Genomic DNA, 57,366 nt, shown 5'->3' on the forward strand with positions numbered 1-57,366 from the left:
AGTAATTTGTTGCCACTCTGGCTTGATGATCGCAGCGCTGTTTAAGACGGCGCTGCGTTTCGGTGTTTTACAGGTGTCTGAAGGAGAATTCTGATGGCTATTATCGAAGTGTATAGCAAAGATTACTGCCCATACTGCAAAGCGGCCAAGAGTCTGCTGGAGCAGTTAGGCTGGCGTTACAAAGAATATGAAGTGACCCAGAACTGGAAAAAGCATCAGGAAATGATTCGCCGTTCCGGTCGGAAAACAGTGCCGCAGGTGTTTATCGATGACCGGCATATTGGCGGTTACGATGATTTCTCAGCCTATGTGCGCCGTCTGGCCAAGGCTGGCTGATTAAGAGTTCAGCTGATTAAAAGTCCAGCTGATTTTTAAGCCGGTGTATGCCGGCTAAGCTTTTGTGGATTAAGTGTCTTCCTGAGTAAAAGCAGTTACTGGCTGAAGCCGTAAGTTCCCCCTCGCTTCAGTCCGGTATTTTTCAGATGCCGCAGTTTACCTGCGGCATTTTTTTATCTGCAGAATATCGTTCGCTGATGAGCGATCCGTTTAGATGAGCTGTCCGTTTAATGGCCAGATCTGGTAGTGATCTGCAAAGAAATAGGCCGTTATCGACAGGCTGGTGATAATGATTAGCTGCCGGATACGTTGCTGAGGAATCCGTCGGGATACTTTTGCCGCAAAGTAACCGCCCAGCAGAGAGCCGGTTAGCAGAACTCCGCCTTCATACCAGGCAATGGCACCATCAGCGATGAAGATCGCAATAGCGATCAGGGATACACAGGACGATACCAGCAATTTAATGCCGTTCATGGCGTTTATATCAGTATGGCCGGTCAGTACCAGATAACTCAGGGCGATGATGCCCAGCCCCGCATTGAAAAAACCACCGTAAATACACACGGCCAGCAGCACAACCCCGGAACTGACCGTCGCAAGCCAGTGGCGGGTATTGTCGGCGGAGGAATAGCGTCTGATCAGTTGGTTTAGCCGGTTACCACATATAAACAGGGTGCTGGCGAACAATAACAGCCAGGGAATGGCGGCTGAGAAGCTTTCCTGAGGTGTTTGCAGCAGCAGCCAGGCGCCGGTTATACCGCCAGCCAGGCTGATGGCAACATACAGCGGTAACTGTTTTTTGTGGGCTTTTAAGTCATGCCGGAACGCCCAGGTGCCACTCAGGTAGCCTGAACAGGCGGCAAAAGTGTTGGTGGCGTTGGCACTGATTGGCGGAACGCCGGCAAACAGCAGGGCCGGAAAGGAAATAAAACTGCCACCTCCGGCAACCGCATTGAGCATGCCGCTGATGATGCCGGCAGCGAACAATAGCAGCAGTTCAGCCTCAGTCATTGATCAGAAAGGCAGCTTTTTCAGCAGGTGCTGGGCCTGCTTATCCAGCAGCTTCTGATAGCTTTCATTGACTGCTTTGAGCAATACCTTGTCTTCCTCGGAACGTTCAATATCGGCACCTGCAAGCAGGCTGATCTTCAGATCCGGCGCTTCACTCAGGGCGGTATGGCTGATCAGTTCATTGCTGTCAGTTGAGCGGGTCAGGTAGCGAGCTTCTTCCTGCAGGCGGGGCAGCTTTTTATAGTGTCCGCGGACGATTGCCATGTGCAGGTTCAAAATAGGTTGCATCCGGCGAATCCGCTGCTGATTAAAGGCTTTGTACAGGCGGTTAAACAGCTGGCTGGCACAGATTGCATTGATGCCGTGAGCGTCTTCCGGATTCGGGCGCAGGAAGACCAACTGCAGATCGCCGTTACTCAGGCGGGTAATTTCGCCCTGATAAATAGCGATGACCATTTCAAGCATCCGGGTGTAGTAGTCCTGAGTCTGCTCCAGTTCGGCCGCTGAGAGGTTTTCCGCATGGCCGGATGTCAGATCCAGATACAGCAGGTAGCCGGCTTCCTCGGCGTTGACGATCATTTCCAGTTCCTGCTCGAAAGCATACAGATCAAGCTGAACTTCGCCGGTTTCCTGATCGAACAGCGGGTTTTTAAGAGTACTTGGCCGGCTGTTTTCGGCATTTTCCTGTTGCGATGGATGCACGGTGGGTATGTTCGCTTCCTGAGGAATTTCCAGTTCTTCAATAATCGGGGCCGGCGGATTGTTGGCCGGTTGTGCTTCAGGCAGTGGCTCTGAAGGGGCAAAGCTCGGAATGTTTGGAGTGTCAGTATCCGGTTTCAGTAAATCTACCAGAGCATCCTGAGTGGCCGGAGATGCCTGCTGCTCCGGTTCGCTGCGGGGCTGTTCAAACAGGTCGGCAACAGCCGGAGCACCGGTTGCCGGCGGCGCAGTGTTTTGTCTGGCTGAATGACTGGCCAGCTGAGCCTGGAAGGCTTCCTGCTGATCATCATCTTCTTCTGCTGTAAGTGGCCGACTACCCGAGCCTGCCGGCAGTCTGGCCGCCAGTTGCCAGGTCAGTAATATACAGATGATTGCAATGATCAGCGCAAGGATCAGGGCCTGTAACAGCAGGCCTCTGAACTGCAGGTATTGTTCAGTGGGGTTCAGTACCAGTGTCAGGTTAGCCAGGCTTTCACCCTGCTGGGTAATGGTGATGTTCCGTGTCAGGGTTCCGAGCCTGTGGGCGTTACCGGCCCGGGCCAGCAGTTTGTCTGCCGGGGTGCTGACACTGATGGCATCAATATAATCCTGCCGTACCAGTTGGTTGAGCTGGTAATTAAGGCTTACCGGGTCGTTGGCGAGGATGGCGGGCTTGATCAGTGCGCCGGTCTGTTCTGCCAGCAACTGGCCGCGCTGGTGGGTTTGCTGTTCGGCAACCCTTTCAGCGACCAGGTTTAAATAGAAGCCTGCCAGCAGAATGCCCAGAAACAGGCAGGCCGCAACAATGATCGTTAATTGCAGTTGCGGGCGTTGCCGGGACGTTTTCAGCATAAGTTGTGTGGCTTTGTTTGATAGAGGCTTCATATGTATCTGTTTAATTAACACTTACGCAATCATTCTGCTCCGGTTTTGGCAGTAATCAGGCTGCCATTATCCAGCCGGGAGATAATAGCAGTTCGCCGGGGCGGATGTCTGTCCCTGTGGCCGCTTTTATTGCCGGATTGTGATTCCTGATTTGTCGGACGGATCAGGCCTTTTTCCTGCCAGAGCGCCGGGGTATAATGCCCCATCTCCAAGGGGTACACCATGAATGTAACTGAATATATGGCCCAGCTGGGTCAGCAGGCGCGGGTTGCTTCCCGTGCAATTGCAAAAGCCGATACCGGCCTTAAAAACCGTGCTTTACTGGCAATGGCTGAAGCCATTGATTCGTCCCGTGATGCGCTGGTTGAGGCCAATGCCAAAGATCTGGCACAGGGCGAGGCCAATGGCTTGGACGCCGCAATGCTGGATCGTCTGCAGCTTAAGTCCAGTCAGATCGACACCATGATCGAAGGTTTACGGCAGGTTGCTGCTTTACCCGATCCCACCGGTGCGATTACTGATATGAACTATCTGCCCAGCGGTATTCAGGTGGGTAAAATGCGGGTACCGCTTGGTGTCATCGGTATTATTTATGAATCACGTCCGAACGTGACCGTTGAGGCTGCCAGCCTGTGTCTGAAATCCGGTAATGCCACAATCCTGCGGGGTGGTTCAGAAGCGATCCACAGTAATGCTGCGGTTGCCGAATGCATTAAAGCGGGCCTGAAAGAAGTTGGCCTGCCTGAGCATGCGGTACAGGTGGTGGAAACTACTGACCGTGCTGCGGTTGGTGAGCTGATTACCATGCCTGAATACGTGGATGTTATTGTACCGCGGGGCGGCAAGGGCCTGATCGAACGGGTTAGCCGTGATGCCAAGGTAACTGTGATTAAGCATCTGGATGGTATTTGCCATGTGTATATCGATGACGAAGCGGATCACGCCAAGGCAGTAAACGTCGCGCTGAATGCGAAAACCCACCGTTACGGTACCTGCAACACGATGGAGACCTTGCTGGTGCATGAGTCCCGTACGGAAGTTTTGCAGGAACTGGCAGAGCGTTACCGCGCTGCAGGCGTTGAGTTACGTGGCTGTGAACGGACACTTGAAGTGCTGCCGTTTGCTACCGCTGCGACGGAAGAAGACTGGGCAACGGAGTATCTGGCGCCGGTACTGGCAATCAAGCTGGTTGCGGATATGGATGAGGCAATTACCCATATCAACCGTTACGGTTCGCATCATACGGATGCCATCATTACTGAGAACTACACCAAGTCCCGCAGCTTCCTGCGTGAGGTGGATTCAAGCTCGGTGATGGTCAATGCTTCCACCCGTTTTGCTGACGGTTTTGAATATGGCCTGGGGGCTGAGATTGGTATTTCTACCGATAAAATCCATGCCCGTGGTCCGGTCGGGCTGGATGGCCTGACGTCTCAGAAGTATGTCGTGCTGGGCGACGGCCACATCCGTCAGTGAGCAACACTGTTAAGCCTTCTGTCTGTGTGTTTATGGGTGGGACTTTTGATCCCATCCATAATGGTCACCTGCGTACGGCACTGGAAATTCGCGACTGGCTGAATGCAGAACAGGTCGCTCTGATGCCGTCGAAGGTGCCGGTGCACCGTCAGCAGCCAGGGGCTGAATCTGAACAGCGGCTGGCGATGGTTGAGCAGGCCGTAGCCGCGGAGCCTGGCTTATATGCCGATGCCCGGGAAGTATTATCAGAAAAACCTTCATACACTGTACTGACTCTTGAATCTCTGCGCGCAGAGCTGGGGACTGATGTACCTGTATGTATGATACTGGGAATGGATGCTTATCTGTCGCTGCCGGGCTGGGATCGCTGGCAGGAACTGATCCGCCTGGCCCATATTGTAGTGGTAAAGCGGCCGGGCTGGGTGTATCAGCCGGGCGAGCAGATGCAGGCGTTTACCCGGGCCCATGAAGTGACCGATAAACAGCGCATATTAACGGCACCGGCGGGGCATGTGATTTTTCATGAGCTGACGCCGCTGGCCATTTCTGCCACACAGATACGCACACTGGTGAGCCAGGGGCATTCTCCCCGTTATCTGCTCCCGGACAGCGTTTGGCAGTATATCCAACAACAGCAGCTGTATGGCTGTAAATCAAAGTAAGGTAAAGATTAACCAATGGAATTAGATCAGATGATCAATGTTATACATGATGCCCTTGAAGATATGAAAGCCAAGGACATCGTTGAGCTGGACGTCAGTGAGAAGTCGACGGTAACCGACCGTATGATCATCGCCAGCGGTACCTCTAAGCGCCACGTACAGTCAATCGGCCAGCATGTTCTGGAACAGGTAAAAGCCAGTGGCATTCTGCCTATGGGTATTGAAGGACAGGATACCGGTGAGTGGGTGCTGGTGGATCTGGGTGATGCGATTGTGCACGTGATGATGCCGGATGCGAGAAGTTTTTACGATCTTGAGAAACTCTGGGGCTTCGACGAAGTCGATACTAAGAACTGATTTGTTTTCAGTGACCTTAACCCGCACGGAGTACAGACCGCTGATATGAAAATTCGCCTGATTGCGGTTGGCACCAAGATGCCGAAATGGGTGACCGAAGGTTGCCAGGAATATCTGAAACGTTTGCCGGCTGAGTTTTCGATGGAGATCATTGAAATTCAGTCAGGCCACCGGGGTAAGGGGGCAGATATTGCCCGTGCCAAGCGCCAGGAAGGTGAAGCCATGCTGGCGGCAATCGGCAAAGGTGACCGGGTGGTTGCCCTTGAAGTTGGTGGCAAAAACTGGAGCACAGAACAGCTGGCTGAACAGGCTGAAAACTGGCAGATGTCAGGCCAGAACGTTAGCCTGCTGGTGGGCGGCCCGGACGGGCTGGCACCGGAATGTCTGGCACAGGCTGATCAGAAGTGGTCATTGTCAGGGCTGACATTACCGCACCCGCTGGTGCGTATTTTGCTGGCGGAACAGATTTACCGGGCCTGGAGCATTATCCAGGGGCATCCATATCACAAATAGTGACTGAACCGCCGGCCACCGGATGGCCGGGCGTTTTAACGCTAACGACATTACTGTATACACATGGCCGTACTTGAAAGCCTGAAGGATCACACAAAAGAAGGAAATACGTTCCTGTCCCGGGCGCTGGTCGCCTTTGTGATCGTCTGCATCCTGCTTGGTGTGCTGATCGGCCGACTCTATTATCTGCAGGTGGTTGAATATGACCATCAGGCAGCCCTTTCTGATGATAACCGTATCCAGCTGCAGCCGGTGGCACCTACCCGCGGACTGATCTATGACCGTAACGGGATTTTGCTGGCGGATAACCGCCCCAGTTATAGCGTTACCATCATGAAAGAAGAAGTCGAGGATCTGGAAGAGGTCCTGACTGAGTTACAAAAGTTGATACCCGTTACGGAACGGCAGCTGAAAACCTTCCGTAAGCGCCTTAAACAGCGCCGCCGTCCTTATGAGACTGTGCCGTTACGCTTCCGTCTGACCCCTGAAGAAATCGCTAAAATCGGTGTGAACTATTACCGCTTGCCCGGTGTACAGGTGGAGGCGGACCTGATCCGTTATTACCCGTACGGAGCCAGTCTGGTTCACGCGCTGGGCTATGTGGGGCGGATCAACGAGAAAGAACTTAAGCGGGTTGACCCGACCAATTACAGTGCGACTCACTATATCGGTAAGCTGGGCATTGAGAAGTTCTACGAGCCATTGCTGCACGGTACCGTCGGTCATCATAAGGTGGAAACCAACGCCCGGGGCCGGGTAATGCGGGTGCTGGAACGCACCGATCCGATACCGGGCAAAGACATTGTTCTTAATCTGGATATCCGTTTACAGCAGGCAACCGAAAAGCTGCTGGGTGAACGCCGTGCTTCTGTGGTGGCGATTGACCCGAAAACCGGCGGTATTCTGGCACTGGTAAGCACACCGGGTTATGACCCGAATATGTTTGTTACCGGTATCAGCCAGAAGAATTATACGGCGTTGCGTGAATCCGATGATCTGCCACTGTTTAACCGAGCACTGCGCGGGCAGTATCCACCGGGTTCTACCATTAAACCGGTGGTGGCGATGAGTGTGATTGACAGCGGTATTGTCAGCCCTTCCCATACAGTATGGGACCCGGGTTTCATGACCCTGAGTAAAGGCGGACGGCGTTACCGGGACTGGAAACGGGGCGGTCATGGCCGGGTAGGCCTGAGTATGGCGCTGTATCAGTCCTGTGATGTCTGGTTCTACGATGTGGCTAACCGGGCCGGAGTGGACGTGATGTCCAGTTACCTGGATAAGTTTGGCTTCGGTCAGGTCACCAGTCTGGATTTACCGGAAGCGCTGCCGGGGATCTTGCCGTCCCGGGAATGGAAAAAACGCACCGGCCGGGGTTCATGGTTTCCGGGGGACTCACTTAACCTGAGTATCGGTCAGGGCTGGATGCTGGCCACACCGCTGCAGCTGGCGGCCTCTGCTATGGTGCTGGCTAACCGGGGTGAATGGAAGCAGCCGGCCATGTTGAAGAGTATTATTACCAAAGATAAAGGCATGCAGATCAAGCAGGATGCGGATGGCCGTCTGGTGACTGTCAGCAGTCAGTCGGTGCAGCCGGGACAGCCACTGGAAGAAAACATTATCAGTATCCCGAGCCGCGGCAAGAAAATGCCTGATGTGAAGCTTAATACGCCGGCTTACTGGGATGACATCATTGATGGCATGATTGCCGTAGTGCACGGAGAGCGCGGTACAGCCCGCCGTATCGGTAACGGCATTGATTTCCAGATCGCCGGTAAAACCGGTACCGCACAGGTTGTAGGGATTAAGCAGGATGAAACCTATGATGCAGAAAAGTTGGCGGAACGGCACCGTGACCATGCGTTGTTTGTTGCCTTTGCTCCGGTAGACGATCCGAAAATTGCCGTGGCGGTGATTGTTGAAAATGGTGGGGGTGGTTCCACTACCGCTGCGCCGGTTGCCCGGGAAGTCATGGACGCTTTTTTTGAATTTGAACAGAATGATCTGATTGCCGCGCAGATGGCTGCTGCAGCAAAAACGGTTTCACCGGTTGCTCCGTCGATTGACGGCATCACCACAGCGGAGGCCCTGTAATGCGTGATTTTGAACGCACGATGCCAGAAGCGCAGCCGCATCTGGCCCGTCGCCGGGGGCTCTGGTCCTACACTCATCTGGATGCCTGGCTGTTAGTCCTGCTGCTAATGCTGTGCAGTTACGGATTACTGATCCTCTACAGTGCATCCGGCGGGGATATGGATTATGTGACCCGGCAGGGTATCCGTCTTGGCGCCGGTTTTGCGGTGATGGTGGTGCTGGCACAGTTCAGGCCTCGCTTCTTCGCTCACTGGGCCCCCGTACTTTATGTGCTTGGCGTTGCCCTGCTGGTGGGGGTGTTGCTGTTCGGGGTCGGGGCAAAGGGTGCCCAGCGCTGGATTGCTTTGCCGGGCTTTCGTTTTCAGCCCTCCGAAATTATGAAACTGGTTCTGCCTCTGATGGTGGCGGGCTACCTTGCCAAGCGGGCCTTACCGCCAAGCTTTAAGCACATATTCATCTCGCTGGGCCTAGTGTTTGTGCCGGTGGTGATGATCATGAAACAGCCTGATCTGGGGACCTCATTACTGATTGCTGCATCCGGTATTTTTGTACTCTTACTGTCTGGCATTTACTGGCGCTACATCTTCGGTGCGCTGGCTGTTGCGGCAGCAGGTCTGCCCGGTTTGTGGATGGTGATGAAGGACTATCAGAAACAGCGGGTGCTGACGTTCCTTGATCCGGAAAGTGATCCGCTGGGGGCCGGCTGGAACATTATTCAGTCCAAGGCTGCTATCGGTTCCGGGGGGATATCCGGTAAAGGATGGTTTCAGGGAACTCAGTCACAGTTAGACTTCCTGCCAGAGAGTCATACCGACTTTATTATCGCGGTTCTTGCTGAAGAGCAGGGTATGGTGGGTGTGCTGTTACTCTTATCGCTGTATTTAATGATCATTGCCCGGGGGCTGATAATTGCCGTGCAGGCACAGGACAGCTTTGGCCGTCTGGTTGCCGGCAGTATCACCCTGACATTTTTTGTATACGTGTTTGTGAATATAGGCATGGTGAGCGGTTTGCTGCCTGTTGTGGGGGTACCGTTACCGCTGGTGAGTTATGGCGGAACATCCATCGTAACGCTCATGGCGGGTTTTGGCTTGCTGATGTCTGTCCATACGCACCGGCAAATGATCAAACGCTAATAATTATATAGCCGGGCAGTGTCATCATCCCGGCAGGCTGACAGTTAAAAGGGTATTAGGGTGAAACGGAATATATTACGCGCCTGTTTAGGCTTAGGGTTTAGCTGCTTATTGGCAGTGCCGGGTATTGCAGCAGCTAAAACTGCGGACAGTTATACACAGCGGCCGGAAGCTCAGGCGCTGATCAGTGAACTGGTTGCTCAGGGATTTTCCAAAGCTGAGCTGGAACAGGTGCTGGATCAGGCCAAGCAGCAGAAAAGCATTCTTAAAGCGATGTCCCGTCCGGCTGAAAAGCGCCTGACCTGGGGTGAATACCGCAAACTCTTTCTGACCAAAAAACGTATCAGCCAGGGCCTTAAATTCTGGAAAGAAAACCGTCAGACGCTGATTCGGGCAGAACAGGAATTTGGTGTGCCGGCGGAAATCATTGTTGCGATTATCGGCATTGAAACCAGTTACGGCCGGATTACCGGTAATTACCGTGTCGTTGACGCACTGGCGACTCTGGGTTTTGATTATCCCCGTCGGGCGGCTTTTTTCCGGGAACAGCTTAAAGAGTATTTCCTGCTGACCCGTGCAGAAGGTGTTGATCCCTTATCCCTGAAAGGCTCTTACGCCGGTGCCATGGGGCTGGGGCAGTTTATTCCCAGCAGCTTTAACAGCTATGCTATCGATTTTGATGGCGACAACAAAAAGGACATCTGGAATAATCCCACAGATGCAATCGGCAGTGTGGCCAATTATTTTGCAGAGCACGGCTGGAAAAACGGCGGTACTGTTCGGATTGAAGCCATTGCCCCGGCGACAGCCGACCAGGAATGGTTTAACGACGGTTTAAAGCCAAAGCTGAATATGGGACAGTGGCGTGCCAGAGATTTCAGCAGTGCAGTGGAACTTGATGATGCTGAAATGGTCAGTCTAATGCGGCTTGAAAAGGACGGTAAGTTTCAGGACTGGTTCGGCCTGCACAATTTTTATGTAATAACCCGGTACAACCACAGCCGTCTGTATGCGTCGGCGGTGTATGAGTTAAGTGCTGCGCTGAAGGCTAAGCAATAAGTTTAATTGCAACGGAAGAAGGCAAATACATGTTCAGAGCATTATTTGGTGGCGTTTTGCTGGTGCTGCTTGCAGGCTGTTCTTTCCTGCCTGGCGGCGGTGGCAGCGGAAGTGATGGCGGTGGCCGTTACTCGATCAAACATGACCGTCCACCGGATGAAACTGACATCGATGTGTCGAAAATTCCGAATGCTGTTCCCCGGGTAGAACCGAAAAGCCGTGGCGGCAATAAGAGCCGCTATGAAGTGTTTGGTAAAACCTATTATGTGCTGCCTTCTTCGGCAGGATATAAAGAGCGGGGCATTGCCTCCTGGTACGGTAAAAAATTCCATGGTCATAAAACCTCAAATGGTGAGGTGTATGACATGTTTGCCATGACGGCTGCACATAAATCGTTACCGCTGCCAACCTACGTTCAGGTCACGAATCTGAAAAATAACCGTAAGATTATTGTACGGGTGAATGACCGGGGGCCATTCCACGAAGGCCGGATCATTGATCTTTCCTTTGTGGCAGCGAAAAAACTCGATATGCTGGGTGGCGGTGTTACCCGGGTTGAGGTAGAAGCCATTGATCCGCGTACCTGGCAGAGCTCCCGCGCAGTTGTGGCGGCAGGTCAGCAGGCACAATCCCAGCAGTTAGGTAAAAAACGCTATCTGCAGGTTGGGGCTTTCAGTCTGCTGAGCAGTGCTGAGCAGGCCACCCGGGAACTGAACGGGTTATTTGGGAATATGCCGGTACGTATTGTGCCGCTGGCCAAAGGTGATCTGACCCTGTACCGGGTTCAGCTGGGGCCGGTGGATTCCGGTGCGAATCTGGCTGAAATTGTTTCCAAGGTAGAAGCTGCCGGTTATGCCCAGCCGCATCTGGTGGATTGAGTAGCAACATATGCTGCATGATATGCAGTAATTAAAAGACAACGACAAAGATAATGATGATTTCCAGACTGTTTAAACCGTTTCTATTGCTGTTTATCGCCATTGTGGCTGCTCCGTTGCAGGCCGCAACACTGGTGCCGGCACCTCCGCAGATTGCCGCCCGGGCGTATATTGTTATGGATGCTGATACCGGGAAGGTGATACTGGCGTCCCGTGAAGATGAGCGCTTCCCGCCTGCCAGCCTGACTAAGATGATGACCAGCTACATCGTCGAAGACGAGCTGACCAAGGGCAATATCGGCAAAGCCGATCTGGTACCTGTTTCCGTAAAAGCTTGGCGTTCGCAGGGCTCTCGGATGTTTATCCAGGAAGGTACTCAGGTGCTGCTCAGTGACCTGCTTAAAGGCATTATCATTCAGTCCGGTAACGATGCCAGTGTCGCGGTCGCTGAATACATTGCCGGCAGTGAAGCAGCGTTTGCTGATCTGATGAATCAGCATGCTGACTTACTGGGAATGAGTAACAGTCAGTTTATGAACGCCACAGGCCTGCCGGCAGACGATCATTATTCCTCTGCCCGTGATATGGCCATTCTGGCCCGTGCGATCATTAAAGATTTCCCTGAGCATTACGGTATCTACTCCGAAAAGTATTTTACCTACAACAAAATCCGTCAGCCGAACCGTAATAAACTGCTGTGGCGGGATAACAGTGTTGACGGTTTAAAGACCGGTCACACAGAAGCGGCAGGTTACTGTCTGGTGGCGTCTGCCAAGCGTGACGGTATGCGTCTGATATCCGTAGTGATGGGCACCACCAGTGAAGAAGCCCGGGCACAGGAAAGCCAGAAGTTGCTGGCTTATGCATTCCGTTATTTCCGTACCCATCAGCTGTACAAAGAAGGTGAGCGGTTACAAACCACACAGGTATGGGGCGGAAAGGTTGATCAGGTAGATTTAGGTCCGGCGGCTGATCTTGCTGTGACAGTTGCCCGTGGTAAGAGTGATCAGCTTCAGGCGACTCTGGATCTGGACAATGTCATTGAAGCGCCACTGAGTAAAGGTGATGTATTCGGTAAGGTTCAGGTGAAACTGGGCGATGAGCTGGTCGCAGAAGTACCGGTTGTCGCGCTGCAGGACGTTGAAGAAGCCGGTTTACTGAAACGTATCTGGGATAAGATTGCGCTGTTCTTCTACAGCCTGATCAATTAATCCCTGACAAATATCAGTCAGATGTAAAACGCCCGTGCTGATTTCAGCACGGGCGTTTATGTTTGTGGCGAAGGGCATTAAAATAGCCGCCATGGATATAGTGCATCTGAACGGGCAGTTACTGCCTGCGGACCAGGCCCACATCTCGGTGTTCGACCGCGGATTTCTGTTTGGCGACAGTATTTATGAGGTCATCCCTTTCTATCAGAGTAAGGGCTTCCGGCTGGAAGAACATATACAGCGGCTGGAACACAGCCTGCGGGCCATTCAGATCCATACCGACGTAGACTGGAACAGATTGTTAGATGAGCTGGTTGCTGCCAACGGCGGCGGTAACCTGTCAGTGTATCTGCAGGTTAGCCGTGGCGCTTCGGAAGGGCGCAGTCATCAGTATGACGGGGACCTGACACCGACAATATTTGCCTGCTGTAAACCCATTAAAGATATATACGCCGACGGGCCTGATTCTGTGCAGGGTATCGCTGCCATTGTTACCGCAGACCTGCGCTGGCACCGCTGTGATATCAAGGCAACCGGTCTGCTGCCAAATATACTGGTATTGCAACAGGCCCGGCAGGCAGGTGCAGCAGAAGCTATTCTGATACGGGATGGTGTGCTGACGGAAGGTGCCTCCAGTAATCTTTTTATGGTGGAAAACGGTGTGCTTTATACACCGAAATCCAGTTCAGAGATTCTTGGCGGAGTAACCCGCGAACTGATTCTTCAGCTTGCCGATGAACAGGGTATTCCCTGTCAGCAGGTTGATATTGAATATTCCCGCCTGCTGGCCGCCGATGAGGTATGGATCAGCAGTTCAACCCGGGCCATCGTGCCGGTTCTGAGTGTGGATGGCCACACCATTGGCGATGGCAGTAAGGGGCGCATCTGGCAACAGATGTTTGAGCGTTTTATTCAGCTACAGCATCAGATGATGCACGGCTGAAAGTAACAGATTTATAACGAGAGACCTGACAATGAGTGAACAAGAAGCTCCCAAGATAGAATTTCCCTGTGCCGATTACCCAGTGAAGGTGCTGGGCCGCAGTGCGCCGGATTATAAAGAATTTGTACTGGATGTGGTGCGTAAATACGATCCGGCACTGGACGTTTCTAAGGTGGTTGAGCAGCCAAGCAAAAACGGCAAGTTTACTGCTATCCGCATTAAGATGACGGCTGCCAGCGCTGAATCTCTGGCAGAGATGCACAAAGAATTTATGGCCAGTGGCCGTGTTCAGATGGTGATGTAAGGCATGGCTGAAACAACTGTTGCAGAGGCTGAGCAGCAGGAAGCTTCGCCACAGGCACTGGTCATTCGGGAGCTTGGTCAGCAGGAATATATGACCACCTGGCAAGCCATGCAGGACTTTACCGCTGGCAGAACAGCAGCAACGGTAGATGAAATCTGGTTGCTGGAACATAGCCCTGTGTATACCCAGGGGCATGCGGGTAAAGCAGAGCACGTGCTGAACCCGGGGGATATCCCGGTGATTCCGGTTGACCGGGGTGGCCAGGTAACCTACCACGGTCCGGGGCAGCTGGTGGTTTACATGCTGCTGAATATTCGCCGTAAAAAATTCGGTGTCCGTGAACTGGTAGCCCGAATGGAAGAGAGTGTAATTGAGCTCCTGGCACAACGGGGTATTGAAGCTTATGCCCGTAAAGATGCCCCCGGTGTGTATGTGGGGGATGCCAAAATCGCCGCACTGGGGTTAAGAGTGCGCCGGGGCTGCTCGTTTCACGGGCTGGCATTCAATATTGATATGGACCTTGCCCCCTTTGACCGGATTAACCCCTGTGGCTATGCCGGCATGGCGGTAACCAGTCTGGCCCGCTTGCAGCCGGTTGAAGATCCGGCCAGCGTACACCGGGAATTTCTTGATATTTTACTGGCCAAGCTGGACTACCAGCAGCTTAGCCATGCAACAACGATAAACTGAAGTGGATAATTTAGCATGACCGAACAGAGCAGCAAGCCGCAGCGCGCGGAAGCCGGGGTAAAGTTACGGGGTGCTGAGAAAGTTGCCCGTATTCCGGTGAAGATAATTCCTACCGAACGGGACAAGATGCTGCGTAAGCCTGAATGGCTGCGTATTAAACTGGGTTCAACGCCTAAAGTGCAGGGCATTAAAGATAAGCTGCGCAAACATAAACTGGCTTCGGTATGCGAAGAAGCCAGCTGTCCGAACCTGGGTGAATGTTTCAGCCACGGTACGGCAACCTTTATGATTATGGGGGACATCTGTACCCGCCGTTGTCCGTTCTGCGATGTGGCACATGGCCGTCCGAAAGCTTTACCGGAAAACGAGCCTCAGGAACTGGCAGAAGCCATTGCCGATATGGGTCTGCGTTATGTGGTGATCACATCTGTAGACCGTGATGACCTGCGTGATGGCGGCGCTGAGCACTTTGTGAAGTGCATTGAGGAAACCCGCAAAAGCAGCCCGAATATTCAGGTCGAAACTCTGGTACCGGATTTCCGTGGCCGCATGGACGTTGCACTGGATATACTGCAACAGTCGCCGCCGGATGTATTCAACCATAACCTGGAAACCGTGCCGCGGCTTTATCGTCAGGTACGTCCAGGTGCCGATTACGCCTGGTCATTAAAGTTGTTGCAGCGCTTTAAAGCAGCCCGTCCGGAAGTGCGTACCAAGTCCGGTCTGATGGTGGGGCTAGGTGAGACAAAAGAAGAAATTCTTGAAGTACTCAAAGATCTGCGCGCCCATGATGTGGATATGCTTACCATCGGTCAGTATCTGCAGCCAAGCCGTAACCACCTGCCGGTTGACCGCTATGTGACGCCGGAAGAGTTTGACGATTATGCTGCTGAAGCTAAGGCACTGGGCTTCAGCCATGTGGCCAGCGGCCCGCTGGTCCGTTCGTCTTATCATGCGGATCTTCAGGCAAAAGGTGAGAACGTTTCCTGATCCTATCTGTTCTTTGCAGTGAATCAATGCCGGCTAATTTTAGCCGGCATTTTTGTTTCAGGAGGACGTATAGCCCGATATCCATCTCAGCATGTGTGCAACGGTTTTTTTCAGTTATACACAGAATCATTAGACAACCCTGTTAATAACCTTGTGGTAACTCTGCTGCGGCCTATTATTGCGCTTATCCGCTGGGATGCTTAAATTTCAGCCATATTTATGATCCTGGATTTTTTTCTTTTCTCCCGATTATTCAGGCAGTTATCGTCTTTTAAATAAAGTTGAATTCCCGGTTGCATTACCTGAGCTTATTAACCGGTTTACCTGCAGTCATGATGCGGAATCTGGAAGGTTGAATCTGCTGTTTTGGTTATGCACAGTGTCAGCTGGCAACTTGCTAAGCGTTTCAGCTATCGCCTCTTGTTTTTGTTAACCGTGCTTTAACCGCGCTTATATAAAAATCACTCCTTACATCTGAGTACTGAAATTCAGGCATTAATTGCTGTATGAAAAATAATCAGTAGTGCGTTTGTTGTATTTTGTGACCGGCGGTCATAAAATGACGGCCGGTTTTATAAAGTATGTCTGAATCTATGAATGAACGTAAAGCGAGAGAGTTCAGCCGCCGGGAACGGGACATTCTCGACAGCACTCTGGAGTTACTGGCGGGTGAGCACTGGGAGACCCTCAGTGTCGATAAAATTGCCCGTCATACCGGTATCGGTAAAGGCACGGTGTATAAGCATTTCAGCTGTAAAGATGACATTTACGCTTGCTTGCTGTTTGAAGACTGTCAGCAGATGCACGAAGCGTTTCTGTCGCTGGCTCAGGACAGGTCACTCAGCGGCCTGGAACAAATGCGCAGCATGTTGCTGTACGCCTTTGAATTTCACCGGGATAACGTCGCCCATCAGCATATGCATGTGCACTGTAAGCAGCAGTCTTTCCGGGAGCGTATCAGCCCTGAGTATCTGGAAAAGCTGGACGGGATCGACGGGCAATTAACTGAAGCCTTTGGCCTGGCTGTACGCAACGGCATTGAAGAAGGTGATGTGAACCCGGCGATGTCGCAGGAAATGCTGGTCGCCGGTATGAGCGCCACCTTTGAAGGGGCGATGATCACCTTGCAGGAAGGTGGCAGCTGTAAACATCAGATGTTAGAAACCTACGAACAGAAAACCGAATACATTAATCAGGTGGTGGACTACATGCTCGCCGCAATTACCGGCCGTCTTACCCGGCGTGTGGAACAGGGAAAACCATGAATAAATCAGTATTGCTGGCAATTGCCGTTGTTATCGGACTGGGTGTCTGGATGGCGTCCGGGATGCAGGAAGAGGCACCTGAACAGGTTGTCACTGAGCCGGCAGCGGAAGAAAAGCCGCTGATGAAGGTAAAGGTACAGGATTCGGATGCTGCCAGAGTTCAGCAGGTGGTAAAGGTGCAGGGGCAGGTTGAGGCAAACCGTACGCTGGAAGTGAAGGTTGAAATCGATGGCCGGGTGTCAGGGTTACCGGTGGATGAAGGTCAGCGGCTGGCTGCTGGGGATAATCTGATTGAGATTTCTGCAGACTACCGTTCGGCGCAACTGGCTGAAGCGAAAGCCTTACTGAAGCAGCGTCGCAGTGATCTGGCAGCCAGTATTAAACTTAAAAAGCGTGGTCTGCAGTCCCAGAATCGGGTAATTGCCGATCAGGCTGCGGTGCAGGCCGCGCAGGCACAGTTGGCACGTATTGAACACGAAATTAAGGAAACCCGGGTGGCTGCGCCCTTTGACGGCGTGCTGAATACACGGGTAGTTGAGTTAGGTGATTTTCTGCAGGCCGGTGATGTGATCGGTGAACTGGTGGATGACGGTACCGTCAAGATTACCGGGCAGGTGCCGCAGCACAGTGTGGGCCGTCTGCAGGAAAACCAGAACGTTGAGGTTGAACTGAATAACGGCCTGCAACTGACCGGCAAGCTGAGCTATATCTCACCGGTGGCGGATGATGTGACCCGCAGTTACCGGGTTGAGGTACAAATTCCTAACCCTGATCATCTGCGGATCATCGGTTTGTCTGCCACTCTGCTGTTACCTGCCGGTGAACAGATGGGGCACCTGTTGCCCGGATCGGTGCTGGGGCTGGATGAAGCCGGTAACCTGCGGGTGAAGCTGGTGGATGCTGATAACCGGGTCAGTAATGCCCGGGTTGAAATCATCCGTACCGACCAGCAGGGTTTCTGGCTCAGCGGTCTGGATCAGAATGTACGCGTCATTATGGTTGGTCAGGACTTTGTGGCCAGCGGTGAAGAGATCGATCCGGTGACGGATGTTGATCTGGCAGCGTCTGCCAGTGACAACACACAGGGAGGCTAAGGGATGATAGCAGCACTTGTTGCCGCGGCGATCGACCGCAGCCGCACCAGTATCCTGATTTTACTGTTTTTCCTGGTAGGCGGTTTTGCTGCCTTTCAGAGCATTCCTAAAGAAGCGGACCCGGATGTCGCCATTCCGATCATGTACGTGTCGATCGCGTTTGACGGTATATCACCGGACGATGCCGTGCGCCTGATGGTCCGGCCAATGGAGAAGGAACTCAAATCCATTGAAGGGGTAAAGGAAATGCGCTCGGTCGGCTCCGAAGGGCATGCATCCGTCACCCTGGAGTTTGATGCCGGTTTTGACAGTGATAAAGCGCTTCAGGACGTCCGTGAAAAGGTGGATATTGCCAAGAGCAAGCTGCCGGAAGACGCTGAGGAACCACAGATTCATGAGGTCAATGTGGCGCTGTTCCCGGTGCTTAATATTGCCCTTGCCGGACCATTATCTGAAAGGGTTAAGCTGAAGGTTGCGAAAGATCTCAAGGACGAAATTGAAGGCGTTGCCGGTGTGCTTGAGGTGGATATCGGCGGTGAACGTGAAGAGCTGATGGAAATCATTATCGAGCCGCAATTGCTGGAAAGCTATGAACTGGATTTCCAGACCGTGCTGGACAGCGTGGCCCGGAATAACCAGCTGGTGGCCGCCGGTGCGGTGGATACCGGCAGTGGCCGGCAGGTGCTGAAGGTACCGGGAGTCGTATCTGAGCTGGAGGATATGCTCAATATGCCGGTGAAGTCGTCAGCGGGAACCGTGGTGACTGTGGGCGACATTGCGACCATCCGTAAAACCTATAAAGACCCGCAGGGCTTTGCCCGGGTCGGTGGTGGCGACGCCATGGTGCTGGAGGTGAAGAAAAAGGTTGGCGCCAACATTATCGATACCATTCAGGAAGTTCAGACCATCGTTGCGGAGCACAGTACCCTCTGGCCCCAAGGGCTCGAGTACTCCTATATTCTGGATCAGTCTACCCAGATTAAGTCGATGCTGCGGGATCTGATGAACAACGTACTCAGTGGCATTATTCTGGTTATGGTCGTGGTGCTGGCTGCCATGGGCTTACGTACTTCTTTGCTGGTGGGGCTGGCTATACCGGGTTCTTTCCTGGCCAGTATGATGGTGCTGAACCTGATGGGCTTCACCCTGAATATTGTTGTGTTGTTCAGTCTGATTCTGGTGGTTGGCATGTTGGTGGACGGTGCGATTGTTGTCACCGAGCTGGCTGAGCGCCGTATGAGTCAGGGCCTCAGTGCCCGTGAATCATTCCGTTATGCGGCGTCCAGAATGGCCTGGCCGGTGATTGCCGGTACCGCCACAACACTGGTGGTATTTATGCCGTTGATGTTCTGGCCCGGTGTCATCGGTGAGTTCATGAAGTACCTGCCTGCCACGGTGGTGGTCTGTCTGACAGCTTCGCTGTTTATGGCACTGATCTTCCTGCCGGTGCTGGGGGCTGTCAGTGCCCGGCGTAAGCAAAATACCGCGCAGGCAAGTGATGAATATGAGTTACCGGAAACGGCCGTCAACAAAGCCTATGTAAAGATCATGTCCCGGATACTGCGTTATCCATTGGTCACTCTGTTTGTGGCGCTGATCGCCATCAGCAGCAGCTACGTTGCCTACGGTGTATTTGGAAAGGGCGTTGAATTCTTCCCGGATGTTGAGCCGGAAATGGTGCTGCTGAATATCCATGCCCGGGGCGATCTTTCTGTATATGAGAAGGACGCAATTCTCCGGGATGTGGAACAGCGGGTGATGCCCGTGGAAGGTTATAAATCCGTGTATGCCCGCAGCTACAATGCGCCGCCGACGGATGTTGCTGAAGATGTGATTGGCATTATTCAGTTTCAGCTGGATGACTGGGATAAACGGGCCACAGCCAATGAAATTCTGGCGGAAATGAAAGCCCGCACGGCGGATGTGCCCGGAATTATTCTGGAGACCCGTAAAGGCGAAAATGGGCCGAGTTCGGGTAAGCCAATTAAGTTACTTGTCAGCGGGTATGACAATGAAGTTCTGTACCGGACGGTGGCGGATATCCGTGAAATGATGAACGGAATCGGCGGCTTTAAGGACGCGGAAGATGACCGTCCGTTGCCGGGAATCGACTGGGAAATTGATGTCGACCGTGAAGAAGCCGGCCGTTACGGTGCCAGCATTGCACTGGTGGGGCAGGCGGTACAGCTGATTACCAACGGGGTGAAAGTGACCGATTACCGGCCGGAAACCTCTGATGATGAAGTGGATATCATGATTCGCTTCCCGGCGGATAAGCGTAATCTGGACCAGCTCATGCAGTTACAGCTGAGCACCAGTGTGGGCATGGTTCCTATGTCTAACTTTGTAACCCTGAAGCCGTCTCCTAAAACCGGTTCCCTGAAACGGGTGGACAGCCGCCGTACAATTACCATTCAGGCAGATGTGCAGGAAGGCGTATTGGCCAATGATCAGGTGCTGGCCATGCAGGCGGCGCTGGCGAAGTATGATTTTGATCCGCAGATCAAGCTGACCTTCAAAGGTGAAGACGAGCAGCAGAAAGAAACCGGAGATTTTCTGGTCAGTGCCTTCGGTACGGCATTATTCCTGATGGCTCTGATTCTGGTGACTCAGTTTAACAGCCTGTATCAGGCCGGACTGGTGTTGTCGGCAATTGTGTTTTCCACGGCCGGTGTGTTAATCGGCCTGATGGTGACCGGCCAGCCGTTCGGCATCGTTATGGTCGGGGTCGGGATTATCGCCCTGGCAGGCATTGTAGTGAATAATAACATTGTCCTGATCGACTGTTATAACGATCTGCGCCGCAACGGTTATTCCCCTTTTGATGCGGCACTGCATACCGGCAGTCTGCGTCTGCGTCCGGTGGTACTGACTGCCGTTACGACGGTACTGGGTCTGATGCCAATGGTACTGGCGATGAACATAGATCTGATCAACCGGGATATCAGCTTTGGTGCGCCTTCCACCCAGTGGTGGACACAGCTGTCCAGTGCCATTGCCGGCGGGTTATCGTTTGCTACGGTTCTGACGCTATTCCTGACGCCGTGCCTGCTGGTACTGGGAGACAGAAAACTGTTCCGCCGTAAGGCAAAGGCACCTGTTGCAGAAGTACCGGATTCTGCGGATTCACAGGCAGTCTGAGTCAGTTTAAGGTTATACACAGAAACATAGCGATAACTCTGTGTATAACCTTTTAGTAACTCCTTATAGCGGCCATTCTGTGACTGTTTAAGACTTAAGGTTAATTTTCAAACAGCTTTTTAAGAAACGGCTTTAACCGTTTGTTTATCAGACATTTTTACCATTATTTTCAGTTGCCTGACGGCGCAGCCAGTCCCTGAGTGTTGCTCCATTCTGGTGGCTGCTGTGTTCGCCCGTTGCCGGTGCTGAAAGGTAGTAGCTGCAGTTGGATTTAACCGTCTCAAACGGTGTGATCAGCTGGCCGTTCTGTAATTCGTCGCTGACCAGTGTGCTGCGCGCCATAGCGATTCCAAGTCCTGCACAGGCTGCGGCAATGGCCATATCTGAACGATTGAAGAAGTGCCCGCTATTCCCCGGTACAGATTCCCGGCCGGTTTGTGCTAACCAGTAGCGCCATTCACTGTCCCGTTCTGCATTTCGCCAGGGTGTATCGTCATGCAGCAGGGTAACCTTATTCCAGAAGTTTTTGTCACTGACATCCCGTCCCTGCAGATAGGCAGGGCTGGCGACCGGAAATATAAATTCATCCATCAGCTTTTCAGTGTTTTGCCCGCAATGGTCACTGTTCAGGCGGTAGTCGATGAGTAAGTCGAAGCCGGTTTGCCTGTCCGGATTTGTGAGGGAGGTTTCCGCAAAGGCCGACACTTTAATGCGTGGGTATTCCAGACTGAAATCCCTGAGTTTGGGGATCAGCCATTTAAAGACCAGTGACGGTGTGGAATATAAGCGCAGTTCAGAATGATCAGACCGTTGCAGCTCATGGATAACGTCATTGATACGTCCCACCGCCTGATCCGTGACCTGCTGTAACTTTGTGCCGTCTTGCGTTAACCGGATGCCGTCCGGCTGGCGGATAAACAGTTGAAACCCCAGTTGTGTTTCCAGTTTACGGATTTGCTGGCTGACGGCGCCGGTGGTGATGTGCAGTTCCCGGGCAGCTGCTGTAAAGCTCAGGTGGCGGGCACAGGCAGAAAAATACACCAGGGTGGTAAATATTCGGGGATGCAAGTCTGCCATGTGTATAGCCTATAGTTTTTCTAAAGAGGTGTTTAAAAGGTATCGTTTGTTTATAGCGTTCTTTCTGTTCAGGATACAGCTTATTAATAAGTAATTCTAAAGCCGTTCGTTCGAATGGAAAGTTCGAATGGAAATATGAGGAGAGGCATTGTGTCATCACTGAATCTGACCACTGAACAACAGGCGCATTTACGTGCAGCGACGCCGCAACTATGGCTGAATCCACAATATATGCAGGATCAGGCGATTGTGGCGACGCCTGAGGTTGATGACCTGTATGCGGCTGAAGCCCGGTTGCAGCGCTTTGCGCCCTTGCTGGAGATTCTGTTTCCTGAGTTACAGGCCAGCGGCGGCCTGATTGAGTCAGCGCTGATTGATACACAGCAATTAAGCACTGAATTTGCTGAGGGCTGTGAAGGGCGGTTATTTCTGAAGGCGGATCATCAGTTACCGGTGGCCGGTTCTATTAAGGCCCGGGGGGGCATTCATGAGGTACTGTGTTTTGCTGAAACACTGGCTCGGCAGGAAGGTTTGCTGGAGGCTGAAGACAATTACACGACTCTGAACAGTGCTGCGGCTAAGGCTGTGTTTTCCCGTTACACAGTGTCAGTGGGCAGTACCGGAAATCTGGGGCTAAGCATCGGCATCATGAGTGCCGCGCTGGGTTTCAGAGCTGAAGTGCATATGTCTGCGGATGCCAAAGACTGGAAGAAGCAGCGTCTTACTGACCGGGGCGTGAAAGTGATTGAGCATGCCGCGGACTATGGTGCCGCAGTAGCCGCCGGCCGTGCCGCTGCTGAAGCTGATCCTTATGGATATTTTGTCGACGATGAACGTTCCCCGCATTTGTTTATGGGCTATGCCGTGGCCGCGCTGCGGTTGGAGTCTCAGTTACAGGCAGCCGGGGGCAGAGTAGATGCTGAGCACCCTCTGTTTGTGTATCTGCCAGCCGGGGTAGGCGGTGCGCCCGGTGGTATCGCGTTTGGTCTGAAGATGCTGTTTGGCCGCTATGTACACTGTTTCTTTGCTGAGCCGGTGCAGGCACCCTGTATGTTACTGGGCATGGCGGGTAATGCCAGCGATGAGCCTGTCAGCGTGGCTGAATTCGGACTGAGCATTGATACCGAAGCTGACGGGCTGGCGGTAGGGACCGCTTCCCAGTGGGTGTGTGATGCGACCCGTAATCTGATTTCAGGTGTGTATACGGCAACAGATGAGTCTCTGTACCGGCAGCTGTACCGGCTTAAAGCACTGATTGATACAGAGGTTGAGCCGTCTGCAGCGATTGGTTGCCTGGGGCCGGAGTTACTGGAAGGAGATGCTGGCAAGGCGTATCTGCAGGCGCACAAGCTGGAAGATCTGATGGGTAATGCCACTCATATCGCCTGGCTGACCGGGGGGAGTTTTGTGCCGGAAGAAGAATACAAACGTTATCTGGATAAAGCCCGGCATATTACAGGCGCTTAAGGGATCAGTGGATTTCGGCCAGTCCCAGTTCAATGCCGCTGAGGCGCAGCATAATGCTGTTAAGGGTTAGCCAGGCATCACCCGGTGCACCCTTGATCTGCTGGTCAACCGTCATGCACTGGCTGAGCATTTGCTGCAGAGCCTGTGGAGCCGTCCGGCGGGCGGCAGCTTGCAGCAGGCCTTTGCGTTTGCCCCAGATACGTTCTTTCTGGCAGATAGCCTCATATTGCTGGCCCTGTGCAAGGCCCTGCTGAATGGTCAGCAGCGTGCGTACTTCACGGCTGATTGCCCACAGGGCAACTGGCGCTTCGGTGCCTTCCTGACGTAATACCTGAATGATCTTGTTGCAGCGAGCGGTCTGTTGCTGCAAGGCGGCATCCACCAGACCATAGATATCGTAGCGGGAGCTGTCGGATACGCTGTCGATTACCTGATCCGCATCCAGCGTCTGGCCGGGGTACAGCAGGTTAAGCTTATCCAGTTCCTGTTTGGCCGCGAGTAAGTTACCTTCAACCCGTTCACAGAGCAGCTGGACGGCATCCCGATCGAGGGTCAGGCCAATCTGCTTGGCGCGGTTATTCAGCCAGCCCGGCAGTTGCTGAGCTTCTACAGGCCAGATCTGCACGATCATGCCGGTCTTGTCGATGGCTTTAAACCAGGCACTTTTCTGCGCTGCGCCGTCGAGTTTATCTGCAATGATCAGCAGGACGTTGTCCGGTGCCGGATTGGCGAGATATTCCCGGAGAATTTCACTGGCTTGCTTATTGGGCTTACTGCCCCCTAAGCGCAGCTCAATGATTTTGCGTTCAGCGAACAGGGAAAGGGCGTTGGCACATTCCAGCAGGTAGGTCCATTTGAAACTGGCATCGGCGTGCAGGGTTTCCCGTTCCGAGAAACCCTGATCAACCAGATATTGCCGCAGCAGGTCGCAACTTTCCTCAATCAGCAGGGGCTCATCACCGGTCACCAGATAGACCGGTAGTGGTGCGCCTTTAAGCTGGCTGGCAAGTTGTTCCGGCTTTGCCTTCATGGCTGATTACTGTGCCGGTTTGATAGCGCTGTAAATCCGAACGATCTGGTCAGCCAGGCGTTCAGACATTTCAGTGCGCAGCTGGGATTCTTCTGCATCACTGGCTGTTTGCGCGTTCGCGTCGTAATCGTAAGTACGGTTAAGTCGCAGGGTTTGCGGTGCCACCACGATTTCGTTATTCCGGTCGAGAATCTCGAAGGTGATGCTGGTACGCAGTTCATACTCATCAACACTGTTGCTTGAGCTGATGGTTGAGGTTCTGCGTTCCTGACGTTCTTCCAGCAGATTAATCTGGTAGTTGGCAGCCACATTCCCCACCAGTTTCACACCGTTCGCTTCCAGATTACGTTCCAGAGGACGAAAAACTGAATAGCTGCCCTGACCGGTTTTATTGATAACGGCCAGCTTAAGGCTCTCGTCGAGGCTGACGATTCCCTTCAGCTGAAAACCACAGGCACTCAGGAAGAGTGCCATAACAGTCATCGCAAAAAGCTTATGCAGCGAAAAAGTCCGTGCGCTCAGGTGGGTCATGCTTAATTCCTTTTGGGCCGGTTTAACCAACAACAATGTTTACCAGTTTGTTCGGTACGACAATCTGCTTACGGATTGTCTTATCTGCCATGTGCTTCTGAACAGACTCGTCTGCCAGCGCAGTGTGCAGGACAATGCTTTCGTCAGCGTCAGCCGGTACCTGGATCTTGGCACGTACCTTACCGTTTACCTGAACAACCATCTGGATGCTGCTGCGAACCATGGCGGATTCGTCAAACTCAGGCCACGGAGAATCCAGCAGACTTTCCGCGTAACCCAGCTGATTCCAAAGCTCATGGGTAATGTGTGGCGTAATCGGCGACAGCAGTTTAACGGCAGCAGACAGGGCTTCGTGGCTTACAGCACGACCCTGATCGCTGGCATCCACAAACTTGCTGATGGCGTTACACAGTTCCATAACCGCAGCAATGGCGGTGTTGAAGGTCTGACGACGCTCAATGTCATCACCGACTTTCTTGATGGTTTCATGGGTCTTCAGACGCAGGGCCTTCTGAGCATCGTTCAGTGCTTCAGGGTCCAGCGCAACCGCTTCACCCGGCTGTTGCAGGTGATCGAATACCAGTTTCCACAGACGGCGCATGAAACGGTGTGCACCTTCCACACCGGAATCAGACCACTCCAGAGACTGTTCCGGCGGTGCTGCAAACATCATGAACAGACGGACGGTGTCAGCACCGTACTTATCGATCATCATCTGCGGATCGATACCGTTGTTCTTGGACTTGGACATTTTGCCCATGCCTGCAGATTCAACCGGCAGACCGTCTTCTTTGTGCAGTGCCTGAGTGATACGGCCTTTCTCGTCGCGCTCGACGGTAACGTCCTGCGGAGAGATCCAGTCTTTAGCACCTTTTTCGTCTTCACGGAAATAGGTGTCCGCCAGAACCATACCCTGACACAGTAGGCGTTCGAACGGCTCATCGGAGTTAACCAGGCCTTCGTCACGCATCAGTTTGTGGAAGAAGCGTGAGTACAGCAGGTGCAGGATGGCGTGTTCGATACCACCAATGTACTGGTTAACCGGCAGCCAGTAGTTGGCCTGTTCAGGGTTCAGCATGGTGTCGGCGTTACGGCAGGCGTAACGGGCGTAGTACCAGGATGATTCCATAAAGGTATCGAAGGTATCGGTTTCACGTTCAGCATCGCCGCCACATTTCGGGCAGGTGGTCTGAATGAAACTGTCCATTTTCTTGATTGGTGAGCCAACACCGTCAAATTCAACGTCTGTTGGCAGCACAACCGGCAGCTGATCTTCCGGAACCGGAACAGCACCACAGCTGTTACAGTTGATCACCGGGATTGGTGTACCCCAGTAACGCTGACGGGAAACACCCCAGTCACGCAGGCGGTAGTTGATTGTAATCTTGCCTTTGCCCTTGGACTGCAGTTCCGCCGCGATGGCTTTGAATGCCATGTCGAAATCCAGGTCATCGAAGTCACCGGAGTTCACCAGAATACCTTTTTCGGTATAGGCTTCGCTGCTCAGGTCGTATTCGGCGCTGTCGTCTGCAGGGCGGATAACCTGCTGGATGTTCAGACCGTATTTAGTCGCGAATTCATAGTCGCGCTGGTCGTGGGCCGGTACGGCCATAACCGCGCCTGAACCGTAATCCATCAGGACAAAGTTTGCTGTCCAGACCGGTACTTTTTTACCGGTCAGCGGGTGAACCGCATCGATGCCAAGTGCGAAGCCTTTTTTCTCCATGGTAGCCATGTCGGCTTCGGCCACTTTCATGTTTTTGCATTCGTCGATGAACGCTGCCAGTTCAGGATTGTTCTCAGCTGCCTGCTGGGCCAGCGGGTGGGCAGGCGCAACTGCCACGTAGGTAACACCCATCAGGGTATCCGGACGGGTGGTGAACACTTCCATCGGGCCAAAGCCGTCAACGTCAAAGCTCAGCTCAACACCCTGGGAGCGACCGATCCAGTTACGCTGCATGGTGCGTACCTGCTCAGGCCATTCTTCCAGCTGGTCCAGATCATCCAGCAGTTCATCAGCGTAATCAGTGATTTTCAGGAACCACTGAGGAATCTTCTTGCGCTCAACCAGCGCACCGGAGCGCCAGCCGCGGCCGTCGATAACCTGTTCGTTTGCCAGTACTGTCTGGTCAATCGGGTCCCAGTTAACTTCGGCTTCTTTCTTGTATACCACGCCCTTTTCCATCAGACGGGTAAAGAACCACTGTTCCCAGCGGTAGTATTCCGGATGGCAGGTGGCAACTTCACGATTCCAGTCGTAACCGAACCCCATCTGGTTCAGCTGGTTACGCATGTAATCGATGTTTTCATACGTCCAGCCAGCTGGCGCGACGTTGTTTTTCAGAGCAGCATTTTCCGCCGGCAGACCGAAAGCATCCCAGCCCATTGGCTGCAGTACGTTTTTGCCCTGCATACGCTGGTAACGGGAAACCACATCACCAATGGTGTAGTTACGCACGTGACCCATGTGCAGGCGACCGCTTGGGTAAGGGAACATAGACAGGCAGTAGAATTTTTCTTTGCTGGTGTCTTCGGTGGCTTTGAAACTGTCGTTATTCACCCAGTATTGCTGAACTTCGGGCTCGATCTGCTGTGGGATATATTGTTCGTTCATCTTTGCTCAGTAATAAGAAAACCGACTTTTTAGCGAAGCCGGTTTTCATCTCAATTGGAAAGTTTCTGCATTGGCGCATAGCATACAATATAAGGCAACTGACAGATAGAGAGCGTGGGCAGATATCCCGCTGATGGGAAAACAAATATGCGATTTATGTTTACTGTCCGCTGCCACTCTGTGAACAGGGGGTAAGAGGAGGATGTATGAGCGATAAACCTAAGGGAAAAACTGATTTTTCGGATCAGTATGACCGGGTGATGACACGTTTGCGTGATCAGCTCGAGGCCGCCGAGTATCAGTCGTGGGATTTTCTTCAGGACCGTATCGAAGAAGCGGTGGAGCTTGAGCTTGCCGCCGAGGAAATGACCCGTGATGAAATGGACTTGCTGGCTGCCTATATCAAGCGCGACCTGAAGAAGCTTGGTTATTATGCCCATGAAACCGGCGAGGGGATTGCCGCCTGGCTGAATTTTGATCTGAATATTCTGGAGCATCAGATCGGTGCGCAACTGATGGATCTGGCGGATCGCACGCGGATCGGTCTGACAGAGCTGGAGCAGCGATCACTGCAGGAAGAAATGTATCTGGCGGGAGAAACCGCCGGTGCCGGTACATTCCGTTGTCTGGCCTGCGGTACCGATAACCGCCTTACCCGGTCCAGCAGTCTGACACCCTGTCTGGTGTGTGGCGGTGAACGTTTTGCCCGGCAGTCGGCCCCCTGGGAGGGAGCGTCCGAAGGCTAACGGTACTTGCGACGGCCGCTGAACAGCAGGCTCAGTAACAGTAAAACACCGATCACAACCTGCAATGGCTGATCGCCATATTGCTGGTAGGGGGTGGAGCCCTGCATCAGCGGGACTTCTGCGTAAAGCGCACCGGTATCAAACTGGGGCAGTTCCGAATCAATTTTGCCGTCCGGCCGCATAATGGCGGTCAGGCCGTTGTTGGTCGACCGGATCAGCCAGCGGCCATTTTCCAGTGCCCGCATCCGGGCAATCTGCAGATGCTGCTGAGGGGCAATGGAGTCTCCGAACCAGGCGTCGTTACTGACGGTCAGCATCACATTACTGCGCACCGCATAGTCGCGTACCAGTTCCGGATAGGCGATTTCGTAGCAGATAAACGGTGCCATGGCGGCATCTTTTACCTGCAGCAATGACTGTTCATCCGGCCCCAGACTGAACTGCGACATCGGCAGGTTGAAGAAGTCGATAGTGCCCCGCAGCAAGTTTTCGAGCGGGACATACTCACCGAATGGCACCAGGCGCTGTTTATGGTAACTGCCTTCACCACCGGCGAGGATGGTGATGCTGTTGTAGTACCCCAGATTATTTTTACGTGACGGATTGTTAAACACGGAAGGCATGCCGCTGATCAGGGTGCGGTCCTGTTCTTCCAGCTGCTCCAGATACGGTGCAAGAATTTTGACCGCATCACGATAGAAAGTAGGGATAGCGGTTTCCGGCCAGATCACCATATCCACGTCTTTGTCTGTCTGGCTCAGATCAACATAGCGTTGCAGAATTTCCGGCATCTGGCTGCGCTGCCATTTCAGCTGCTGGGGAATACTGGCCTGGGCCAGATAAACTTTAGTGACGCCGCTCTGGGTGGTCCAGTTCTGCGGCACTTTATCCAGCAACAGCCAGGGGGCGCTGAACATCACAATTAATGCCAGTGCCGGCAATGGGCGACGGTAACAGCGGAGGATGCCCAGGGCGGCAATGCCCAGCGCGACGGTGTAAAGGCTGAGGAGCCAGACGCCGCCAAAGGGGGCATAGACGGAAAGAGGCGTATCAGTGAGGGCATAGCCCATATACAGCCACGGAAAGCCGGTAAACAGCCAGCTGCGTAACCATTCAAACGCTACCCAGACGGCGATAAACCCGAGGCCGCTGTAAAAGAAACGCCGGTACAGCCAGGTTTGCACGAGAACAAAAAGTGCCATGGCTGCGACGAAAACCGCGGTAAGCAGGGTGGCCAGCCAGACCGGGGCGTTGCCGTGTTCGTGAATACTGACGAATACCCAGGAAACCCCGACACCATAAAGCCCAAGGCCGTAGCACCAGCCAATCAGGGCGGCACCACGGAAACTGCTTTCATGGAGAAGAATAAATAGCAGAGCGGCGGAAACCGGTGCCAGATACCAGTAATCGAAAGGTGCCAGTGCCAGCGGAGCCAGTCCGCCGGCGATGACTGCTAATATTACCCTAAGCCAGATGTACGCAGTTTTTTGTGGCATAGCTGAGGTATCCGTCAGGTCGTTAAAATGGGCTAGTTACTGGCCCGGGTTACCTGTAACAACCGGATGCGACGGTTTTCAGCGCTGAGTACCTTAAAGGTAAATTCATCGATACTGACCACTTCATCCTTGTGCGGCAGGTGTCCGAACTTCTGAGTCACCAGGCCTCCGATGGTATCAAAGTCATCATCTGGCAGGCCAATATCGAAGTATTCATTGAAGTCTTCGATAGGGGTGAGGGCTTTAACTATATAGCCATTTTCATCAAATGGCTTGATGTTACTTTCATCATCTTCGCTGTCGTGTTCGTCTTCGATTTCTCCGACGATCTGTTCCAGCACGTCTTCGATGGTAATCAGACCGGCAACACCGGCGTATTCATCAACCACCATGGCCATGTGGTTACGGTTCGCACGGAATTCTTTCAGCAGAATGTTCAGACGCTTACTTTCCGGAATAATGGTCGGCTTGCGCAGGTGCTGGGTGATATCGAAGTTTTCCAGACCATCGTCATCGAGAATCAGGGGCAACAGGTCTTTTGCCAGCAGGATACCCAGCAGGTCGTCCGGGTTTTCACCGATAACCGGGAACCGGGAGTGGGCGCTGGAAATGATGATAGGCAAAAATTCTTTAGGTGTCTGGTCGGCTTCAACCACCACCATTTGTGAGCGGGGGATCATAACATCCCGGACTTGCTGGTCAGAAACCTGCATGGCGCCTTCAATGATGCTGTAGGCTTCCTGGTCCAGAATATTTTCGTCAGCAGCGTCTTTTAGGTCTGCTAACAGGTCTTCGCGGGTTTTCGGCTCATCAGAAAATGCCTGGGTGATTTTGCCCAGCCAGTTTTTCTGTGTGCCATGTTCCGTTCGGTCTTCGCTCATATTGTCCTTATGGGTCCTGATTATCGTATGGGTTACTGATGTCTAACTGTGACAGCAATTTAACTTCTAATGCTTCCATTTCTTCAGCATCAGCATCATTTATATGGTCGAATCCTAACAGATGCAAGCATCCGTGAATGACCATATGCGCCCAGTGGTGCATCAGTGGCTTGTTTTGTTCGTCGGCTTCACGGCTGACAACCGGGGCGCAGATCACCAGATCCCCCAGTAAATCCAGCTCGATGCCTTTCGGTACTTCAAACGGGAAGGACAATACATTGGTGGGTTTGTCCTTGCCACGGTAGTCGTTATTCAGTTGCTGGCTTTCCGCTTCATCAACAATCCGCACGGACAGTTCAGCGGTGTCGCGAAAGTCAGCAATGGCCAGGCTGGCCCAGCGGGTCAGCTCGGCTTCGTCCGGCAGGTTGATGTCTTCGATCTGACACTGGCGGTCAACGTAATAGCTCATGCATTAATTTCCGGTGTTATGTTGCAGATCGAATTCGTCGTAGGCTTCAACAATGTGCTGCACCAGTGGGTGACGGACCACATCTTTCGCCAGAAAACGGGTGAAACCGATACCTTCCACATCCCGCAGTACCTGCTGAGCGTGGATCAGGCCGGAGCGTACGCCCTTGGGCAGGTCGATCTGAGTGGTGTCACCGGTAATAACCGCGGTGGAACCAAAACCGATCCGGGTCAGGAACATCTTCATCTGTTCCCGGGTAGTGTTCTGGCTTTCGTCCAGAATCACGAATGAACCGTTCAGCGTCCGGCCGCGCATGTAGGCCAGCGGCGCAACTTCAATGACGTTGCGCTCAATCAGCTTGGTTACCCGTTCAATCCCCAGCATTTCGTACAGAGCGTCATAAAGAGGACGCAGGTACGGGTCGACTTTCTGGCTCAGGTCACCGGGCAGGAAACCGAGTTTCTCACCGGCTTCAACCGCCGGGCGGACCAGCAGGATCCGGCTGACTTCATCCCGTTCCAGTGCTTCGCAGGCACAGGCTACTGCCAGATAGGTTTTACCGGTACCGGCAGGGCCGATGCCGAAGTTGATGTCATGGCGCAGAATAGAACGCAGGTAGTCCTGCTGGTTCGGTCCGCGCGGACGAATCAGTGCTTTGCGGGTACGGATAGTAATGTCCGGCTGGTAGATGTCTGCCGGTTCCGGGCGGGCTTTGATCTGCTCCACGCCGGATTGCTGCAACAACAGGTGTACCTGTTCAGCGGTAATTTCCTGGCCGTCCTGGGATTCCTGATACAGCTGGGTGATGACCTGCTCGCCGGCTTTGATAGAGCTGGCTTCGCCGGCCAGTTTAAAGATATTGCCGCGGTTGCTGATATCAATATCCAACCGTTCGGCCATCAGCTTCAGGTGTTCATCCAGCTGGCCACAGAGGTTGGCCAGATGGTGCGGGTCATTCGGATGAAGGCTGAAGCTAAGGGAGTCAGCAGTGTTCAATGAGGATACCTCAGGCATCTTTTGCAAAATTATTCAGTTCGGAGCTGACCAGCTGACCCAGCAGGGAGTTGGCGTAAGCTTCGACAATTTCCACGTCGGCAAAGTGACCAATCAGATCCGGGTTATCGCAGCGGAAGTTTACTACCCGGTTGTTTTCCGTACGGCCGGACAGCATGCCCGGGTCACGTTTGGAGTAATCGTTCACCAGAATACGCTCTACAGTTCCCACCATACGGCGGCTGATCTGCATTGCCTGCTGAGTAATCCGTTCCTGCAGGATGTTCAGGCGCTGCTTCTTGGTTTCTTCGCTGACGTCATCCGGCAGATCCGATGCCGGTGTACCCGGACGGCGGCTGTAGATAAAGCTGAAAGAATGGTCAAAGCCGATCTGGGCGATCAGGTTCATGGTTGCTTCAAAGTCAGCGTCGGTTTCACCCGGGAAGCCAATGATAAAGTCCGAAGAGAAAGAGATGTTCGGGCGCAGGGCTTTAATCCGGCGCAGCTTGGACTTGTACTCAATGGCCGTGTGGCCGCGTTTCATGGCCATCAGAATGCGGTCGGAACCGCTCTGTACCGGCAGGTGCAGGTGGCTTACCAGCTCCGGTACTTCTGCGTATACATCAATCAGGCTTTCAGTGAACTCAACCGGATGAGAGGTGGTGAAGCGGATACGGTCAATGCCGTCGACCGCCGCAACACAGCGGATCAGCTCAGCCAGGTCTGCAACATCGCCATCGTGGGTGTTACCACGGTAGGCGTTAACGTTCTGGCCCAGCAGGTTTACTTCACGGACACCCTGTTCCGCCAGCTCAACCACTTCGGTCAGTACGTCATCCAGCGGGCGGCTGACTTCCTCGCCACGGGTATAAGGCACAACGCAGAACGTGCAGTACTTGCTGCAACCTTCCATAACCGATACGAATGCTTCGGCGCCGTCTACTTTCGGGGCAGGCAGGTGATCAAACTTCTCGATTTCCGGGAAGCTGATATCCACAATGCCTTTTTTGTTCTCATGGGTAAGATCAATCATTTCCGGCAGGCGGTGCAGGGTTTGCGGGCCGAAAATCATATCCACGTAAGGTGCACGCTTAAGAATCGCTTCACCTTCCTGGCTGGCAACACAGCCGCCAACACCGATTTTCAGTTCCGGATTGCCGGCTTTCAGCTTGCGCCAGCGTCCCAGTTGGTGGAAAACTTTTTCCTGCGCCTTTTCCCGGATAGAACAGGTGTTAAGCAGCAGAACGTCCGCTTCATCCTGGTTGTCAGTAAGTTCCAGCTCGTGGCTTTCGCCCAGAAGGTCGGCCATACGCGCTGAATCGTATTCGTTCATCTGACAGCCATGGGTTTTAATGAATAGCTTCTTCGCCATTACACACCTGTTGTAACGTTGGGATTGATCAAAGGGGCAGGAATTATACGCTAAGGTCGAAAGGGTGCCTAGTTATTAATCAGCAAGATCGTATCTGTATCAATATTCATGACGGAGTAATAATCCCCCCGTTTGCTCTTGTATTTTAGTGCGCTGCCCGTATATTTGCTGCCTGAAATTTTTACGATCAGATTTTGATCATCCAGTAGTAAATGTCCGGTAACGGGCTGGCAGAGTTAAACCATGGAAAAAGACGCGATTTACCGGATTAAGTTTCTCAATCAGGATGAAGTCTACGAGGTGTATGCCAAGCATCTCTACCAGAGCGATTTATGGGGCTTTCTGGAAATTGAAGAGTTTGTCTTTGGCAGCCAGACCCAGATGGTGGTTGATCCTTCGGAAGAAAAACTCAAACAGCAGTTTGAAGATGTAGAGCGCAGCTACATTCCGATGCAGTCAGTTATCCGCATTGATGAGGTGAAGCACGAGGGCGTGGCTAAAATCACGCCGGCCCGGGGCACCAATGTCGCAGCTTTCCCCGGAGTGCCCCCAAAGCATAAGTAAAATAATCACTTAGCTTTATACAGTCTTCTCTGATTTGGGGCAGGTTTTGTGTGCTTCAAGCATCGACCATAACGTATGTTTGAATTAATCTGTCGGGATGGGTAGTCCCGGATTGAGCCGGCTCTGCCCATTGTCTATGATGAGCTAAACAGTTGTGGAACGTTTGAATCGGGTGACAAAAAACAGCTCCCGGCCACAGCTGTCCGACTAATTTCAGGCATGTTTGCAGCTGGACGGTTTGCGGAGAAGCGCAGTTATCTCTAGGGATAAACCGTTGCAGAGATGCGCTTCGGGCGGGGAAAGGATTGAATACTCCAGATAACAGTCGTCCCAGTTTTATGACTTACCTGCAGGTATATCTGATGCCTGGGGTAATGTATTTCCTGTTGGCTCAGCTGACAGTGTTACTGACCGCGCCGCCCGGCGAACCCTCTATTATCTGGCCGCCGGCCGGCTTTGCAATTGTCATCCTCATGTTGCTGGGCAAGCCAGCTCTGCCAAGCCTGTTTGCCGGTATGCTGGCCCATCAGTTGTATTTCTGGTTTGTGGGGGCGCCGGAAACAGTACTTCATCTCAAGTTTATTTTAGGCGGGGTCATCAGTGTCGGTGTCATGCTGCAGGCGATGATTGCCGTGCGTCTGATCAACCGTTATGTCGGGCCCGATGATCCGCTGATTGATGACCGGGCGATTCTGCGTTTTCTGCTGATTGTCGGCCCCCTCAGTTCGCTGGTGGCCTGTACCACGGCGGTCATCTGCTTTGCAGTTTTCAAAACCATGCCGGTTGCTGAGCTGGGAGCTGTGTGGCTGACCTGGTGGCTGGGCGACAGTATTGGCGCCATGATTGTAACGCCGCTGTTGCTGGCCCTGATAAAATCCAGCCCGGTAGGGCGCTTCAACCGCCGGGTCAGCGTGGGGATTCCTATTCTGGGTCTGTTGCTGGTTATCGGTTTGCTGTTTGTGGTTACCGGCGAACGGGAAAAAGATGAACGCAACCAATTGTTTGTCCGTCAGGCCGGTACCCTGCATTTACAGTTGGTCGGGGCGTTTCAGGAAAGTTTTCAGCTGCTGAATATGACCCGGTCTTTCTTGGAAAGTGGTGGGTATGTATCGAAAGAAGAGTTTGCCATATTCGGTCAGGGGTTGCTGGATCAGACTAAGGGCATTCAGGCCCTTGAGTGGATTCCCCGGGTAGCCAGTTTTAACCGGACCTCCTTTGAGAACGCCAATGACGGTCCCGGTGATATCAAAGTGTTTGACGGTGACAAGATTAAGCGTGCGCCGGATAAAGCGGTGTACTACCCCATTAAATATGTCCAGCCTTACTCCGGTAACGAGCGGGCCTACGGTTATGATGTGTCTTCCAATCCGATGGCTAAGGAAGCACAGGATTATGCTTTTTTGTATAACAGCATTGGTGCGACAGCTCCGATCCGGCTGATTCAGGAGTCCGGACAGCAGGCCGGTGTGGTGGTCTATCTGTCCATGAGTCAGAAGGGTAAAGAGCACGTCTGGGATAATCATCTGGGCTTTGTGGCCATGGTGTACCGGGCGGATGATTTCATCACCAGCCATTTACTCGGGCCGAATACATCCCTGACACGGCAGATTTATACCCGTATCACCGATGTAACCGATGACACACCTAAGGAACTGTACCGTTCTCCCCGGTTTGATGAACGTCTGATGGACCCGTCGGATGACCGGCATATTAAGCGTTTATTCCTGCTTGGCGGTCGTCAGTGGGAGTTTGAATACCTGCCGGCCGGTGAATCCCTGTACAAAGATGGCATTTCGTCCAGCTGGCTGATTCTGTCGGCGGGCATGCTGTTTGCGTCGCTGATCTGTGGTTGGTTGCTGACCCTGACTGGCCGGACTGTTCGGGTGGGTGAACTTGTCAATGAAAAGACCGCGGATCTGCAGCACGAAATTGATGAGCGTCGTTCTGCGGAGCTGGCCCTGCGAAAATTATCCAAAGCGGTTGAGTACAGCCCCTACATGGTGGTGATATCACGGCTTGACGGCACGGTTGAATACGCCAGCCCGAAAGTGCTGGAAGTGACCGGCTTTTCAGAGGAAGAAGTGATCGGACAGCCAATCAATATGCTCCATTACGACCAGGGGCAGGAAACATCCTATGACACGATCTGGGATATGCTGCGTACCACCCGGGAATGGCAGGGTGAACTGCTGAACCTGCGGAAGAATGGTCAGGCGTACTGGGCCAATGTGCACATTGCTCCGATTTATGATGAAGCGGATGAGGTGACTCACTATGTTTCGATTCATCAGGATATTACTGAGGCGCGGGAGATTTCTGAGCAGCTGAATTATCAGGCCAGTCATGATCAGCTTACAGATCTGGTGAACCGGCGGGCGTTTGAGCAGTTGCTGGAGCAAACCCTGGAACACAGTCAGGTAACCGGTGAGCAGCATGTGTTCTGTTTCCTCGATCTGGATCAGTTCAAGGTGGTTAATGATACCTGCGGACATATTGCCGGTGATGAATTACTGCGGCAGCTAGCGCACTTGCTGCAGGAGCGGATTCGCGCTGGCGATACCCTGGCCCGCTTGGGTGGCGATGAATTTGGTATCCTGATGCGTAACTGTAATTTGCAGCAGGCCGAACGGGTGGCCAATGACCTGCGAGAGAAAATCGCCTCCTTCAAGTTCAGCTGGGAAAACCAGATGTTCAGCGTCGGTGTGAGTATCGGCGTGGTTGAAATTGATCAGCACAGTGTGAATAAGATTGAGCTGATGAAACAAGCGGATTCAGCCTGTTATACCGCAAAGGAAAACGGCCGTAACCGGGTTCACCTTTATCAGCAGGATGATGCCATGCTGCTGAAGCGGGAAGGGGAAATGCAGTGGGTATCGGAAATCAATGCCGCACTGGATGAAGACCGTTTTGTGCTCTTCGGACAGATTATCCTGCCTTTGCAGGATCAGGGCCTGAAACCGGATATTGAAGTGTTGCTGCGGTTACGGGATAAAGACGGTAACCTGGTACCTCCGGGGGCTTTCCTGCCGGCGGTGGAGCGTTATCATCTGAGCAGCCGGGTGGACCGCTGGGTAGTGGAGCATACCCTTGACTGGCTGGAACAGAATGCCATGGTTTTCTCCCGTACAATAGGGCGCTGTGCCATTAATCTCTCCGGCAGTTCCCTGGGAGACAGCACCATTCAGGATGCGATTCTGCAACGCCTGAAAGCGTCTACAATTCCTGCCTCGACCCTGAAATTTGAAATCACAGAAACCTCTGCGATTGCCAATCTTTCAGATGCCCGGGATTTCATTAATGCCCTGAAGGCGTTTGGCTGTCATTTTTCACTGGATGATTTTGGCAGCGGTCTGTCATCGTTCGCTTATCTGAAGAACTTACCAGTAGATACCCTGAAGATCGACGGTATTTTCATCAGGGAAATCGTTGAGAATAAGCTTGATCTGGCGATGGTGAAATCCATCAATGAAATCGGTCATGTGATGGGCATGCAAACCGTCGCCGAGTTTGTGGAAAACGATGAAATCGTTGAGCTGCTACGGGAAATCGGTATCGATTACGGGCAGGGCTATGGCCTTGGTCGCCCTAAGCCATTGGCTGAACTGCTGCTGGAACAACAGCAGTTACGGGCCCTGGAAGTTTCTTAATCGTTATTCTGCAGGGGCCGGCGTGCTGGCAACCGGTAACAGGGTTTTAGAAGCCCTGCCGGGGATTTCCCGGGCCAGCTTCGGTACCAGGTAGCCGGGTAAGCGGCTCTGTAATTCACTGACCAGTTGCTGGGCTTCCCGGTCGGCAATGTCGAAGTGAGCCGCGCCGGCTACCGGGTCAAAGGTAAACAGGTAATAAGGCAAAATCCCCGCACGGAATAACGTTTCACTGAGCGCTTCCAGTGCGTCCACTGAATCATTGACTCCCCTCAGCAGTACCGCCTGATTCAGTACGGTCACTCCGCTTTGTTTAAGTTGCGCCACTGCCGTCGCAACGTCGTTGTCTATTTCATTAGCATGGTTGATGTGTAATACCATCACAGTTTGCAGCCGGCTACTGGCCAGGCGGTTGCTCAGTTCCGGCGTTATCCGCTGAGGAATTACCACCGGCAGCCGGGAATGGATACGTAAACGCTGCAGATGAGGAATGGCTTCCAGTGAGCTGATCAGTTTATCGAGGCGTTTATCATTGGTTGCCAGCGGGTCGCCACCGGAAAAGATAACTTCTTTGATGCTGCTGTCAGCGGCGATGTAATCCACCACCTGTTGCCACTGATCCGGCCCCAGGCGGTTATCTTCATAGGGAAAATGTCTGCGGAAGCAGTAACGGCAGTTTATTGCACAGGCACCGGTCAGAATGATCAGTACCCGGCCTTTGTACTTATGTATCAGGCCGTCATGGGGATTACTGTCTGCTTCCGCCAGCGGGTCTGTGATATAGCCGGGAACATTATCGGCTTCCGCACTGACAGGCAGAACCTGCCGCAGCAGAGGATCGTTCAGATCGCCGGGCCTGATCCGCTGCAGATAAGGAGCGGGTACTCTTACAGAAAAATCTTTGTGCCCCTGCAACGCCCCGTTTACTGTTTCCGGGGGGAGGTTCAGTGCACTGACAAGTTCAGCCGGGTCGGTGATGGCCTGGCTGAGCAGTTGTTGCCAGCTGTTTGCTGATTCAGAAGGATGATTCAGATCAGCAACTTTAAGAGGTTTCATGTCGGGGCTACTTTAATTCGCTTGGAAAATTGGCTCGCATTCTCCTTTCAAGTAGAATGGCTGTCAATTTTGTATAAGCCGGGAAAATTGCAGCGGGTCTGAGCCCTGTGCAGACTGATTTTCCGGCCGCTCAGTTTTAGCATATTCCCTTAGGTATCGAGACAATTATGGCAAACTATTCTACTAACCAGTTTAAAAATGGCCTGAAGGTCATGATCGACGGCGACCCTTGTTCAATGGTTGACGTTGAGTTCGTAAAGCCGGGTAAAGGCCAGGCTTTTACCCGCGTTAAAATGAAAAACCTGATGTCCGGCCGTACCTGGGAGCGTACCTTCAAGTCTGGTGAAAGCGTTGAAGGTGCAGATGTAATGGATACCGATATGGAGTATCTGTACAACGACGGTGAAATGTGGCACTTCATGGATCCTAAGACCTATGAGCAGGTTGCTGCTGACCAGACCGCTATCGGTGATGCGCACCTGTGGCTGAAAGAACAGGATGCCTGCCAGGTAACTTTGTTCAACGGTAACCCTATTTCTGTTACTCCGCCGAACTTCGTTGAGCTGGAAGTGGTTGAAACTGATCCGGGTCTGAAAGGCGATACTGCACAGGGCGGTTCCAAGCCTGCTACTCTGCAGTCTGGCGCTGTTGTACGTGTACCTCTGTTCATTGAGCGCGGTGAAGTACTGAAGATCGATACCCGTACCGGTGAGTACGTATCCCGCGCTTAATTGCCCGGTGGTAATCTGAAAATGGCAGCCCGGGCTGCCATTTTTTGTGCCTGTTATTTGCCGGCTTTGTTACTTTTGTTGAAAGAGCTTCCAGTCGCCAGCCGCCCCGTAACCCTTTTATCTCAGGAAGATTTCTGTGTCTGATACTCCACAGTGGAACAGTGCTGCTCCAATCGAAAATCTGCGCCGTCGTGCCGCGATCATTGCTGCTATCCGGGCGTTTTTTGTCGGTAAAGACGTACTTGAGGTAGATACTCCGGTGATGTCTAACGCAGCGGTTAGTGATCCGTATATCGATACAATCGAGTGCCGGTATCAGCCGCTGGTGGGCGGCGATGTGGAGATGAAATACCTGCAAAGTTCGCCAGAATACGCCATGAAGCGCCTGCTGGCCAGTGGCAGCGGGCCGATCTATCAGATCAGTAAGGCGTTCCGTAACGGTGAGGTGGGCCGCCGGCATAATCCTGAGTTCAGCATGCTGGAATGGTACCGGCCGGGGTTTGATCACCGTCAGCTGATGACAGAAGTGGCTGAGTTACTGTTACCGTTGTTGGGGCTTTCGGAAGCGGTTGAATACAGTTATGCACAGGTCTTTAAGACCCATCTGGGGATCGACCCGCACAGTGCCTGTGTGGCTGAGTTACGGACAATCGCTGCTGAACATATCGACAGTAATTACGAGGATGATAACCGGGATAACTGGCTGAATTTACTGATGTCCCACGTGATTGAGCCACGGCTGGCCAGTGAAGGCGCGGTATTTGTTTATGATTATCCCGCCAGTCAGGCGGCATTGGCGAAAGTCTCTGAAGATGCTCAGGGACGGGCCGTTGCCGAGCGTTTTGAGTTATTTGTGCACGGTGTTGAGCTGGCAAATGGTTACCATGAACTGACTGATGCAACAGAGCAGGCCCGCCGGTTTGAGGCCGATAACCGCCAGCGTGGTGAAGAAAATCTGCCACAGCGGCCGGTGGATGATCTGCTGATTGCTGCGCTGGAAAATGGCATGCCGGACTGTGCCGGCGTAGCTGTTGGCATAGACCGCCTGGTGATGCAGGCGATCGGTACCGATAACATTGCCGATGTGATTGCTTTCCCTCTGCCCCTGGCCTGAAAACACCAGGTTAGTCGGTTAGTGCCTGTCTTAAGCGTCTGACGGCTTCTTCCAGCGTGCTGCGGGGGCAGCCAAAATTAAGCCGCATAAAGTTATCGTCACCAAAATCCTTACCGGGTGACATGCCCACACCGGCGCTTTCAAAAAAGGTGACCGGATCATCCAGCTCCGCGTCGCGGATATCAATCCAGGCCAGATACGTGGCGTCAAAGTGTGCCAGCCGCAGGCCGGGAATCCGGTTAATTTCCGCTAACAGATAATCCCGGTTGCTGCGTAAATACTTCAGTTGCTGCTGATGCCAGTCATCACCGTCCTTATAGGCGGCAAGTGCGGCGGTATAGCCCAGCAGGTTCACGTCCGGCACGATGCCCCGGCGTACTTTCCTGAAGCGGTTACGTAATGCCTGATCCGGAATAATGGCGACGGAACTGCCCAGCCCGGCAATATTGAAGGTTTTGCTGGGAGCCATCAGGGTGATTGTGCGGGCGGCAATGTCCGGGCCCAGTGATGCCAGCGGGATATGTTCAACACCCGGCTCCAGGATCATGTCACAGTGAATTTCATCAGAGCAGATCAGCAAATCATGGCGCGCGCAGATCTCCGCCAGCTGTTCCAGTTCTGCCCGCCGGTACACGGTGCCGCCCGGGTTATGCGGGTTACAGAAGAGCAGCAGGCGGGTCTGCGCGGTGATTGCCGCTTCAAGGGCACTGAAGTCGATCAGCCAGCGGCCCTGCTGTTGAACCATCGGTATACCGAGGTGTTGCCCTCCGGACAGCGTTGGCGCGGAACGGAAGGGTGGGTAGATGGTATCGGGGGTCAGGGTGACCGGTGAAGCGACAGTCCGGCAGCTAAGGTGCAGGCCGCTGACCAGCCCGGGCAACCATACAAACCACTGTTCATCGGTTTCCCAGCCATACAGGCGGCGCAGGCGTTCAGTCATTACCCCGTTGAGTTCCGCCGGGCGCTGGGTGTAACCGAATACTCCGTGGGCAACCCGTGCCTGCAGTGCTTCAGTAATCACCGGCGCGGTGGTGAAATCGGTATCTGCCACCCACATTGGGAGGATGTCACGGTCTTTGTAACGTTCCCATTTCATGCTGGAGGTTTCCCGGCGGTCTACCGGTACATCAAAGTGGTCTTTTTTCACAGTGGGTTTTACTCCTGATCCCAGTAACGGTGCCTGATCTGACCTGCTTCGCAGACAGGTTATTACCTTGCAAATACACCCTGTCAGGTTATATTAGACGAATCACGACAGTGGCCGGTTCGCCGCGCTGCTGCCGCAACAGGGTTCCTTTTCAGAACAGCTTTACTATACAGCAGGTAACCGGTTACCACAGCCGGCCTTAAGTGCCTGCAGAGCGACCTCTCCAAATGGGACAACAGCCATCAGTACCTGGAGCCAAAACCATGTCTGACAACAATCAGGTTATTATTTTCGATACAACATTGCGTGACGGTGAGCAGAGCCCCGGCGCGTCGATGACCGGTGAGGAAAAGCTGCGCATAGCCAAGCAGCTGGAAAAAATGCGAGTAGATGTTATCGAGGCGGGCTTTGCCATTGCCAGCCCGGGTGACTTCACCGCCGTGCAGACCATCGCCAATACCATTAAAGACAGCACCATCTGTTCTTTGTCACGGGCGCTGGATAAAGACATCGATCGTGCCGGTGAAGCACTGAAAAAAGCCAACTCCGGCCGGATTCATACCTTCATTGCCACGTCTCCGATTCATATGGAATACAAGCTGCAGATGGAGCCGGATCAGGTTGTCGAGCAAGCTGTGCATGCGGTTAAACGGGCCCGCAATTTAGTTGCCGATGTTGAGTTTTCCCTGGAAGACGCCAGCCGTTCTGAATTTGAGTTCATGTGCCGGATTATCGAGCAGGTGATTGATGCCGGTGCCCGGACCATTAACATTCCGGACACAGTAGGTTACGCGGTACCCAATGAGTTCGGCAATACTATTGCCCGCCTGATCGAAAATATCCCTAATTCAGATAAGGCAATTTTCTCCGTTCACTGTCATAACGATTTGGGTCTGGCGGTGGCTAACTCGCTGGCTGCGGTATCTGCCGGTGCCCGTCAGGTGGAATGTACTATCAACGGTCTGGGTGAGCGGGCCGGTAACGCCTCGCTGGAAGAAATCGTCATGGCGCTGCGGACCCGTCAGGATATTCTCGGTCTGCACACCGGCATTGATTCCACGCAGATCGTGCCGGCTTCCCGTCTGGTCTCCGGTGTGACCGGTTTCCCGGTACAGCCGAACAAGGCGATTGTTGGGGCAAACGCCTTTGCCCACGAATCCGGTATTCACCAGGACGGCATGCTCAAGCATCCGGAAACCTACGAGATCATGACGGCTGACAGTGTCGGCTGGAAAACCAACAAAATGGTGCTGGGTAAGCACTCCGGCCGGAATGCTTTCCGGGCCCGGCTGGAAGAGCTGGGCACTGTGTTTGCTACCGATGCTGAACTGAATGATGCCTTCTCCCGGTTCAAGATTCTGGCGGACAAAAAACACGAAATCTTTGATGAAGATTTGCAGGCACTGGTCAGCGATACCCAGACCGCCAAGCATTACGAAAAGTATAAGCTGAGCAGCCTCTCTGTAACGTCCCAGACCGGTGAAGTGCCGGTGGCAACAGTTACCATCGGTGTGGATGACAGCGAACAGCAGGCAGAAGCATCCGGCAGCGGCCCGGTAGATGCGGCTTTTAAAGCCATTGAGGTCATGGTGAACTCTGAGGCAGCACTGGAACTGTATTCTGTGAATGCAATTACCAGCGGCACGGACTCTCAGGGTGAAGTGACTGTACGGCTGGAAAAAGGTGGCCGGATCGTTAATGGACTGGGGGCGGATACCGATATTATTATCGCTTCCGTGAAAGCCTATATTCATGCACTGAATATGCTGGAAACCACTGACCAGAAAGCCCATCCGCAGGTATAATGCCGGGCATTCACACAGACTGAGCAGGATAGCTTCATGGAGCAACAACTAAGACACCAGTATCTGGATGCCATGGGCATTGTCAGTTGGTTGCCCCGTGAGCAGTTGCCGGGCGCGTTACCCACACCTGACTGGGTGTGGGAATTCTGCTCACTGCCGGAAGATCTGCAACCGCAGACTGCTCAGCCTTCACCGGCGGCGGCCGGCGCATCAGCCGCTGCACCGAAGCCGCAGAACAGCCAGCAAAATCAGCAGGCAGCCCAGCAGGCCCGTGCTGCATTGGCAGCAAGCCTTGGGGATAAACCTGCAGAGAAAGCACCGGTGCCTAAAATTCAGAAGCCGGACAATGCTGAGCAGGCTGTACAGCAGGTGGTGGACAAAACCGCCGTTGCACCTGTTGCAGCTCCTGCCCTGAATAAAGCCTTCGATGCTTCCAATATTGCCGCACCGGAAGCTACTGCTGAGACTGATGCCGACAGTGATGTACAGGCACCGTTTAAACTGGCTTTCGTGGCATTTGGTGACTGTCTGGTGGTGGATACCCTGCCGCCTCAGTCCCGTCAGGGATTATCCATGCAGCATCAGAGCCTGCTGGATAAAATTCTCCGTTCTGTCGGTTTGCAGGGGGGGCAGGGAGAGGTCTTCCTGCTGCCGTGGCCGATGTTCGCCAGTAAGACCCTTGATCAGGGGGCGACCCAGGCCCGCAAGGCGGTCATGCACAAACTCAACAAAAGCCTTGCTGCCCTGCCTGTGAGCCAGGTGATTCTGTTGGGTGAGTCTGCCGCGCAGATGATCATTCAGCGTTCCGAACCTCTGGAACAGTTACGGGGCATTCTGTTCAGTCTGCGTTCCGATGTGAAGGTACTGGCCAGCGCCAGTCTGTCTGAAATGATGACTGTTCCGGGCTGTAAGAAAGATGTCTGGCGGGATCTGCAACCGCTGATTCAGCATCTGCAGTCAGTGACAACCGCTCAGCCGCAAGCTGCTGCACAGCCGCAAGCCCCTGCAGACAACAGCGAAGGCTGAACACCGGTACAGGAAATGCAGGTATGCCACGCGTAATTCCTCTGGCGCAGGTCAGCTTTGCCGACGTAGAACACATCGAACAGGCTTGTTTTCAACCGCCCTGGTCTGCCGCGACCCTTAACCTCTATATGAACAACCCGGAAAATCTTTGTCTGGGGATTGTCAGCGATGAGAGGTTAATGGGCTTTGCCATTTTTTCCCGTTTTGAAACTGAGGCCGAGTTACTGCAGATTGCGGTTGCTGAAGACTGCCGCGGGCAGGGCATCGCCAGCCAGCTGCTCAGTGCAGCCCATGTTCAGCTTGAGCAGCAGGGTGTGACGGATATTCTGCTGGAGGTCAATGCAACAAATGCTCCGGCGATTACACTGTATAAGAAACATCTTTACCGGCAGGACGGCTGCCGGAAGAATTATTATGTAACGCCACAGGGCAGGCAGGATGCACTGTTGATGCGGCGCTGCTTATCATCCGACAGGGAGGATTAACATGAGCCTGTCACCGGACCTTCTCAGCGGGCCGTGGTTCTGGCTGGCCCAGGCGGGATATCTGTTTTTCCTGCTGTTTGCGGTTTACCGGGCGCCCTGGCAAACCCTGTTTAATAACCGCCAGTTACAGCACCTGTTTCTGGGAGCCGCCGTTGTGCTGATGCTGTTGTGGCAATTGCGGGCGGGTATTTCTCCCGGGCTGGCGATTCATTTTGTTGGTATCACGGTGCTGACGCTGATGTTTGGCTGGGATCTGGCCATTCTGGCAGCCAGTATGGCGCTGCTGGGGCTGACCATTGTAGGTCAGGAAAACTGGCAGAGTTTCGGGGTGAATGGTTTCTGCACCATTGTGATTCCGGCGCTGGTGAGCATCGGTATATTAAGGCTGGTGGAAGCGAAGCTGACAAAAAACTTCTTTGTGTACCTGTTTCTCTGTGCGTTTATCGGGGCCGGGGTTGCCAGCATTACCGGCGGGCTGACGATGGCCTTCATGTTGTGGATAAACGATGTCTACACGCTGGAAAAAATCCACAACGAATACATTCAGTATCTGCCGCTGATCATGTTCCCGGAAGGCTTACTGAACGGCATTATCATGACGGCGATGATGGTGTTTCACCCGGACTGGATTCGCACCTTCGATGCTAAGGCCTACATTGACGAGCAGTAGCTGCTGAGAAACTGTCCGATTATTCCTTCACCGGACGCTTCACCAGTTTGCGCTGCAGTGTGCGCCGGTGCATGCCCAGTGCCCGGGCGGTGGCGGAAATGTTGCCGTCATGTTCCCCCAGTACTTTCTGAATATGTTCCCATTCCAGCCGTCCGACGGACATAGGTTTTTCCGCAATATCAATGTTCGGGTCCGGTTCACTGTGATTCAGCTTGGCGAGAATTTCATCCGCATCGGCGGGTTTGGTCAGGTAATCCTTTGCGCCGAGTTTAATGGCTTCAACGGCAGTTGAAATACTCGCATAGCCGGTCAGGATCAGAATCTTTATCTGTGGATTAAGGCGGATCAGCTCCGGGATCAGGGTAATACCGGATGCCCCGTCCATCTTCAGATCCAGGGTTGCATAGTCCGGTACCTGTCGGCTGAGCAGAGGCCCTGCCTGTTCAGCACTGTTGGCAACCAGCGGTTCAAAGCCACGCCGTTTGAGTGCTCTGGACAGTACATGGGTAAAGGTTTCGTCGTCATCAACAATCAGAAATGTCGGGGTGTCGCTCATTGTAAATGTTCCCGGTTGTCGGAGAGGTGGGCAGGGCTGTCAGGGCTTGAAACCGGCAGCGATACTTCGGTCAGTGTGCCACCCTGCGGATGGTTATAAAGGCGTACTTCACCGCCGTAAATGGTCAGGGTTGAGGCGGTCAGAAACAAACCGATTCCCAGGCCGCTGCCTTTGGTGGTGACAAAGGGTTTGCCGATCGCTTCAGCCTGATCCAGCGGAATGCCAGGGCCATGGTCACGGATATTGATCCGGACTTTGTCAGCATCGGCTTCAAGGCGCAGCTCCAGTGCCTGGCCGGACTTATCCGCATCGGCGGCATTATTCAGCAGGTTAATGACCGCCTGCTGTAAGGGAATCGAACTGGCGATAGTTGGCTGGGGCTGCTGGGTAACCACTGGCTTCAGATAACGGGCTGTGGGGCGTAACACTGACCAGCGTTCCAGTAAGTCATTCAGAAAACGGTCTGCCGGAAGGTGTAACGTCTGCTGCTGTTCTTCCTTAACGGTGCTGGCTAGTTGCTGCAGGTGACCGGTACAGTTTTCCACCTGCTGGCGAAGGATTTTAAGGTCTTCCTGCAGGGCTTTATCCTCTGGGTAATCCAGCGAGATCTCTTTGAGCAGAACCCGCATTGTTGCAAGGGGGGTGCCCATTTCATGGGCTGTGCCGGCGGCCATCGTCGCCAGTGACAGCAATTGCTGGTCCTGCGTGAGGCGGTCTTTCACCCGGTTAAAACCATGTTCCTTACGGCGCAGATTTTCGCTGATATTAACAATGAAGTAGGTAATCAGCAGGGCCGTGAGGATAAAGTTAATCCAGATGCCGGTGGTGTATAAGTCAATGTAACTGAGGATCGGCAGATGGTGCCCTGTGGTGGGGGGCCTCAGCGGTACATGATAAAACAGCAGAAAGGTATAGCTGGTGGTGACCAGTGTGGCGACCAGCCAGGTGTAATTTCGGGGCAGGGTCATGGCGCTGATAATTAGCGGGATCAGCAACAGTGAGGAGAACGGGTTGCCGGTGCCGCCGAGCTGATAGAGCAGGCATACATAGAAGAAAATATCTGCCATGAGCTGAAATAAAAATTCCAGCTGGGTCAGGGGAAGATCGGCTTTTAAGCGATACAGGGTCAGCAGGTTAAGCAGGGTCATTGCCAGCAGGGCACCGATGGCCATCCACAGGTGTACAACAATCCCCAGCCCTTCAACAGCATAAAACAGCAGGCAGGCCTGAGCAATGATGGTCACGGTGCGTATGTAGCTGAGCTGCAGCAAATGATGGCGCGAATCGCTGAAGTGGGGCATGTGCGTCAGTGCGTGGCTGTTAACGGGTGCTAAGAAAAGGCGATTATACCTGAAGGTAAACGCAAATGATTGTGGCGCTTTGTCGCACGGGTTTTATGTAACTTTACCTAACTTTACAGACACTTTACCCAAGTTAACCTGCGAAACCGGCATCCTTAAGCCACTGTAAGCAGACCCGGTTCCCCCTGTTCTGCTGCCGTAGCAGACATATCAGGCTTGCTTACAGTTTCATTTTTTTTATCTGTTCTCGGGAAGAGATTAGCGGCCAGCCCGGATGCTACCGCTAATTGTGTGGGACGTGTCGCCGAATGGGGAGGGTGGCCGGGCGAGCAGGTGAGGAACTGTTTTAAATGACAGGAGAACTGACTAATGAAGACGTTACTGATCGCATCACTGACCGGACTGCTGACGTTCTCAGCGATGCAGGTGGCCGCACATCCGGGTAATCATCATGGTGTAAGACACTTACCGGCGGGCGCCGTCAGCGTGGTGTTATCCGGGGTTAAATACTGGCTGAAGGATGATGTGTATTACCGTAAGCACAATAATGTGTATGTCAAAGTTGCTGCGCCGAAGGGGGCAACTCTGGTGCGGGTCCCTAAAGGGGCTGTACTGGTAAAGCATAAAGGTAAGCCTTATTACCGCTATAACAACGTGTATTACCGCTGGGTACCGGTGAATAAACGTTATCAGGTCGTGCAAATGTAATGCTGCTTTGTCGCATAAGACTGCTTATTAAAGCCGTGGCTAATCCTGACGGAAGATTCAGCTAAGTCACCGGATTATCCGGTGGCTTAGTTAAAAAATGTGCTGCGGCTGTTATCTTTTCTGTTGTAAAAAATAAGGGGGTACCCCCTTATTCTTCTGTTATTTTCCCCCCATTGCTGTGTTTCAGCCTTCTTTTTATTGTTGATAACGATCTGCTTTTTTATCAGCAGTTTCGTTTTGTTGCCGGTTTTAAACCGCATTGCCAGCGCCAGACTGGCAGGATTTTTTGCCATGGAGACCGGCCGCTGGTTGTGTGGTCCTGTGCTGGCAGCCTCAATAAAAATAAATCGGAGGTTTTACAATGAAAAAATGGCAAATCGCTTCCACAGGTTGCGTGGCTACCCTGGGGGTTTTCCTCGGGATAGCAACGTCTGCAAGCGGTTCCGGTCTGACGTCCTGGATGTCAGGGAATAATCATAACCGCATTATTCAGGTGCAAAATGAAGGCGGTGTGCAGCAGGATTCCGGTCAGGTAGAAATTGCCTACTACGCCAACTCCGCGTTCAGAATTACTTCACCCAGAGGTATCAGCGTGATGGTTGATCCGTGGCGTAACGATCCTTCAGGTGCCTGGGGGCTTTGGTACCGAATGGAGTTTCCTAAGGAAAATGTTGATATCGGTGCCTCAACCCACGCTCACTTTGATCATGATGCGCTGGATAAACTGGACGCGAATATGCTGCTGGACCGCATGGCCGGTACATTCACGCTGGGTGATATCACGATTCGCGGTATTGCCGATAAGCATCAGTGTGTTGCCCCGGGAATGGTGCCATGGACGGAAGCGGTGAAACAGTTTGAGGGCCGGGAACAAATTTGTGCACCGACCAACGCCCGGCATATGGATAACACCCTGTTCGTGATTGAAACCGGTGGTATGAGCTTCCTCATGTGGGGAGATAACCGTCCGGAACCGCCACAGGAAGTGTGGGACCAGATCGGTGAAGTGGATGTGGTCTTCGTGCCTGTGGATGGCTCTGAACATATTCTGGATTATGAACAGGCGAATGCTGTGGTAGAGAAAACCGGTGCCAAAGCCGCCATTCCACATCACTATCTTGTGCCTGAAACCACCTTCTATACATCGACGCTGCTACCGGCAGATGAATGGGTTAAGACTCACCCCTTCACTAATGTGGATGCCCCCAGCTTTAACCTGAGTAAGGCTGACCTGGAAGGCAAGACAGGCCATGTTTATTACTTCGGCTCCAACAATATGGTTACTGCAAAGTCAGCAAACTGACCGGTGCCTTATTGACTTAAGGTATCAGGAATTGTTTGCAGTTTCTTTGTAATTCATATCATCACCGGCAGCCGTGCTGCCGGTGCTTTTGTGGCGGAAAACTATGAAAATAATAACCCTGCTCAAACAGATTCCGCTGGTCTGCCTGTTATTGATTATGCTGCCCTGGCAGCAGGCCAGTGCTCACTTTCAGCTGAACATTAATATCCGGGTTGTACACGTTGAGCACACCCGTGACGGCATCCGGCTGTATATGCGACTGCCTACGCCTTATCTGCTGGCGGATAAACTCGGTAAAGCCGGTGAAGATGGCTTACCGGAAGCGGCGCCTTACAGCTATCACCGAATCGATAATGGTGAGCTGTTCCATTATGTTGATTATGCGCAGCTAGCCGCTGATCCGGCCGGATTAGGCCAGCTGGTTGCTGACGGGCATCAGTTGTCCGGGCCTGACGGGATATTGCTTGCGCAGGTGGAAGCCGTACGGCTCTATAGCCAGCAGCAACAGCCTCCTTTTGCCAGTCTGGACGAAGCCCGGCTGGCCTTCAGCAAGCCGCAGCAGGCCGTGCCTGAGTCAGAAGTGTATGTCGGGGATACGGTCACGGATGTGCAGTTGTTCTACCCTGCCAGCAGCACCCTGTATGACTACCGTTTTTCAAGCAGTCTTAATCCCGGACTGGAGAACCAGCTGGAAACTGCAAATCTGATTCTGGATTATTTCCCGGGTGGCACCCAGATTTTCCGGGCTAAAGGTTTGCTGGAAGAGCCGGTGGTTGTCAGCCGGTCTGCCTGGGCTGCAGCCTGGACATTTATAGTTTCCGGGGTTGAGCACATCGTCACCGGGTATGATCACATTCTGTTTGTGGTGTGCCTGATTATTGGTGCAACAGGGACTGCCAGCCTGCTCTGGCGGGTGACCGGCTTTACTCTGGGTCATAGTGTTACCCTGATTGTTGGTTTCTTTGGCTGGGTACCGGCAGCGGCCTGGTTTATTCCCAGTGTGGAAACCGGTATCGCATTGTCGATTATTTTCGCGGCAGTGCTGGCTTTGCGACCAGACGATAAACACGGTTCATTTTGGATGACGGCGGCGATCGGTTTGTTGCATGGCCTCGGGTTTTCGTTCCTGCTGCGGGAATTTCTGCAGATTGATTCACCGAATCTGTGGCAGAGTTTACTGGCCTTTAACGCGGGGGTGGAAGTCGGGCAACTGGGTATTGTACTGCTGCTCTGGCCACTGGTGTGGTATACCCGTAACTATCAGCCGCAGTTGAATACCCGTATGACCTGGGCGATAGCACTGCCCTGTATTGCCATTGCAGGCATCTGGACCGGTGAACGATTGGTACAACTGGCGGATACGCTGATATAGAAGCAGAAGATCTGAACCCGGATGCAAAAAAAAACCACCTGCTAAACAGGTGGTTTTTTATTCACAGGGTGGATTAACCGGCGACGCAGCTGCGCACGCTGGAATCTTTATTCGCTGCCGCAGGCTGGCCTGCTTTCGGGTCAACCGTACGGATAGTGGCAACCTTGTTCTGGGTGAAGAAGTCGATCGCGTCTTTACCCTGAACCTTATTATTACCTACCAGTGAACCCTTGATACCGCCAAATGGCAGGTATGGATGCGGTGCACAGACACCCACGTTAACACCGATCATGCCCACATCCGCTTCGTTGATGAACTTCTCGGTGTAGTAGCTGTTCTGGGTGAAGATGCAGGCACCGTTGCCCATTTCGTGATTGCGGATCATCCGCAGGCCACCGTTGATGCAGCCAACTTTCATGACACTCAGTACCGGGCCGAAGATCTCATCTTTGGCAATCGGCATGCATGGGGTTACATCGGTGAATACAGTCGGGCCAACGAAGTAACCGTCCTGGTTAGCTTCCGGCAGTTCCGGGTTACGGCCATCCAGCGCCAGTTTGGCACCGGCTTCAATGCCTAGATCGATGTAGTGGTGGATGCGTTCTTTAGCCTTGGCGGAGATTACCGGGCCCATGAATACATCCGGGTTCATGGCGTCGCCAACGGTAACATTCTTTGATGCTTCCAGCAGGCGCTCAATGAACTCGTCATAGATCTCTTCAACCACGGCAATGTTAGATACCGCCAGACAACGCTGACCGGCAGAACCGTAGCCGGACATCAGTACGTTTTCGATCAGCAGATCCATTGGCGCATCTTCCATGGCCAGCAGGAAGTTTTTCGCACCGCCTAACAGCATGGTTTTCTTGCCGTATTTACCGGCACCGGCGGCGATGGATTTTGCCGTTGGGGTAGAGCCTACCAGGCAGATACCGGTGACGTTTTCATCGTCGTACCAGGCTTCTACTGTTTCACGGTCACCGTGAACAATGTTTACTACACCCTTCGGCAGACCGGTTTCGATGATCAGGTCCATCATCCGCTGCATGAACAGCGGCGATTCGGTAGACGGTTTATACACAAAGGTGTTGCCGGTACCGATGGCAAACGGGATAAACCAGCCGAATACCAGTGCCGGGAAGTTGAACGGTGCTACGCCACAGAATACCCCCAGTGGTGCCTTGATTACCCGGCCGTTGATGTTGTTGGCAATGCCCTGAATGGTTTCGCCCTGCATCAGAGACGGGATGCTGCAGGCCATCTGCAGAATTTCAATTACCCGGCCCACTTCACCGCGGGCTTCAGCAATGTGCTTGGCCTGGTCCACAGCGATGGCTTCCGCCAGCATTTCGTGGTTATCCACCATGGCGCGGTGCATTTTAAAAATGAAGTCCATCCGCTTGGGTAATGGCATAGCACTCCACTCAGGGAAGGCTTCTGCTGCGGCAGCAACCGCCTGACGGGAGGTTTCCGCAGAAGACAGCGGGACTTCACCGATCACCGCACCGGTGGACGGGTTCTTTAACGGCTCGTACTGTCCATTACTTTCATCCAGCCACTCACCGTTGATGTGGTTTTTAATTTTGATGTATTGACTGCTCATTTCTGTATTTCCTGCATGTCTGAAAAACTCTGCCCGGTCCGAAGCATGCCGGGCAGAAAGGTGAATTATGAAATCTGGCCGGTACGGATCCGTTCACCACGGGCCCGCAGGTATTCAATGGTCAGTAACAGCAGGGCTGATACCACCACCAGTAATACGGCGACCGCCAGAATGGTCGGGTTTATTTGCTCCCGCAGGCCGGAGAACATCTGGCGCGGAATGGTGCGCTGTTCAGGGCCGGCGAGGAACAGGATCACTACCACTTCATCGAAGGAGGTAATGAAGGCAAACAGTGAACCGGAGATCACGCCGGGGCGGATCAGCGGCATAATGACGTTGAAAAAGGTATAGCTGGGGGAAGCTCCCATGCCCAGCGATGCTCTGACCAGTGAGTAGTCAAAGCCGCTCAGGGCTGCGTTGACGGTAATGATCACAAACGGCGTGCCAAGGGCTGCGTGGGCAATGATGACGCCGAGGTAAGTACCCGCCAGCCCCAGCTGGGTATAGAAGAAGTACATACCCGCCGCGGTGATGATCAGCGGGACGATCATCGGTGACAGCAGAATGGCCATAATCATCCGTTGCATTGGCATATCCGCCCGGGACAGACCGATCGCCGCCAGGGTGCCCAGCACGGTGGCGATGACGGTGGAAGCCGCGCCGATCAGGAAACTGTTTTTAATGGCCAGAATCCATTTGTCGTCATTAATAATCTCGGCGTACCACTTCATTGAATAGGCATCCGGATCAAATGCCAGCATGCCCTCGGTGAAGCTGAAGTAAGGCTCGACATTGAACGACAGGGGAATGATCACCAGAATTGGTAACATCAGAAAAGCCAGTACGGCCCAGGCAGTCAGCCGCAGGCTGTGCATGCCCAGCTTGTGCCAGAAGTTAAAGTATTTAGGAAATTGCATCGTCAGTTACCCCAGTTTGATAATACTTACGCCAACCAGACGGTCGTAGATCCAGTACAGCAGGGTGATCAGTATCAGCAGGATTGAGCCCAGTGCGGCGGCCAGTTCCCAGCTGTTGGAGGATTGCGACAAGGGAAAAGTGCGATGATGTTCTGTTTCTTTAAGTGAAATGTTCACAGTCATTCTCCTTATCCAAGCTTGATATTGCTTACGCCAACTAACCGGTCGTAGATCCAGTACAGCAGGGTGATCAGTATCAGCAGGATTGAGCCCAGTGCAGCGGCCAGTTCCCAGTTGTTAGAGGACTGCATATGAAACGCAATGATATTACTGATCATCTGGCCGTCGGTGCCGCCGACCAGCGCCGGAGTGATGTAGTAACCAATGGAGATGATGAACACCAGCAGTGCTCCGGCACTCAGGCCTGGCAGGGTCATCGGGAAGTAAATCCGGCAGAAAGCTGACAGGGGTTTTGCCCCCAGTGACAATGCGGCGCGGAAGTAACTCGGGTCGATGCCTTTCATGACGCTGTACAGGGGCAGGATCATAAAGGGCAGCAGAATATGGGTCATGGCGATTACCGTTGAGAACTGGGTATAAAGCATCTCAATGGGTTCGCTGATGATGTGCAGGGTCATCAGGAAGTCGTTAACCACACCGTTGGTCTGCAGGATGGCGATCCAGGCGGTGGTCCGCACCAGCAGGGATGTCCAGAATGGCAGCAATACAAATACCATCAGGGTATTGGCGACTTTGGCCGGTGCAGTTGCCAGATAGTAAGCCAGCGGAAAGCCGATGGCGGCGGTCAAAAAGGTGATCAGCAGGGCGATCTTCAGGCTTTTGGCAAACAGCTTGATGTAGATGTTGGTATCCCGGGCAACGATCTCCCCCTGTTCATTACGGGTCAGATCGGTGGCGGTCAGGTAGAAACTGTCAGTAAACACTTCGCCGGAGGTTTTCATAGTCCGCCAGATGCGCACATCCTGCCACTGCTTTTTAGCTGCCAGCAGGCGTTCGGCCCCTTCGCTTGCCAGGGTCGCTTCATCCAGCTTCTTCAGTTTACGGGCGCTGGATTTGATGGTGCTGGAGCTGCCCGGCAAACCACGGTTAATTTCTTCGGCCAGTTTGCCGGAGCGGCGTTCTTTGGCCAGATAATGCAGTTCTTTGGCGAAAACATTCAGGGTGGCTGTGTCCGGAATGCTGTTGCCGCTCTCATCCCATGATTGCAGTTCCTGCAGGGTTTCCGGGATCAGCTGGGCGACTGTTGGATGGTAAACACTGCGGTACAGCATGGTACCGATTGGTGCGATGAAGGCGATCAGCACAAAGACAATCAGCGGAACGACGAAGGCGGTGGCGATCAGTTTCCGGCGGCGCTGGTTGCGCTTGCTCTGGCGCATTTCCTCCGGGGTCAGCCCGGAATGCACGTTGCGGTCTTCTTCAAACGAAGCGGCGCTGTGTGCGGCGGTTAATTCAGCTTGAGACATAGAACAGCCCTTTCTTATTGTTATAAGGGCACTCCGCGGAGTGCCCTGCATGCACAGTGTCAGCTATTGGCTCAGTTCAGCAGCCATTCGTTGAATTTCTCACCCAGGGACTCGCCGTAGTCAGCCCAGAATTCACCGGAGGCTTTCAGGCCTTCATCCAGGTGGGCGGATGGCAGTTTCGGCAGAATGGCGTCATCCATGTAAGCGTATGCAGACTTACGGGTCGGGCCGTATGCCACGTCCTGCATGCCACTTTCCGGCTTGGAGCCGGTGGCGAAACGAATGAACTCTTCAGCCACTGCTTTTTTCTTGGAGCCGCGGACGATGGCCCATACGTCCAGGTCATAAACGTGAGCATCCCAGACCATTTCGAATGGCTTGTTGTCCTTCTGAATCGCATCGAAGATCCGGCCGTTAGCCGACTGTGCCATGATGGCTCCGCCGTCGTTCAGAAGTTGTGGTACCTGTGACCAGCTGTCGAACCACACCAGATCGTTCTTGATGGTGTCCAGTTTGGCGAATGCCCGGGCCTGACCTTCGTCGGTGGACAGTACATCGTAGACTTCATCCTTCGGTACACCGTCGGCAATCAGGGCCCATTCAAGGTTTACCTGCGGGCGTTTACGCAGGGCGCGCTTACCCGGGAATTGCTGGGTGTTGAAGAAATCATTGATAGAGTTCGGATTGCCGCCTTTGATGGTGTCCTGATTGTAGGCATACAGGATGGTCCAGATGATGTTACCTACACCGCATTCGTTGGCCAGTGCCTGTGGAATGAAGTCGTCTTTCGCAGCGACACCGTCGTCACCCGGTGGCAGGGTATCGTGTGGGAATACTTCCAGCAGGCCTTCAGAACAGGCCCGTTCCAGATCGATTACTTCCACATCGACCACATCCCATAGGATGTTGCCACTTTCAACCTGCGCCTTCAGTTCGGCGATACCGCCGGAATAGTTTTCAAACAGAATTTTATGGCCGGTTTTCTCCATGAAGGGATCCAGCATGTGTTTTTGCTGGGCCGCACCATACGCGCCGCCGAAGGAGACGGCAGTAAACTGCTCAGCCATCGCCGGTGACATTGCCGTACATAGCGCCAGAGCAGCGCCGAATCGTTTGAGATGTTTCATTATTATTTTTCCTCTTACGTGTTTACGGGTATTGCTGTGTTTGAACGTTAACTGGCGCGGGCCAGTGCCAGGCCGCCATTGCCTGCCCAGGTCAACTGCACAGTACTGCCGGTGGCAATGTGCGGGGCATCCTGATCATTGAGGGTTTTCACCATGATTTCGGAGCCGTCACTGAGGCGGAAGAAGTAACGGATGGAGTCACCCACGTAGAGCCGGGTAATGAAGCTGGCATTCACGCAGTTATCCAGTACCTGACCGTCTTTGGCGATGAACAGGTTCTCCGGACGGATGGTGACCACGCATTCTTCGCCGGCACTCGGACAGTTCGGGTTTTCGGTGGTGGTGAGGGTACCGTCGGCCAGACGGATTTCGGCTTTGCCTGCATCAACACGGGTTACGGTGCCCGGAATATGGTTGTTCTCGCCGATAAAGTCCGCCACAAAGGCACAGCTTGGCTGTTCATAAAGTACATCCGGGGCGGCACATTGCTTCACCACACCATCATCGAACACGGCGATACGGTCTGACATGGTCAGGGCTTCAGTCTGGTCGTGGGTGACGTAGATGGCAGTGAACCCCAGATCTTCGTGCAGGCGCTTAATTTCGAACTGCATCTGCTCACGGAGATTTTTATCCAGTGCACCCAGCGGTTCGTCCATCAGGACAATGCTTGGCTCAAAGATCAGTGAGCGGGCCAGTGCCACCCGCTGTTTCTGGCCACCGGATAGCTGGCCCGGATAGCGTTTACCGAAGTCTGCCAGTTCCACCAGTGCCAGCGCCTCTTTCACCCGGCGGTCTACCTCTGCGGCTGCAACCTTGCGAACCTTCAGCGGGTACGCCAGGTTCTCACTGATGGTCATATGCGGAAACAGCGCGTAGGTCTGGAACACCATGCCGATGTTACGGTGGTAGGGGGCGATGTCGTTGACCGGGTTGCCGGCAATGAGAATCTCGCCGCTGGTAACATCTTCGAAGCCTGCCAGCATCATCAGGCAGGTGGTTTTGCCCGAGCCGGAAGGCCCCAGCAGCGTGACGAACTCACCCTTTTTGATATCCAGATTAAAATTTTTAACCACCAGGTTTTGCTGATCGTAACTTTTTTTGACGTTTACGAAGCGCACGTACTGGTCGTCGGATGTTGCGTGTGTGGCGGTTGTAACAGACATGGTGATTACTCTTTTTATTATGGTCACGGTGTCGTTTTGTGCGCTGTTTTACTTGGAAACAGCCGCTTTTATGTGCCTTTTCAGGCAGGATTTACTATAGGAGAGAGGGCTTTTCGGGCTATAGACCCAACGCTGAACCGAAATGTAGTTCCAGGCTGTGAGCC

Annotated in this window: 54 protein-coding genes (1 of these 54 only partly in view); 31 read left to right on the forward strand and 23 right to left on the reverse strand. The window is 53.2% G+C overall.

Going from position 1 to position 57,366, the window contains the following annotated elements; all coding sequences use genetic code 11:
* Together JYB63_RS16880 and grxC are read left to right on the forward strand one after the other, a co-directional pair.
* Positions 1-5: the end of a hypothetical protein gene (locus JYB63_RS16880; protein WP_205659080.1), read on the forward strand. Its footprint begins 382 nt before the window's first position; only the last 5 of its 387 coding nucleotides appear in the window; the start codon falls outside the window, past its left edge; it ends in the stop codon at positions 3-5.
* An 88-nt stretch (positions 6-93) separates the two neighbouring features.
* Positions 94-336, forward strand: coding sequence for a glutaredoxin 3 (gene grxC / locus JYB63_RS16885; protein WP_205659081.1), 243 nt, complete (start codon positions 94-96; stop codon positions 334-336).
* Between the two features lie 210 nt (positions 337-546).
* Here the strand turns inward: grxC and JYB63_RS16890 are convergent, their stop codons facing one another.
* From JYB63_RS16890 to JYB63_RS16900, 3 genes are read right to left on the reverse strand one after another with little or no spacing between them, the layout of a single operon-like run.
* Complete coding sequence (locus JYB63_RS16890) at positions 547-1,347, reverse strand: sulfite exporter TauE/SafE family protein (RefSeq protein ID WP_205659082.1); 801 nt, start codon at positions 1,345-1,347, stop codon at positions 547-549.
* Positions 1,348-1,350: 3 nt separating this feature from the next.
* On the reverse strand, positions 1,351-2,931 hold the full coding sequence (locus JYB63_RS16895) for a hypothetical protein (RefSeq protein ID WP_205659083.1): 1,581 nt from the start codon (positions 2,929-2,931) through the stop codon (positions 1,351-1,353).
* Between the two features lie 29 nt (positions 2,932-2,960).
* Positions 2,961-3,155 (reverse strand): hypothetical protein, encoded by a 195-nt coding sequence (locus JYB63_RS16900; RefSeq protein ID WP_205659084.1) that lies wholly within the window; start codon positions 3,153-3,155, stop codon positions 2,961-2,963.
* On the opposite strand from JYB63_RS16900, the gene JYB63_RS16905 reads away from it, so the two are divergent.
* From JYB63_RS16905 to JYB63_RS16980, 16 genes are all read left to right on the forward strand, one after another.
* Entirely contained in the window at positions 3,154-4,407 is a 1,254-nt protein-coding gene (locus JYB63_RS16905) for a glutamate-5-semialdehyde dehydrogenase (protein WP_205659085.1), read from the forward strand. The genes JYB63_RS16900 and JYB63_RS16905 overlap by 2 nt on opposite strands.
* Positions 4,404-5,069: a nicotinate-nucleotide adenylyltransferase gene (nadD, locus tag JYB63_RS16910; protein WP_315982572.1), complete on the forward strand. Its 666-nt coding sequence runs from the start codon at positions 4,404-4,406 to the stop codon at positions 5,067-5,069. The genes JYB63_RS16905 and nadD overlap by 4 nt, the downstream gene beginning before the upstream one ends.
* A gap of 15 nt (positions 5,070-5,084) precedes the next feature.
* Positions 5,085-5,426, forward strand: coding sequence for a ribosome silencing factor (gene rsfS, locus JYB63_RS16915; protein WP_205659086.1), 342 nt, complete (start codon positions 5,085-5,087; stop codon positions 5,424-5,426).
* A 45-nt stretch (positions 5,427-5,471) separates the two neighbouring features.
* Positions 5,472-5,939, forward strand: coding sequence for a 23S rRNA (pseudouridine(1915)-N(3))-methyltransferase RlmH (gene rlmH, locus JYB63_RS16920; protein ID WP_205659087.1), 468 nt, complete (start codon positions 5,472-5,474; stop codon positions 5,937-5,939).
* Between the two features lie 63 nt (positions 5,940-6,002).
* Entirely contained in the window at positions 6,003-8,033 is a 2,031-nt protein-coding gene (gene mrdA, locus JYB63_RS16925; RefSeq protein WP_205659088.1) for a penicillin-binding protein 2, read from the forward strand.
* Positions 8,033-9,169, forward strand: coding sequence for a rod shape-determining protein RodA (gene rodA, locus JYB63_RS16930; RefSeq protein WP_205659089.1), 1,137 nt, complete (start codon positions 8,033-8,035; stop codon positions 9,167-9,169). The genes mrdA and rodA overlap by 1 nt, the downstream gene beginning before the upstream one ends.
* Before the next feature lie 60 nt (positions 9,170-9,229).
* Positions 9,230-10,228, forward strand: a complete 999-nt coding sequence (gene mltB / locus JYB63_RS16935) for a lytic murein transglycosylase B (RefSeq protein ID WP_336510899.1) — start codon at positions 9,230-9,232, stop codon at positions 10,226-10,228.
* A 29-nt stretch (positions 10,229-10,257) separates the two neighbouring features.
* On the forward strand, positions 10,258-11,106 hold the full coding sequence (locus tag JYB63_RS16940) for a septal ring lytic transglycosylase RlpA family protein (protein WP_205659090.1): 849 nt from the start codon (positions 10,258-10,260) through the stop codon (positions 11,104-11,106).
* A 53-nt stretch (positions 11,107-11,159) separates the two neighbouring features.
* The gene (locus JYB63_RS16945; protein ID WP_205659091.1) at positions 11,160-12,317 is read left to right on the forward strand and encodes a D-alanyl-D-alanine carboxypeptidase family protein; all 1,158 of its coding nucleotides are present in this window, start codon (positions 11,160-11,162) and stop codon (positions 12,315-12,317) included.
* 34 nt (positions 12,318-12,351) lie between these two features.
* A complete protein-coding gene (locus JYB63_RS16950; protein WP_336510900.1) occupies positions 12,352-13,260 on the forward strand; it encodes an aminotransferase class IV in 909 nt (302 codons plus the stop codon).
* A 31-nt stretch (positions 13,261-13,291) separates the two neighbouring features.
* The gene (locus JYB63_RS16955) at positions 13,292-13,564 is read left to right on the forward strand and encodes a YbeD family protein (protein ID WP_205659092.1); all 273 of its coding nucleotides are present in this window, start codon (positions 13,292-13,294) and stop codon (positions 13,562-13,564) included.
* A 3-nt stretch (positions 13,565-13,567) separates the two neighbouring features.
* Entirely contained in the window at positions 13,568-14,254 is a 687-nt protein-coding gene (lipB, locus tag JYB63_RS16960) for a lipoyl(octanoyl) transferase LipB (RefSeq protein ID WP_205659093.1), read from the forward strand.
* A 15-nt stretch (positions 14,255-14,269) separates the two neighbouring features.
* The gene (gene lipA / locus JYB63_RS16965; protein WP_205659094.1) at positions 14,270-15,244 is read left to right on the forward strand and encodes a lipoyl synthase; all 975 of its coding nucleotides are present in this window, start codon (positions 14,270-14,272) and stop codon (positions 15,242-15,244) included.
* Between the two features lie 581 nt (positions 15,245-15,825).
* Positions 15,826-16,509, forward strand: a complete 684-nt coding sequence (locus tag JYB63_RS16970; RefSeq protein WP_205659095.1) for a TetR/AcrR family transcriptional regulator — start codon at positions 15,826-15,828, stop codon at positions 16,507-16,509.
* Positions 16,506-17,603: an efflux RND transporter periplasmic adaptor subunit gene (locus JYB63_RS16975; protein ID WP_205659096.1), complete on the forward strand. Its 1,098-nt coding sequence runs from the start codon at positions 16,506-16,508 to the stop codon at positions 17,601-17,603. The genes JYB63_RS16970 and JYB63_RS16975 overlap by 4 nt, the downstream gene beginning before the upstream one ends.
* Before the next feature lie 3 nt (positions 17,604-17,606).
* Positions 17,607-20,744: an efflux RND transporter permease subunit gene (locus JYB63_RS16980; protein ID WP_205659097.1), complete on the forward strand. Its 3,138-nt coding sequence runs from the start codon at positions 17,607-17,609 to the stop codon at positions 20,742-20,744.
* 147 nt (positions 20,745-20,891) lie between these two features.
* Here the strand turns inward: JYB63_RS16980 and JYB63_RS16985 are convergent, their stop codons facing one another.
* Positions 20,892-21,821: a LysR family transcriptional regulator gene (locus JYB63_RS16985; protein ID WP_205659098.1), complete on the reverse strand. Its 930-nt coding sequence runs from the start codon at positions 21,819-21,821 to the stop codon at positions 20,892-20,894.
* Between the two features lie 150 nt (positions 21,822-21,971).
* On the opposite strand from JYB63_RS16985, the gene dsdA reads away from it, so the two are divergent.
* Positions 21,972-23,288: a D-serine ammonia-lyase gene (dsdA, locus tag JYB63_RS16990; RefSeq protein WP_336510901.1), complete on the forward strand. Its 1,317-nt coding sequence runs from the start codon at positions 21,972-21,974 to the stop codon at positions 23,286-23,288.
* Positions 23,289-23,292: 4 nt separating this feature from the next.
* On the opposite strand, the gene holA is transcribed toward dsdA, so the two are convergent.
* Genes holA through leuS form a run of 3 tightly spaced genes read right to left on the reverse strand, consistent with a single transcriptional unit; the run spans position 23,293 to position 27,463 of the window.
* Positions 23,293-24,318 (reverse strand): DNA polymerase III subunit delta, encoded by a 1,026-nt coding sequence (gene holA, locus JYB63_RS16995; RefSeq protein ID WP_205659100.1) that lies wholly within the window; start codon positions 24,316-24,318, stop codon positions 23,293-23,295.
* Positions 24,319-24,324: 6 nt separating this feature from the next.
* Positions 24,325-24,849 carry an LPS-assembly lipoprotein LptE gene (locus JYB63_RS17000; RefSeq protein ID WP_205659101.1) on the reverse strand — a complete coding sequence of 175 codons (525 nt, stop codon included), beginning with the start codon at positions 24,847-24,849 and terminating at the stop codon, positions 24,325-24,327.
* 22 nt (positions 24,850-24,871) lie between these two features.
* Positions 24,872-27,463, reverse strand: coding sequence for a leucine--tRNA ligase (leuS, locus tag JYB63_RS17005; protein ID WP_205659102.1), 2,592 nt, complete (start codon positions 27,461-27,463; stop codon positions 24,872-24,874).
* A gap of 206 nt (positions 27,464-27,669) precedes the next feature.
* Between leuS and JYB63_RS17010 the strand changes: the two genes are divergently transcribed.
* Positions 27,670-28,209 carry a zinc ribbon-containing protein gene (locus JYB63_RS17010; protein ID WP_205659103.1) on the forward strand — a complete coding sequence of 180 codons (540 nt, stop codon included), beginning with the start codon at positions 27,670-27,672 and terminating at the stop codon, positions 28,207-28,209.
* Here the strand turns inward: JYB63_RS17010 and lnt are convergent.
* From lnt to miaB, 5 genes are read right to left on the reverse strand one after another with little or no spacing between them, the layout of a single operon-like run.
* The gene (lnt, locus tag JYB63_RS17015; RefSeq protein WP_205659104.1) at positions 28,206-29,705 is read right to left on the reverse strand and encodes an apolipoprotein N-acyltransferase; all 1,500 of its coding nucleotides are present in this window, start codon (positions 29,703-29,705) and stop codon (positions 28,206-28,208) included. The two genes, JYB63_RS17010 and lnt, sit on opposite strands and share 4 nt — an antisense overlap.
* A gap of 32 nt (positions 29,706-29,737) precedes the next feature.
* Positions 29,738-30,586 carry a CorC family transporter gene (locus JYB63_RS17020; protein ID WP_205659105.1) on the reverse strand — a complete coding sequence of 283 codons (849 nt, stop codon included), beginning with the start codon at positions 30,584-30,586 and terminating at the stop codon, positions 29,738-29,740.
* A 7-nt stretch (positions 30,587-30,593) separates the two neighbouring features.
* Entirely contained in the window at positions 30,594-31,055 is a 462-nt protein-coding gene (gene ybeY, locus JYB63_RS17025) for an rRNA maturation RNase YbeY (protein ID WP_205659106.1), read from the reverse strand.
* Positions 31,056-31,058: 3 nt separating this feature from the next.
* A complete protein-coding gene (locus JYB63_RS17030) occupies positions 31,059-32,051 on the reverse strand; it encodes a PhoH family protein (RefSeq protein WP_205659107.1) in 993 nt (330 codons plus the stop codon).
* A gap of 10 nt (positions 32,052-32,061) precedes the next feature.
* Positions 32,062-33,420 carry a tRNA (N6-isopentenyl adenosine(37)-C2)-methylthiotransferase MiaB gene (gene miaB / locus JYB63_RS17035; protein WP_205659108.1) on the reverse strand — a complete coding sequence of 453 codons (1,359 nt, stop codon included), beginning with the start codon at positions 33,418-33,420 and terminating at the stop codon, positions 32,062-32,064.
* Between the two features lie 243 nt (positions 33,421-33,663).
* Here miaB and JYB63_RS17040 point away from each other — a divergent pair, with 243 nt between their 5' ends.
* Entirely contained in the window at positions 33,664-33,984 is a 321-nt protein-coding gene (locus JYB63_RS17040; protein WP_205659109.1) for a DUF1820 family protein, read from the forward strand.
* Positions 33,985-34,346: 362 nt separating this feature from the next.
* The gene (locus JYB63_RS17045; protein ID WP_205659110.1) at positions 34,347-37,631 is read left to right on the forward strand and encodes an EAL domain-containing protein; all 3,285 of its coding nucleotides are present in this window, start codon (positions 34,347-34,349) and stop codon (positions 37,629-37,631) included.
* A 3-nt stretch (positions 37,632-37,634) separates the two neighbouring features.
* Here the strand turns inward: JYB63_RS17045 and epmB are convergent, their stop codons facing one another.
* On the reverse strand, positions 37,635-38,684 hold the full coding sequence (gene epmB, locus JYB63_RS17050; protein ID WP_205659111.1) for an EF-P beta-lysylation protein EpmB: 1,050 nt from the start codon (positions 38,682-38,684) through the stop codon (positions 37,635-37,637).
* A 167-nt stretch (positions 38,685-38,851) separates the two neighbouring features.
* On the opposite strand from epmB, the gene efp reads away from it, so the two are divergent.
* Positions 38,852-39,415 (forward strand): elongation factor P, encoded by a 564-nt coding sequence (efp, locus tag JYB63_RS17055; protein WP_205659112.1) that lies wholly within the window; start codon positions 38,852-38,854, stop codon positions 39,413-39,415.
* 136 nt (positions 39,416-39,551) lie between these two features.
* On the forward strand, positions 39,552-40,529 hold the full coding sequence (epmA, locus tag JYB63_RS17060) for an EF-P lysine aminoacylase EpmA (protein ID WP_205659113.1): 978 nt from the start codon (positions 39,552-39,554) through the stop codon (positions 40,527-40,529).
* Positions 40,530-40,539: 10 nt separating this feature from the next.
* Here epmA and JYB63_RS17065 read toward each other — a convergent pair whose 3' ends face one another.
* Positions 40,540-41,676, reverse strand: coding sequence for a PatB family C-S lyase (locus tag JYB63_RS17065; protein ID WP_205659114.1), 1,137 nt, complete (start codon positions 41,674-41,676; stop codon positions 40,540-40,542).
* A gap of 263 nt (positions 41,677-41,939) precedes the next feature.
* On the opposite strand from JYB63_RS17065, the gene JYB63_RS17070 reads away from it, so the two are divergent.
* Genes JYB63_RS17070 through JYB63_RS17085 form a run of 4 tightly spaced genes read left to right on the forward strand, consistent with a single transcriptional unit; the run spans position 41,940 to position 45,662 of the window.
* Positions 41,940-43,481, forward strand: coding sequence for a 2-isopropylmalate synthase (locus JYB63_RS17070; protein ID WP_205659115.1), 1,542 nt, complete (start codon positions 41,940-41,942; stop codon positions 43,479-43,481).
* Positions 43,482-43,517: 36 nt separating this feature from the next.
* Positions 43,518-44,507, forward strand: a complete 990-nt coding sequence (locus JYB63_RS17075; protein WP_205659116.1) for a uracil-DNA glycosylase family protein — start codon at positions 43,518-43,520, stop codon at positions 44,505-44,507.
* A gap of 23 nt (positions 44,508-44,530) precedes the next feature.
* The gene (gene rimI, locus JYB63_RS17080) at positions 44,531-44,992 is read left to right on the forward strand and encodes a ribosomal protein S18-alanine N-acetyltransferase (protein ID WP_205659117.1); all 462 of its coding nucleotides are present in this window, start codon (positions 44,531-44,533) and stop codon (positions 44,990-44,992) included.
* Between the two features lies 1 nt (position 44,993).
* Positions 44,994-45,662 carry an energy-coupling factor ABC transporter permease gene (locus JYB63_RS17085; RefSeq protein WP_205659118.1) on the forward strand — a complete coding sequence of 223 codons (669 nt, stop codon included), beginning with the start codon at positions 44,994-44,996 and terminating at the stop codon, positions 45,660-45,662.
* Positions 45,663-45,681: 19 nt separating this feature from the next.
* Here JYB63_RS17085 and JYB63_RS17090 read toward each other — a convergent pair whose 3' ends face one another.
* Together JYB63_RS17090 and JYB63_RS17095 are read right to left on the reverse strand one after the other, a co-directional pair.
* The gene (locus tag JYB63_RS17090) at positions 45,682-46,218 is read right to left on the reverse strand and encodes a response regulator transcription factor (protein WP_205659119.1); all 537 of its coding nucleotides are present in this window, start codon (positions 46,216-46,218) and stop codon (positions 45,682-45,684) included.
* Positions 46,215-47,519, reverse strand: a complete 1,305-nt coding sequence (locus JYB63_RS17095; protein WP_205659120.1) for an ATP-binding protein — start codon at positions 47,517-47,519, stop codon at positions 46,215-46,217. The genes JYB63_RS17090 and JYB63_RS17095 overlap by 4 nt, the downstream gene beginning before the upstream one ends.
* 369 nt (positions 47,520-47,888) lie before the next feature.
* On the opposite strand from JYB63_RS17095, the gene JYB63_RS17100 reads away from it, so the two are divergent.
* Positions 47,889-48,227 carry a DUF6515 family protein gene (locus JYB63_RS17100; RefSeq protein WP_205659121.1) on the forward strand — a complete coding sequence of 113 codons (339 nt, stop codon included), beginning with the start codon at positions 47,889-47,891 and terminating at the stop codon, positions 48,225-48,227.
* An 86-nt stretch (positions 48,228-48,313) separates the two neighbouring features.
* On the opposite strand, the gene JYB63_RS17105 is transcribed toward JYB63_RS17100, so the two are convergent.
* A complete protein-coding gene (locus JYB63_RS17105) occupies positions 48,314-48,520 on the reverse strand; it encodes a hypothetical protein (RefSeq protein ID WP_205659122.1) in 207 nt (68 codons plus the stop codon).
* Between the two features lie 68 nt (positions 48,521-48,588).
* Between JYB63_RS17105 and JYB63_RS17110 the strand changes: the two genes are divergently transcribed.
* Both JYB63_RS17110 and JYB63_RS17115 read left to right on the forward strand, forming a co-directional pair.
* A complete protein-coding gene (locus tag JYB63_RS17110) occupies positions 48,589-49,530 on the forward strand; it encodes an MBL fold metallo-hydrolase (protein WP_205659123.1) in 942 nt (313 codons plus the stop codon).
* Between the two features lie 103 nt (positions 49,531-49,633).
* Entirely contained in the window at positions 49,634-50,902 is a 1,269-nt protein-coding gene (locus JYB63_RS17115; protein WP_205659124.1) for a HupE/UreJ family protein, read from the forward strand.
* A 73-nt stretch (positions 50,903-50,975) separates the two neighbouring features.
* On the opposite strand, the gene JYB63_RS17120 is transcribed toward JYB63_RS17115, so the two are convergent.
* From JYB63_RS17120 to JYB63_RS17145, 6 genes are all read right to left on the reverse strand, one after another.
* Positions 50,976-52,505, reverse strand: a complete 1,530-nt coding sequence (locus JYB63_RS17120; protein WP_205659125.1) for an aldehyde dehydrogenase family protein — start codon at positions 52,503-52,505, stop codon at positions 50,976-50,978.
* Positions 52,506-52,570: 65 nt separating this feature from the next.
* Entirely contained in the window at positions 52,571-53,422 is an 852-nt protein-coding gene (locus tag JYB63_RS17125; protein ID WP_205659126.1) for an ABC transporter permease, read from the reverse strand.
* Positions 53,423-53,428: 6 nt separating this feature from the next.
* On the reverse strand, positions 53,429-53,599 hold the full coding sequence (locus tag JYB63_RS17130; protein WP_205659127.1) for a hypothetical protein: 171 nt from the start codon (positions 53,597-53,599) through the stop codon (positions 53,429-53,431).
* Between the two features lie 11 nt (positions 53,600-53,610).
* A complete protein-coding gene (locus JYB63_RS17135) occupies positions 53,611-54,909 on the reverse strand; it encodes an ABC transporter permease (protein ID WP_205659128.1) in 1,299 nt (432 codons plus the stop codon).
* A gap of 71 nt (positions 54,910-54,980) precedes the next feature.
* A complete protein-coding gene (locus tag JYB63_RS17140; RefSeq protein WP_205659129.1) occupies positions 54,981-56,036 on the reverse strand; it encodes an ABC transporter substrate-binding protein in 1,056 nt (351 codons plus the stop codon).
* 47 nt (positions 56,037-56,083) lie between these two features.
* The gene (locus JYB63_RS17145; RefSeq protein WP_205659130.1) at positions 56,084-57,202 is read right to left on the reverse strand and encodes an ABC transporter ATP-binding protein; all 1,119 of its coding nucleotides are present in this window, start codon (positions 57,200-57,202) and stop codon (positions 56,084-56,086) included.
* Positions 57,203-57,366 lie beyond the last annotated feature (164 nt).

Source organism: Aliamphritea spongicola, assembly GCF_017051665.1.
In the GTDB taxonomy this organism is placed as follows: domain Bacteria; phylum Pseudomonadota; class Gammaproteobacteria; order Pseudomonadales; family Balneatricaceae; genus Amphritea; species Amphritea spongicola.

What these genes read in the sequence shown, in the direction of transcription:
- JYB63_RS16940 (WP_205659090.1), top strand. Translation starts at nt 10,258, where the DNA reads ATGTTCAGAGCATTATTTGGTGGCGTTTTGCTGGTGCTGCTTGCAGGC.
- JYB63_RS16975 (WP_205659096.1), top strand. Translation starts at nt 16,506, where the DNA reads ATGAATAAATCAGTATTGCTGGCAATTGCCGTTGTTATCGGACTGGGT.
- JYB63_RS16905 (WP_205659085.1), top strand. Translation starts at nt 3,154, where the DNA reads ATGAATGTAACTGAATATATGGCCCAGCTGGGTCAGCAGGCGCGGGTT.
- JYB63_RS16895 (WP_205659083.1), bottom strand. Translation starts at nt 2,931, where the DNA reads ATGAAGCCTCTATCAAACAAAGCCACACAACTTATGCTGAAAACGTCC.
- JYB63_RS17095 (WP_205659120.1), bottom strand. Translation starts at nt 47,519, where the DNA reads ATGCCCCACTTCAGCGATTCGCGCCATCATTTGCTGCAGCTCAGCTAC.
- JYB63_RS17070 (WP_205659115.1), top strand. Translation starts at nt 41,940, where the DNA reads ATGTCTGACAACAATCAGGTTATTATTTTCGATACAACATTGCGTGAC.
- efp (WP_205659112.1), top strand. Translation starts at nt 38,852, where the DNA reads ATGGCAAACTATTCTACTAACCAGTTTAAAAATGGCCTGAAGGTCATG.
- grxC (WP_205659081.1), top strand. Translation starts at nt 94, where the DNA reads ATGGCTATTATCGAAGTGTATAGCAAAGATTACTGCCCATACTGCAAA.
- rlmH (WP_205659087.1), top strand. Translation starts at nt 5,472, where the DNA reads ATGAAAATTCGCCTGATTGCGGTTGGCACCAAGATGCCGAAATGGGTG.
- rodA (WP_205659089.1), top strand. Translation starts at nt 8,033, where the DNA reads ATGCGTGATTTTGAACGCACGATGCCAGAAGCGCAGCCGCATCTGGCC.
- lipB (WP_205659093.1), top strand. Translation starts at nt 13,568, where the DNA reads ATGGCTGAAACAACTGTTGCAGAGGCTGAGCAGCAGGAAGCTTCGCCA.
- JYB63_RS17090 (WP_205659119.1), bottom strand. Translation starts at nt 46,218, where the DNA reads ATGAGCGACACCCCGACATTTCTGATTGTTGATGACGACGAAACCTTT.
- lipA (WP_205659094.1), top strand. Translation starts at nt 14,270, where the DNA reads ATGACCGAACAGAGCAGCAAGCCGCAGCGCGCGGAAGCCGGGGTAAAG.
- JYB63_RS17115 (WP_205659124.1), top strand. Translation starts at nt 49,634, where the DNA reads ATGAAAATAATAACCCTGCTCAAACAGATTCCGCTGGTCTGCCTGTTA.
- epmB (WP_205659111.1), bottom strand. Translation starts at nt 38,684, where the DNA reads ATGAAACCTCTTAAAGTTGCTGATCTGAATCATCCTTCTGAATCAGCA.
- JYB63_RS17145 (WP_205659130.1), bottom strand. Translation starts at nt 57,202, where the DNA reads ATGTCTGTTACAACCGCCACACACGCAACATCCGACGACCAGTACGTG.
- JYB63_RS17010 (WP_205659103.1), top strand. Translation starts at nt 27,670, where the DNA reads ATGAGCGATAAACCTAAGGGAAAAACTGATTTTTCGGATCAGTATGAC.
- rsfS (WP_205659086.1), top strand. Translation starts at nt 5,085, where the DNA reads ATGGAATTAGATCAGATGATCAATGTTATACATGATGCCCTTGAAGAT.
- JYB63_RS16890 (WP_205659082.1), bottom strand. Translation starts at nt 1,347, where the DNA reads ATGACTGAGGCTGAACTGCTGCTATTGTTCGCTGCCGGCATCATCAGC.
- JYB63_RS17135 (WP_205659128.1), bottom strand. Translation starts at nt 54,909, where the DNA reads ATGTCTCAAGCTGAATTAACCGCCGCACACAGCGCCGCTTCGTTTGAA.
- leuS (WP_205659102.1), bottom strand. Translation starts at nt 27,463, where the DNA reads ATGAACGAACAATATATCCCACAGCAGATCGAGCCCGAAGTTCAGCAA.
- JYB63_RS17140 (WP_205659129.1), bottom strand. Translation starts at nt 56,036, where the DNA reads ATGAAACATCTCAAACGATTCGGCGCTGCTCTGGCGCTATGTACGGCA.
- lnt (WP_205659104.1), bottom strand. Translation starts at nt 29,705, where the DNA reads ATGCCACAAAAAACTGCGTACATCTGGCTTAGGGTAATATTAGCAGTC.
- JYB63_RS17020 (WP_205659105.1), bottom strand. Translation starts at nt 30,586, where the DNA reads ATGAGCGAAGACCGAACGGAACATGGCACACAGAAAAACTGGCTGGGC.
- JYB63_RS16945 (WP_205659091.1), top strand. Translation starts at nt 11,160, where the DNA reads ATGATGATTTCCAGACTGTTTAAACCGTTTCTATTGCTGTTTATCGCC.
- JYB63_RS17085 (WP_205659118.1), top strand. Translation starts at nt 44,994, where the DNA reads ATGAGCCTGTCACCGGACCTTCTCAGCGGGCCGTGGTTCTGGCTGGCC.
- JYB63_RS16955 (WP_205659092.1), top strand. Translation starts at nt 13,292, where the DNA reads ATGAGTGAACAAGAAGCTCCCAAGATAGAATTTCCCTGTGCCGATTAC.
- ybeY (WP_205659106.1), bottom strand. Translation starts at nt 31,055, where the DNA reads ATGAGCTATTACGTTGACCGCCAGTGTCAGATCGAAGACATCAACCTG.
- holA (WP_205659100.1), bottom strand. Translation starts at nt 24,318, where the DNA reads ATGAAGGCAAAGCCGGAACAACTTGCCAGCCAGCTTAAAGGCGCACCA.
- JYB63_RS16970 (WP_205659095.1), top strand. Translation starts at nt 15,826, where the DNA reads ATGTCTGAATCTATGAATGAACGTAAAGCGAGAGAGTTCAGCCGCCGG.
- mrdA (WP_205659088.1), top strand. Translation starts at nt 6,003, where the DNA reads ATGGCCGTACTTGAAAGCCTGAAGGATCACACAAAAGAAGGAAATACG.
- JYB63_RS17045 (WP_205659110.1), top strand. Translation starts at nt 34,347, where the DNA reads ATGCCTGGGGTAATGTATTTCCTGTTGGCTCAGCTGACAGTGTTACTG.
- JYB63_RS16985 (WP_205659098.1), bottom strand. Translation starts at nt 21,821, where the DNA reads ATGGCAGACTTGCATCCCCGAATATTTACCACCCTGGTGTATTTTTCT.
- JYB63_RS17000 (WP_205659101.1), bottom strand. Translation starts at nt 24,849, where the DNA reads ATGACCCACCTGAGCGCACGGACTTTTTCGCTGCATAAGCTTTTTGCG.
- JYB63_RS17120 (WP_205659125.1), bottom strand. Translation starts at nt 52,505, where the DNA reads ATGAGCAGTCAATACATCAAAATTAAAAACCACATCAACGGTGAGTGG.
- rimI (WP_205659117.1), top strand. Translation starts at nt 44,531, where the DNA reads ATGCCACGCGTAATTCCTCTGGCGCAGGTCAGCTTTGCCGACGTAGAA.
- JYB63_RS17040 (WP_205659109.1), top strand. Translation starts at nt 33,664, where the DNA reads ATGGAAAAAGACGCGATTTACCGGATTAAGTTTCTCAATCAGGATGAA.
- JYB63_RS17075 (WP_205659116.1), top strand. Translation starts at nt 43,518, where the DNA reads ATGGAGCAACAACTAAGACACCAGTATCTGGATGCCATGGGCATTGTC.
- JYB63_RS17105 (WP_205659122.1), bottom strand. Translation starts at nt 48,520, where the DNA reads ATGGCAAAAAATCCTGCCAGTCTGGCGCTGGCAATGCGGTTTAAAACC.
- JYB63_RS16980 (WP_205659097.1), top strand. Translation starts at nt 17,607, where the DNA reads ATGATAGCAGCACTTGTTGCCGCGGCGATCGACCGCAGCCGCACCAGT.
- JYB63_RS17125 (WP_205659126.1), bottom strand. Translation starts at nt 53,422, where the DNA reads ATGCAATTTCCTAAATACTTTAACTTCTGGCACAAGCTGGGCATGCAC.
- miaB (WP_205659108.1), bottom strand. Translation starts at nt 33,420, where the DNA reads ATGGCGAAGAAGCTATTCATTAAAACCCATGGCTGTCAGATGAACGAA.
- JYB63_RS17100 (WP_205659121.1), top strand. Translation starts at nt 47,889, where the DNA reads ATGAAGACGTTACTGATCGCATCACTGACCGGACTGCTGACGTTCTCA.
- JYB63_RS16900 (WP_205659084.1), bottom strand. Translation starts at nt 3,155, where the DNA reads ATGGTGTACCCCTTGGAGATGGGGCATTATACCCCGGCGCTCTGGCAG.
- JYB63_RS17110 (WP_205659123.1), top strand. Translation starts at nt 48,589, where the DNA reads ATGAAAAAATGGCAAATCGCTTCCACAGGTTGCGTGGCTACCCTGGGG.